We start from the raw sequence: 57,157 nt of genomic DNA, 5'->3' as shown, positions 1-57,157 counted from the left end.
AGCCTCAGCCCTTATACGCGCGCACGCGTGCGACCATCTGCTCGACATGGGCGATCGGCGTCTCGGGGAGGATGCCGTGGCCGAGATTGAAGATCATCCGCCCCCTGCCGAAGTTCTCCAGCACATCGTCCACCGCGCGGTCGAGCGCGGCGCCGCCGGCAATCAGGGCCAGCGGATCGAGATTGCCCTGCACCGCGACCCGGCTCTGCACGCGCTCGCGGATCAACGACGGCTCGGTGGCCCAATCGATCGAGACCGCATCGACGCCGGTTTGCTCGATATAGGCCGGCAGCATGCCTGCCGCGCCGCGCGGGAAGCCGATGATCCTGGCATCGGGGACCTGCTTGCGCACCCCGGCCACGATGCGCCGGGTCGGCTCGATCGCCCAGCGGGCGAACTCGCGCGGCGGCAGCACGCCGGCCCAGGTGTCGAAGATCTGCAGGCAGTCGGCGCCGGCCTTCAACTGGCCGACCAGATAGTGGATCGAGTTCTCGACCAGCACGTCGATGATCTTGGCGAACGCATCCGGATGGCGGTAGGCAAGCATCCGCGCGGGTGCCTGGTCCGGCGTGCCCTGTCCGGCCACCATATAGGTCGCAACCGTCCACGGTGCGCCGCAGAAGCCGATCAGTGCGATCTCGGGGGCGAGTTCGCGACGGACGCGGCGCAGTGCTTCAAAAACCGGCTCGAGCGTGTCGAAGTTGGCATCGGTTGCCAACGTCGCGATTTCGCCGGGCGTTGCCAGCGGATCGAGCCGCGGTCCTTCGCCGGCCTCGAAGCGCACCGAGCGGCCGAGCGCGTAGGGGATTACCAGGATGTCGGAGAAGATGATCGCGGCGTCGAAGTTGAACCGGCGGATCGGCTGCAGCGTGACCTCGGCGGCGAATTCGGGCGTGAAGCAGAGATCGAGGAAGCCGCCGGCCTTGGCGCGCAGCTCGCGATATTCCGGCAGATAGCGGCCGGCCTGCCGCATCATCCAGAGCGGCGGCACGGCCTGCCGGTGGCCCGACAGCACGTCGATGAGCGGCTTCTTGGTGGGATCCTGGGGCACGCGGATAGTTCCTGATTACGGTCAAATTTGCGCCCCTGATACACGCTGCAGCGCAATGGGCCAAGGCGGTTCTGGAACTCCCCTTTGCGCGGCCGCGTTGTCCCCCGAATGGAGGGACGACATGGCCGACAAATTCGATCCTGCCCCGCACGACAAGCATGCCGAGAAGCCGCACGAGGCGCAGGCTGCCGACCGCAAGGCCCGCACCCGGCTGAAGGAGGGGCTCGAGGATACCTTCCCGGCCTCCGATCCGGTCAGCGCCACGCAGCCCGCGCCGTCAAAGCACGACGGCAATCGGGACAATTAGCTGGTGTATGCCAGCGGCTGCTAACCACGATGCCAAGAGAGTTCCACATGCGGCGAACTATTCGCCGCGGAGCGATGGCCCGGAGCACCGGGCCCGTCCGCATACCGTGATCGCCGGGATAGTCTAGACGGGGCCGCTTGCGGGGCGCTGCATCCGGTCAGATTCGAAGGTCACGCCGAGCCGGCGCTCCAGGCGCCAGGCCACAATGCAGTGCCGCCGGATCGGTTCGCTCTCGATCTCGAGCTCGAACGCGAGCGGGATTGCGACGTCGCTTTCCACGGCGAGCCCCGCGCCGCCGGTCGAGAGGTTGAGCACAAGACATCCGACACTGCTGTTGCGGAAGAAGATCGTCCCGCGCTTCAGCAGGATCGTTCGTTGGCTGTCGGTCTTGTATCTTATCGTTGTGCTCACGGCAGTCTCCTACCCCGATGTGATGCCCGTCGCGATCGCTCCCCGCAAGCGCGATGGTCGCGCTTTCGCTTCTTGTTTGAGCATGATCTCCGCGCAAATGTTTTGCGTTTGTCGCGAGGGAAAACCGCTTCGCGCGTTTCCGGATCATGCTCTAGTTCACCAGCACGGCGCCGTCGCAGCGGATGCCCAGCACCCAAACGTCGACCTGGCCGAGCCCGATGCCGAGGGTCGCGAGCAGCGACGCCAGCACCTGATCGACTGAACTCGTCACGCCGTTCAGGATGCTCATGACGAGCGCCCCCAATCCGGGGATCGGCAGCCCGAGCGGGCCGAGATTGATGGTCAGCGAGAGGTCGCCGAGCAGACTTCCTGTCAGCGATGAAAGGAAGTTGGTCGTCGTCACCGTCTTCTTGGTGCCCGACTGGATGTCGCTGTAACTGAAATTGACATTGGTCGGCGTGGTGTTGCCCATGCCGGCATGGGCGAGGCCGGTGACGGTGGCGAGACCAAGGTTGACCAGTGTCGCCGGCGGCGGATTGGGCTTGGTCGTGAAGTTGGTCATGTCGGCGACCGTGACGTTGCCGATCCATGCATCCACGATCCCCGGCGTCACGCCGATCGTGACCTGCGAGGTGTTGATGTTGGGGTGGCCGCAGGACACCGCGTTGAGCGTCGCGGTGCCCGAGGCGACCTCGACATAGACCGGGAGATTGATCGCAGACACGGTGCCGGAGCCGAGCACATTGATCGTCGCCAGGATCCTGGTCTGCGCGGTGTGGACGCTCACCCCCTGGGTGCCGATCGCGATCCAGCTCGAGCCGACCGGGCGCTCGCCGATCGTTGCGATCACGGAGACGTTGGCGATGCCGGGCAGGCCGAGATTGATCGAGGTTGCGATCTGATGGTTGCCGTTGGCGATCTGCGCCACCGTGGAAATCAGGTCGAACACCGAAACGCTGGCGCCGACCTTGGGTTTCTGTCCCACCGTGAGATTGGCGAAGGGACCGAGGTCGACCAGCGTGCCGGGCGAAATCTTGGTGGTGGAGCCGGTGACGGCCTGGGAGATCGTCGACAGCGCGGTCGTCGCCGCGTTGGCGCCGTTGGTGATCTGCTGGGTGGTCAGCGCGGACGCGACGATGTCGCCGACCTTGATGTTGCTGCTCAGCAGGTCGCTATAGGTGACGCCGGTCAGGTTGACCCGGGTCGCCAGTGCCGACAGGAAGTCCAGTGCGTCGATCTTCGCGCTGATCAGCGCATTGTAGTCCATCACCGAGAGCGACAGCGTGGTGCCGAGCATCGAGCCGAGCAGCGCATTGAGCGCGCCGCCGTTGACCGAGAGCAGCCTCGACCCGATCGCGAACGAGGCCATTTCGGTCGATGTCGCGGTGGCGGTTGTCTTGATGGTGAAGCTGCTCGCGCCGGTGAGGTACCGCGCGAAGTAGAGCGGGGTCTGGGTGTTCAGCGTGACCCGCGCGGCGTTGGGAGTTCCGACCGCCGGGGTCACGAAACGGGCCTGCGGCGCGATGGCGCTGTTTGCGGTGTAGGTTCCTGTCTCGACCTTGACCAGCGCACTGGCCGGGTACTTGTTCTGCGTCACCGTCGCGGTGGCAGCGTTGACCGGATTGTTCAGGTTGGCGGCGGCGACGATCGCGGCGAGATCGGCGGTGCTCTGCGTCTTGCGCCGGTCGGCGAAGATCGTGCCGAGATCGATGGCGAGCCCGGCGCACCCGATCAGGAGCGTCATCAGGCCGGCGCTGATCATCGCGAAGTTTCCTCGTTCGTCGGCGCCAAAGCGCCGCATCAGCATGAGGACGCCTCTCATCCTAGAATCCCCCGTACTGAATCGCCGCGGAGCGGACGATGGTGCTCGCCGGGGCGGGGACGAAGGGCAGCTTGTAGATGAAGTTGCCGGCCGCGTTGTAGTTGACCGTCACGACGTAGACGTTGGCATTCGATGGAGACGGCGCGGCATTGACCGTGAGATTGCCGGGAACGAGCAATGGATAGGTCGACGCGTTGGCGGTGACGTAGCTCGTCGCGAGGCTGTTGCGTTCGGTGTCGGTCATTCCCGCGATGGATGACCGCGCCGCTTCGGCGGCGAGTTGCTGAACGCCATGCACCATGGCGAGATACGAGCCGAAGACGATGATGCCGAAAATGAAGGCAAGAAACAGCGGCAGCATCAGCGCGAATTCGACAGCGGACGCACCGTTTCGGCAGCGAAAAAACCTGGTCATTGCAACACACCTCGAAACGCCAACTACGACGTCACGTTGCGAGGCTTTGATTAAGGAAAACTATGAAAACGCTTCCGCGAATCAGCGGCCGCAATTCAGACTTATCGGGTCAGTGAAACGTTATGGGGCGATCAGAATATTTGATGCGATACCCGCAAAAACCCGGGGTGTGGTGCGGTTGAGGTGCTGCAGCGTGTGGAGATGTAGTTGTTGGATACCGTGATATGCGGAGCAATGCACGTAACAATACATATGGCCTGCAATATCAGTGCCTTGGCGGGTAATTGTGGCTAAACGAAAGTGCAACCAAATGTTAGTATAGCCTGATCACATACTGTGGAGATTGGAATTGCGTCCCGTGCTGAGACTGGAGGGCTCGCGATGCATAGACCGCGTCAGCATTTGAATATTCCTACTGAAATCGTTCGCACCGTCGTTGCGATCGCGGAGACAGGCAGCCTGTCGAAAGCCGGGGAGCGTCTCGGCCTCAGCCAGCCGGCGATCAGTTCGCAGGTCAAGCGCCTGCAAAGCCTGATTGGTGGCGCACTCTTCGTCAGAACCGCAAACGGCACCACGACCACCGAGCTCGGCAAGGTCGCCGTGCAGCAGGCGAGGCGCATCCTCGAAGCCAACGATCAACTGCTTCGGCTCGGCGGCAATCATGAAGGACCCCAGCCGTTGCGGCTGGGAATCAGCACGATGCTCGCGGAGGAATTCCTGAAGCTGCATCCCTCCGATGCACTCGCCGACGTTCTGCTGCACGCCGACATGTCACCGGCCGTCATCAGGGGGTTGATCGACGGCTACATCGACATCGCGTTCGTCTACAGCAACCCTTCGCAGGAGAACGAAGACGAGGTGACGATCGCCGCCGAAGCCGAGGAGCGGTCGGTGTGGGTGCGATCGCGCGATTTTGTGCTGCGGCCGGGCGCCCCGATCCCGATCCTGGCCTGGCCAGGTGACGACTGGATGATCCGGACGCTCACCAAGCACAACATCACGTACAAGATCGTGTTCAGGAGCCCGAACCACCAGCTGCGACTGGAAGCCGCCCGGGCCGGGTACGGCCTGACGGCGTGCCCCGAGCGGATGATCCCGTCCTCGCTGATCTCGGCGAAGGACTATTATCTTCCGGAGCTTCCGTTGCAGAAGCGCCTGCTGTGCGTTCGCCCTGGTCTCGAAGGCAGCCGCGCCACGGCGATGGTGCAGCGGTTGTCCAGCCTGTTCTTCAGCGGCGCGAAGCCGATGCGTCAGGTGAGCAACATGTAGCCGGTGCTGCCGCGGTCTGGCGGCACCGATCAATAGTGCGGTGGGCGCTCGTTGGCGGGGCCGGGCGCCTGGCGTTCGGCCTCCTGAAGCCGGTCGCGCAACTCGGCGATCTGGCGCGTCAGCGCGTCGATCTGCTTCCATTGTGCCGTGATGGTCTGGTTCAGCGTCTCGATGGCCTCGTCCTGATAGGTCAGGCGAACCTCCAGCGCATCGATCCGCTCGCTCAGCTTGGCCGTGTCATTCATGGACGGCAGCCTCGCAGGGGGCAGCCTCGCGCTCCGCGTCGCTCGAACGCGCACCCGCACGCTCGCGCAGGCCGTGGCCGAGCGCAACACGCTCGTCGAACACAAAACAGTCGCCGCGCCAGCGGCTGTCCTGCTGCGGGGTTTCCTCGAGATATTTCAGGATGCCGCCCTTGAGGTGATAGACCTCGGCAAAACCTTGCGCGAGCAGATAGGCGCTGGCCTTCTCGCAGCGGATGCCGCCGGTGCAGAACATCGCAATCCTGCGGTGCTTCGCCGGATCGAGGTTTCTCGCCGCAAATTCCTTGAATTGTCCAAAGCTCGCGATCCTGGGATCCACCGCGCCTTCGAACGTGCCCATCGCGACCTCGAACGCGTTGCGGGTATCGAGCACCACGATGTCAGGCGCGGCGATCAGCTCGTTCCAGTCGGCGGCATCGACATAGGTGCCGACCTGCTGCGTCGGATCGACCGTGGTGTCGCCGAGCGTGACGATCTCCTTCTTCAGCCGCACCTTGAGCCGCTGGAACGGCATTTGCGCGGCTTCGGAGAACTTCAGCTCGAGATTGTCGAGGCGGCCGCCGAACAGCGTTCCGTACCTGAGCTCCGCAACGAAGTCATTGATGCCTTGGTCGGTGCCGGCAATGGTGCCGTTGATGCCCTCATGGGCGAGCAGCACGCTGCCCTTGAGATCGAGCCCGGCGCAGAACGCGCGCAACGGCTCGCGCAGCGCACGGAAGTCCGGCAGCGCGGCGAACTGGTAGAAGGCGGCGACCTTGAAGGGCATCGCCGGGGTTTATCAGGCCGGCCAGGCCGGCGAAACCCGCAAAGCCATGCATTGTCGGGATAATTCCCCTGGCATGCCAGGCATTGCTCAGCCGGGGATGAGTGTGCCATGTACTTTGTACTCCCTTGGCATCATCCGCCGCAGCCGCATCAGACCATCACGATCAAGCGAGCACTCCGTTATGAGGAATTTCCATTTCGCCGGCCGTTCCACGGTCCACGCCCAGAACGCGATGGTGGCGACGTCGCATCCGGAAGCGGCGCTCGCGGCCATCGAGGTGATGCGCGAGGGCGGCACGGCCGCCGACGCGGCGGTTGCAGCCTGCGCGCTGCTCGGCGTCATCGAGCCGCAATCGACCGGCATCGGCGGCGATTGCTTCGCGCTGATCCAGCCGAGGGGGGAAGGCAAGATCACCGCCTATAACGGCAGCGGCCGGGCGCCGATGGCGGCGACCGCCGACTGGTATCTCGAGCGCAAGATCCATTCGGTGCCGCTGACCTCGGCACATGCGGTCAGCATTCCCGGCGCGGTCGATGCCTGGGACGTGATCCTGAAGGACCACGGCAAGTTCGGCTTCGACCGGCTGCTGCAGCCCGCGATCAAGGCCGCCGAAGAGGGCTACGTGGTCGCTCCGCGTATCGCCTTCGACTGGAAGAACGGCTTCGAGAAGCTGAAGAACGGCACCAACACCGAGCGCTATCTGTTGCCGCACGGCAAGCCCGCGGTTGCCGGCGACGTGATCCGCCAGCCCGAGCTCGGCAAGACGCTGCGCGCGATCGCGCAAAAGGGCCGCGACGCCTTCTATAGCGGCGAGATCGCCGCCGACATGGTCGACACGCTGCGCGGCATCGGCGGTCTGCACACGCTCGAGGACTTCGCCGCGCACTCGACCGAGGCGACCTCGCCGATCGGCACGATGTACAAGGGCTACGACGTCTGGCAGTGCCCGCCGAACGGCCCCGGCATCACCATGCTGGTCATGCTCAACATCCTGTCGCGCTTCGACCTGACCAAGTTCAAGCCGCTCAGCATCGAGCGCTTCCATCTCGAGGCCGAGGCGGCACGCATCGCCTACATGATGCGCGAGCAGCATATCGGCGATCCCCAGCACGTGCATGTCGACGTTGCCGGCATCCTCGCCAGGGAATTCGCCGAAGAGCACATCAAGAACATCCGGATGGACCGGCTGCTCGAACTGCCGAACGTCGCGCCGCCGATGAATCCGTCGACGGTCTACATCACGGTGGTCGACAAGGATCGCAACGTCTGCTCGTTCATCAATTCGATCGCGCATTCGTTCGGCTCGGCGATCGTCTCCAACAAGACCGGCGTCCTGCTGCAGAACCGCGCCGGCGGCTTCCGCATCCAGCCCGGACATCCGAATTGCATCGCACCGGGCAAGCGTCCGCTGCACACCATCATCCCGGCGCTGGTCACCAGGAACGGCCGTGCGCTGATGCCGTACGGCGTGATGGGCGGGCAGTACCAGCCGGTCGGCCAGACCCGTGTGCTGACCAACATGCTCGACTATGGCTGCGACATTCAGGAAGCCATCGATATGCCGCGCGGCCTGCACTACGAAGGCGTCTACCAGCTCGAGGACTCTGTGCCGGCGGAGATCGTCGAAGGCCTGAAGAAGATCGGTCACAAGACCACCAGCGTGGTCGCGCCGCTCGGCGGTGGGCAGGGCATCTGGATCGATTGGGACAAGGGGACGCTGACCGGCGGCTCCGATCCGCGCAAGGACGGCTGCGCGCTCGGCTACTGATTGTCGCGGCCGATCAGGGGCCGCCGGAAACAAGGTGTTGTCGCGGGGATGGTGCTAGTCCTGCCCCGCGGAAGCCCGTCACCGGCATCACCTACTCATATCTGGCGGCGCAACTGATCGGTGATCTCATCGCGGGCGCGTCGTCGCCATTGATCGGCGATTTTGCGCTGGACCGCGACGGCGGCATGGCCGGTCACTGAAAAATGGCTAGGGATTCGACCCGCACTGGGCTAGAGACGGCCGTCCTTCACGAGAGGTGCAAGATGCGATCTTCCCGACGCACGATCATCAAGACTGCATTTGCCGGCCTTGCGGCGGCAGTCTCCACGTCCGTTGTCAGCGGGACGGCAACGGCCCAAACTGCAGGAAAGCCCATGACCACAGCTTCAGGCCTCCAGATCATCGACAGCAAGGTCGGCACCGGCGCCTCGCCGAAGACCGGCCAGACCTGCGTCATGCACTATACCGGCTGGCTCTACGAGAACGGCCAGAAGGGCAAGAAATTCGACTCCTCCGTCGATCGCAACGAGCCGTTCGAATTTCCGATCGGCCAGGGCCACGTGATCAAGGGCTGGGACGAGGGCGTCGCCACCATGAAGGTCGGCGGCAAGCGCACCCTGATCATCCCGCCGAACCTCGGCTATGGCGCGCGCGGCGCCGGCGGCGTGATCCCGCCGAACGCCACGCTGATGTTCGACGTCGAACTGCTTGGCGTCAAATAAGCCGATGGGCGTCAAGTAACCGGCCCACAACAACAAGGGCGCAGCGATGAAGATTTCGATCCTCGACGATTATTTCGACACGCTGCGTACCCTCGATTGTTACCGCAAGCTCGACGGGCATGACGTCAAGATCTGGAACGATCATGTCCAGGACGTCGATGCACTCGCCGAACGGCTGCGCGATACCGACGCACTGGTCCTGATCCGCGAGCGAACCCAGATCCGCACGCCGCTGCTCGAACGTCTGCCGAAGCTGAAGCTGATCAGCCAGCGCAGCGTCTATCCGCATATCGACATCGACGCCTGCACGCGGCTCGGCATCATCGTGTCGTCGAGCCAGCATGCCGATACGCCGTCCTACGCCACTGCCGAGTTCACCTGGGGCATGATCCTCGCGGCGATGCGCGCGATCCCGCAACAGATGGCGGCGCTGAAGGCGGGCAAGTGGCAGATCGGCGTCGGTCATACGCTGCGCGGCAAGACGCTCGGCATCTATGGCTACGGCCGCATCGGCGCCGTGGTCGCGGGCTATGGCAAGGCGTTCGGCATGAACGTGCTGGTCTGGGCGCGCGAGCCGGCGATGGCGAAGGCGCGCGCTGATGGCTATGAGACATCAGCCAGCAAGGCGGATTTCTTTGCCCGCTGCGACGTGCTGTCGCTGCATATGCGCTTGGTCGACGCGACGCGCGGCATCGTCACGGCGGCAGATCTCGCGCAAATGAAACAGACCGCGCTGATCGTCAACACCAGCCGCGCGCCGCTGATCGAGCCCGGCGCGCTGGTCAATGCGTTGCGTGGCGGCCGGCCAGGCATGGCCGCGATCGACGTCTACGAGAAGGAGCCGCTGCGCGACACAGCGGACCCGCTGCTCAACATGGACAATGTGGTTTGCACGCCGCATCTCGGCTACGTCTCGCGCGACGAGTACGAAATCCAGTTCACCGACATCTTCGACCAGATATTGGCCTACGCGGCCGGCACGCCGACCAACGTCGTCAATCCGGATGTGCTGGCACATCCGGATGTGCTGGCGCATCCGCGCCCGCGCGGCTGAGCAGCGTCGTTCATGCTCGAATGGCCGGCTCGATGGGGCGGCCGTGCCATTTCTCGTTCAGCGAGGCCAGTGAGCCGCTGAGGTCACCCTGCCGACGATCCTCTTGATGCCGCCGAGTGCCTTCTGTCCCTTGCCCTTGGCTTCCAGGATCGCGCCTCTGCCCTGCATCGCCGGAGAGCCGGTGACCTTGCCAAGACGCCGCTTGAACCTGCCGATCGCCTCGTTGGCCGTGCCCTTGATCCTATCGGTCGTGCTACCCATGAAATTACTCCTTCGAATACGCTGAGATAACGCGCCGGAACATGGCGATGTTCCGATTTGGCGATGTTCCGATTTTCCGCTCGCCTGCGCGGCCGCTTTTCGCTAGCGTTCCACGCACGAAATCAGGCCAACGAAAGCAAGAACGATGAGCGGTTCCCGCGATCACACCCATTCCCACGACCATCACCATCACGACGACGAGCGCTGGAAGCACGACGGCGTCCGCGTGATTCCCGGCAACCAGCTCGATCCGAATGTGCCGTCGACCGCCGGCATGGACCGCAAGGCCGCGATCAATTTTGCCCGGGTCGGCGCGCAGAAATTGTGGGCGGGCACCGTCAGCATCAAGCCGGACGCCAAGACCGGCGCGCATCATCACGGCCATCTCGAAAGCATCATCTATGTCGTGAAGGGCAAGGCGCGGATGCGCTGGGGCGAGAAGCTGCAGTTCACCGCCGAGGCCGGCCCCGGCGATTTCATCTTCGTGCCGCCCTACGTGCCGCATCAGGAGATCAATGCCAGCCGCGACGAGGTGCTGGAATGCGTGCTGGTGCGCTCCGACGGCGAGGCGGTTGCGATCAACCTCGACATCGAGCCGATCGAGAAGCCGGAGACCGTGCTGTGGGTCGATCCGGTGCACCGCCATCCCGACGAGAAGAAATAGCCCCGACATTTGCGTCGAGATTCCGGGTTCACGCTTCGCGTGCCCCGGAATGACAGTCCAGGGGAGGAGGCCAGCATGACGCTCGTGCGTTACGAGAGCGCCGACCACGTCGCGACCATCACGATGGACCGCGTCTCCTCGCACAACGCGCTCAACAACGCGCTGTGCGACGAATTGCAGCAAGCCTGGCGGCGCTTTCGCGACAGCGATGACCGCGTCGCGGTGCTGGCCTCGGCCGAGGAGAAGTACTTCTGTGTCGGCGCCGACGTCCGGGATTTCCCCGCCAATATGTGGCAGGCGGTGCCCGGGCTTGGCGTCGAGCTCGACAAGCCGGTGATAGCGGCGACGTCGGGCTGGGTGGTGGGCGGCGGCTTCGTGCTGGTGCAGATGGCCGACATCTGCGTCGCCTCGGAAACGACGCGGTTCGTCTATCCGGAAGCCAAGATCGGCACCACCGGCGGCGGCGTCTCCTCGGTGCTGGCGCGCATGCCGCACAAGATCGCGATGGAGTTCCTGCTCGTCGGCGAGGAGCTATCGGCCGAGCGGGCCTACCAGATCGGCTTCGTCAACCGCATCACGCCGCCGGGCCAGCACCTTGCGGCGGCGCAGGAGCTGGCGGCCAAGATCGCGGGCAACGCGCCGCTGGTGGTGCAGGCGCTCAAGAAGCTCGCGCGTGACACGATGCCGAAGGGGCCGCTGGAGACGGTCGCGGAAGTGCGCCGGCAGCTCGACGCCATCAAGGACAGCGAGGACCTCAAGGAAGGCGCCAGGGCATTCAGCGAGAAGCGCAAGCCGAGGTTTACGGGGAGGTGACCTTTTCCGTCATTGCGAGGGGCTCGCGGCAAAATTGCAGGCAATCTTGCGCTGAAGCGACGAAGCAATCCATCCGTCCCCGAGCGGAGATATGGATTGCTTCGCTGCGCTCGCAATGACGGGGCCTAACCCCTACGCAAACACCCGGTGATCGATCACACCGTTCGGCACGACATAGCCGTAACGCGTATTCGACGGTTCGGGGCCGGCCTTCTCATACTGCGCCTTCATCATCGCAAATCGATCGCCCTTGAGGTCGAGCATCGCGCGCTTCGGCTGGATGTTGTAGAGCCGGGCGTTGTTGTCGCCGAAGATCGCCGTCTTCACCGGCCCGTCGGCGGGGCCGAGCGGTGCATAGCCGAACTTCTTCTGCATCATCTCGGGGATCTCCAGCCGCCGCAGGCCCTCGATCTGCCATTGCGGCGCGCCGGTCCACAGCGCATCGGTACCCCAGCAGATGTGGTCGACGCCGAGCCCCTTGATCAAGGTACCCATCAGCGCGGCGCAGACATTGGGCTCGGCGACCAGCGTGGTCGCGAACAATTGCCCGACGTCGCCATAGACATTGTTGACGCCATACTGCGCCGGGATGTCGGCGAGATCCGAGGTCCAGGCGATGCGGCCGGTGCGCTCGAATTCGGCGAGCGCGACCTTCGGATCGCCGCCGACATGGCGATAGGCCGAGTGGTAGATGATGAAGTTGAGCTGCGGCCAGTCCTTGGCGGCCTTTCCGACATCGGCAACGTCGGCGAAGCCGCGCAGATTCGGATACTGCTTCTCGATTCCTGGCGGGAACAGCCCCTTGTGGACGCAGACATTCTTGATGCCCGCCTTCACCATCTTCTCATAACCCTTATAGGCGACCTTCTCGTCGTCCAGCCGCCAGGGGTAGCGGCTGATCTCCTTGTGGGTGTTGTCGCCGATCGTGTAGCCCTTGCAGGATTCCGGCTTGAGCGCCAATGCGGCGTCGAGCTTGTCGAGCCAGCCGGGCTGCCCGGGCGTGAAGATGGCGTGGCAGAACACGCGCCGCGAGCCGGCCTCGTCGTTCATTTTCTTGCGCGCGTCGGCCATCTGCTCGTTGGTCAGGAACCAGTCCTGCTCGATATCCGACGGCGCCGAGGAGATCAGCGCGATCTTGGTGTCGGAATCGAGAAACATCTCCTTCTTGTAGTTGTCGAACTTGAGATCCTCGATGGTCTGCTCGTGATCGTTGAGCTCCTTGTTCCAGCCGGCCTTGCCGACCGCCTTGCGCATTTCCACAAAACCCATGATGCGGGTGTCGTCGCGAAGGAAATGCGTGTGCATGTCCATGATGAACTGGTCCTTCAGGGCGTTGGCGCGCTCCTGCGCCATCGCGGGTGTCGCGGCCTCCGCCGGCGTCACCGCGAACAGCTCCCCGTAGACCTGGTTCATCGCGACGAAGGAGGCGGCCATGCCGGCCGCGGTCTGGAAGAATCTGCGGCGATCGAGGCCCTGCTTGCCGCCGAGATCGTCGGCCATCGCGAGCAGCCGCGCCTCGACCTCGCGCTGACGTTCGTTCTGCGGGTCAGGATAGAATTCGTCGCTGGAGACGATCTGGGTCGGGATCGGCGTCTGGTGCTGGCACAGTTCGGAGGGCATCAAGGCGGCAAGTTCATCGTCGGTGAGATTGCTGCTCATTCTTCGCTCCCGCTTCTCGCCGGATTTTTCCGGTCGGATCGCCGCGGAGACTAGGACCAAGTCCGCCCGTCGTCCGCGCCGTTGGCCGGAAACCGCATTCACAAAATCGTGCATCGGATTGGCGGACGCGAGATGCGCCCGTCGCGCAACCGGACATGGGCGCTGCTATGCTCGATCGCACCGGATCGGACGAAGAAATCCGGAAGGGAGCGAACCTTGATGTCATCTGACCATTCGCGGCGCAGCATGATCAAAGGCATCGGCATTGCAACGGCAGCCGGCGTGCTCGGCGCAGCGTCGGCACAGGCCGCGACCGCGGTTCCTGCCGAAGGAGAAATATGGAGCAACGAATACTGGGCTAAGAAGGGCGACATCCCCTTGTGGATGTTCCGCAAGCGGATCGGTGCGCCGAAGCCGGGCGAGCCGGCGCGGCCCGTGGTGTTCTTCGTCCACGGCTCGTCGGTGACATCACGGGTGTTCGACCTCACGGTGCCGGGCAAGGGCGAGTATTCGCTGCTGAACACATTTGCCCGCTACGGCTTCGACTGCTGGACCATGGACCACGAGAACTACGGCAAGTCCGGCCGCACGTCGGGCAATGCGGACATCGCGAGCGGCGTCGAGGATCTGAAGGCCGCGGCCGAGGTGATCGCGCGCGAGACCGGGCAGGGCCGATATCACTTCGTCGGCGAATCCTCCGGCGCGCTGCGGGCCGGCGCATTCGCGATGGCCGCGCCCGAGCGCATCGACCGGCTGGTGTTCGCCGCCTTCACCTACAAGGGCGAGGGCTCGCCGACGCTGGCCAAGCGCGCCGAGCAGCTCGCTTATTATCGCAGCCACAACATGCGCAAGCGCGACCGCGACATGATCCGCTCGATCGCAACCCGCGACAGGCCCGGCACGTCGGACCCCACCGTGGTCGAGCTGCTGGCCGATGTCGAGATGCAGTTCGGCGACCAGATCCCGACCGGCACCTATCTCGACATGACCGCCAATTTGCCGGTCGTGCATCCGGAGAGGGTGCTGGCGCCGGTGCTGCTGGTCCGCGGCGAATATGACGGCATCGCCGCTGTTCCGGACCTCGAGGAGTTCTTCAACAAGCTGCCGAACGGCGACCGGCAGTTCATCATCCTGCCCGGCACCGCCCATTCGGTGGCGCTTGCCACCAATCGGGAGCTGTTCTGGCATGTGACGCGGGCATTCCTGACCATGCCGACACCGATTGCAACCTGACGTCGCCCTGCGGCAGGACGCCGCAAGAAAAATCGGCACGGTGATGTCGGGACGCGGGGAGGCGGTTCGTCCTCGGGGCACAACCCCGCGAAAAGGAGCGCCTTTCATGGCCAAGCCGACAATGATCTTCGTCAACCTGCCGGTCAGCAATCTCGCCCACGCGACCGCCTTCTACGAGGCGATCGGCGCGACCAAGAACGCGCAATTTTCCGACCACACCGCGTCCTGCATGGTGATCTCCGACACGATTCACGTCATGCTGCTCACGCACGACAAGTTCCGCGAGTTCACTCCGAAGAAAATTGCCGACACCAAAACCACAAGTGAAGTGCTGATCTGCCTGTCCGCCGACAGCCGCGACGCGGTCGACGGCTATGTCACCAAGGCGAAGGGCGCGGGCGGCAGCGCCGATCCGTCGCCGCAGCAGGATTACGGCTTCATGTACGGCCGCAGCTTCGAGGATCCCGATGGTCACATCTGGGAAGTGATGTGGATGGACGTCGAGGCGGCGATGAAGGCGCAGTCCGCCGCGGCGACCGCCTGATCGCATCCCGTCATCACGAGGAGCTCAAGCATGTCCAAGGTATCTCCCTGCCTGTGGTTCAACGGCGAGGCCGAGGAGGCCGCGAACTTCTACGTTTCGCTGCTGCCCGGTTCGCGGATCGAGACCGTCCAGAAGAATGTCATCGACAGCCCCGGCGGGAAGGCCGGCACGGTGCTGCTGGTCGAATTCACGCTCGCCGGTCAGCGCTTCATGGCGCTGAACGGCGGGATGAGAATGGAGCATTCCCACGCGGTCTCGTTCGCGATCGACTGCGTCGATCAGGCCGAGGTCGATCGCCTGTGGGACGCGTTGCTCGCGGCCGGCGGCACCGCTGAGCAGTGCGGCTGGCTGCGCGATCGCTACGGCGTCGCTTGGCAGATCGTGCCGGCGGCGGTCCGCCAATTTCTCGGCGGGTCCGACGCCGCCGGCGCCGCGCGCGTGATGCAGGCCGTGCTCGGGATGATCAAGCTCGATATCGAAGGTCTGCGCCGGGCCTTTGAGGGTGAGGCGGCGGCGTGAGTTAGGGCTTGGCTGGCATCGCCCGGCGCGCCGCCTTCGCTAAAGCTTCGGCGCGTCAGGGATTCGTGGCCTCGTCGAAGCCTTGGCGTAGACGGGACCGGGCGATCCAGCATTTCCAGAGACTTCGGTGCTCGGCCGACAGGCCGCGGCGTACTGGATGCCCAGCATGAAGCGGGGCATAACAGTATGGGCGCGATGGTTCCGTCACTTGACCGTGGCGACGGTCGCGGATGCAGCCGATATCGTATAATTGTCGCAAGCTGCGTTCCCCTCGCACCGTGCTTGCCCTTTGAACATCGTATCCAAATCTCCTTCTGTTCCGCGAAGTCCCGCCGCGCGCGCGGCGATCGTCGCGGCAATCGTCTTCGTCGTCGCCCATGTCGTGCTGCTGCTCGGGATCACCGCGCCGGACAAGCTCTATTTCGATGAGGTGCACTATGTGCCGGCGGCGCGGCAGATGCTGCTGCCGGTGCGCGAGGCCCCGATCCTCAACCCGATGCATCCGCCGCTCGCCAAGGAGATCATCGCCCTCTCGATCAAGGCATTCGGCGACGTGCCGCTGGGATGGCGCTATCCCGCGGCGCTGTTCGGTGCGCTGGCGCTGGTCGGTGTCTATCTCGGCGGGCTTGCGCTGTTCGCGTCGCAGCAACGCGCGATCGCGGCCGCGCTGCTCGCCTTCTTCAACCAGATGCTGTTCGTGCAGTCGCGGATCGCGATGCTGGATATTTTCGCGCTCGCCTTCGGCCTGTTCGCGATCGCGGCGTTCGTCCACGGCTTCAGGCAAAAGCAGCCGCAATCCGCCTTTGCGCTGGCGGGGCTCTTCGCAGGGCTTGCCAGTGCCTGCAAATGGAGCGGGTTGTTCGTGCTCGCGACCTGCATCGCGATCGTCGCTGCGATCCGCTTGATGCAGGGCTGGCGCACGCGCTTTGCCGACGCCAATGCGGAGGATTGGTACCGGCCGGAGCTGTGGCCGGATTTTCGTGTTCCGCACTTCATGGTCTGCTTCGTGCTGATCCCGGCGGCCGTCTATCTCGCGACCTTCGTGCCGCTCTACGGCCTCTCGTTCACGGATATCATGGAGGCGCAGCGTCGCATCTTTGCCGACAACACCACGGCCGCCATCGCGGGCCACACCTATATGAGCTCATGGCCGTCCTGGCCGTTCCTGGTGCGCCCTGTCTGGTACCTGTTCGAGAAGGTCGGCGATGACAGGTTCGCCGCGATCGTGCTCCTCGGCAACCCGTTGGTGCTGTGGCCGGCATTGATCGCGCTGATCATTGCGCTGCGCGACTGGATCGTCGGGCGCGGCCGTGATGCATTTCTCGTGCTGGCGTTCTACCTCGGCCCGTATCTCGCCTGGGCGCTGCTGCCGCGCACGCTCGGTTTCATCTATTACTATCTCCCCGCGGCGACCACCGCGAGTTTCGTGCTGGTCTACGCCTTGACGCGCAAGGGTGCGCCGCGCTGGCTGCTGTGGGCGTTCGTTGCGGTTGGATGCGCGGGGTTTGTTGCGATGCTGCCGGTCACGGCCGCTGTCATCGAGACGTCGATGGCGACGTTCAACCGGTTGATGCTGTTTCAGGGCTGGATATGACGGTCTTTGAAGTAGAGTGATCCGCCTGCCGGGCATGGCAGGCGGATCGAGGCTGCGGGAGATTACTGCGAGGCGGTCTTGGTATCCATGTTGACGACCTGCACGCGTCGATTGGTCGGGTCCATCGGCGCGCTCGGGTCCTTCGGCTGGGTCTTGCCGTAGCCGACCGTCACGAGATCCGAGCCGTTCAGGCCGTAATGCTCGACCAGAAATTTCTTGATGGTGTCGGCGCGGCGCTCCGACAGGTCCTGGTTATAGGCCTCGCCGCCGATCGCGTCGGTGTGGCCGGCGACGACGAAGGTCGAGCCCTTCATGCTGGCATCGGACAGTGCCTTGCCGAGCTCCTGCACCGCCTGGGTCGAGCCCTTGCTGATGTCGGCCGAGTTGTAGTCGAAGTGGATCTCCAGATCGATCTTCGGCTTGTTCGCCGCGATGTCGGCGATCTCCTGGCGTTCAACGCGCGACAACGAACGGGTCTGCCGGTTGCGGACGGTGTTGAGGAAGCTTGCCTCCTTGGCGGAAGCCGCGAGGTCGACCTGCGTGCCGGCGGAAAGGCCGCGGGTGGCCGACTTCGGCTTCAGCGCATTGAGAATCTGGGCGGCCGGAACGGCCTCGCTGCCGGCCAGTGCGACGCCCGCCGTCATCGACAGCGCGGCGCCGATTGTCAGAAAAGACAAGGAAAAAGAGCGGGTCATGGTTTTCGTCCTCAAATGTCGGGCTAGCCAATCCGGCTTGCTGTCGTTTTGATGCTGGAAGAATAGGACCGGTTCAAAGCCCGGAATGTGATCTGGGTCACGGTTGGGTGTGCCGCCCTGCCTTGCGCCAGGCAGGCAGACGGGAAGCGAGGACATCATGGCCAACATCAATCGCGTCCTCCGCTCGATCAATGACGAAGCTGCCTCGCGCTGCGTCGATATCTTCCTTCGCCCGGACGGCACCAACGGCTTCGAGGAATATCGGCGGGACGCCGAAGATGGCCGTGGCTGGTTTCCGGTCGGCGGTCATTCGTCCCGCATCTTCCATGGAGAAAGCGCCGCGCTCGCGGCGGCGATCGGGGACGTTCCGTGGTTGCGGCGGGTCGTCGGATCGACGTAGCCGCTCCGAATGATGCGGAGCTGATTTCCGCCGCGCGGCTCTCCACAGCTGCGCGAATCTCACTACATTGCTGGGGCAATGTCCCGCGCCGCCGAACCCCTTTCGTTGAACAATGCTGCCGCCCGCCACATCTGGCTGCGCGCGCAGCGGCTCGATACCCAGGTGCCGTTCGGCAAGGGGGCGTCAGCGGTGGCGGCCGCCGTCGATCATCTCGGCTATGTGCAGATCGACACCATCAACGTGATCGAGCGCTGCCATCACCACATCCTGTTCAGCCGCATTCCGGACTACCGCCGCGCCGACCTCAAGCAGGCGCAGAGCCGGGACAAGAGCGTGTTCGAGTACTGGACGCACGCGCTGTCCTACATTCCGTCCAAGGACATCGGCATCTTCCTGCCGGCGATGAAGGCACACAAGCGCGAGGGCCATAAATGGTTCTCGTCGGTGACCCCAGCGGACACGCGCAAGGTGCTGCGGCTGCTGCGGGCTGGTCCGCTGACCATCCGCGACATCGACGACGACGTGCTGACGGAGAAGGAGCATCTCTGGCAGAGCCGCAAGCCCTCCAAGCGCGCGCTGCAGCTCGCCTTCTACGGCGGCGTGGTCACGATCAGCGAGCGCGCCGGCATGCTGAAGACCTATGAGCTGATGACCCGGCACTTCGGCTGGGACAAGCCGCCGAAGCCGGCCCCGGCCTCGGCCCGCACCGCCTATCTGCTCGACCGCGCGCTGCGCTCGCAGGGCATCGTCAGCCTGGATTCGATCTGCCATCTCGATGCGCCGAGCAAGAAGGCGGTGCGCAGCCTGATCGAGGCGCGCGTGCGCCGCAAGGAACTGGTCCAGGTCGCGCTGGAAGGCGCCGGCAAGCAGGAGCATTGGGCGCGGCCCGAGGTGCTGGACGCGACCGGCGAGGGTGATCCCACCCTGGTTCACATCCTTTCGCCGTTCGATCCGCTGATCATCCAGCGCAAGCGCACCGAGCTGTTCTTCGGCTATGGCCACCGTTTCGAGGCCTATGTGCCGAAGGAGAAGCGCCTGTTCGGCTATTTCGCGCTGCCCGTGCTGGTCGGCGACGACATCGTCGCCGCCCTCGACCTCAAGACCGACCGGCAGAACAAGAAGCTCCTGATGCAGAAATGGAGCTGGGTCGGCAACGGCAAGAAGCAGGCGGCACGCAAGGAGCTGAAGCGGCGCATCGAGGAAGAGCTCGACCGCTTCGAGCGCTTCCAGCTCGCGGACTAGCTTCCATAGATGATCAGATTGCGTTGAGTAAGCATCAGCATCGCATCTGCGTTCCCTCTCCCGCTTGCGGGGGAAGGCTAGGGTGGGGGCTCTCTCCACGAGTCGTATCGCGGAGAGAGCCCCACCCGGTTCGCATCTGTCGATGGGAACCGACCTCCCCCGCAAGCGGGAGAGGTGCAGCGAGTTCGCCGCGGGACCCGATTCCACCTAACCGCATCGCGCTTCAGCACTGTCGCCGCTGGCCGTCCGTTTGTCGCTTAGGTTTCCCGTTTGCGCTGTGAGCTATGAGTTTTTGCCATTGCTCAAAGCGGAGCCAGCCAATAATCCTCACGGCAAGCAACACCCGGGGGGACGCTTATGAGCCAGACAGCAACCATCGCGCCGGATCGCGGCGCCCGCAGCGAGATCGAGACGTCGACGATCCGCGCGATCTCCTGGCGGCTGATCCCGTTCCTGATCCTGGCCTACTTCTTCTCCTATCTCGACCGCGTCAATCTCGGTTTCGCCGCGCTCACCATGAACAGCGAGCTGAAGTTCTCGCCGGTGGTGTTCTCGTTCGGCGCCGGCATCTTCTTCATCGGCTATTTCATTTTCGAGGTGCCGAGCAACCTGGCGCTGGAGCGGTTCGGCGCCAGCAAGTGGATCGCCCGCATCATGGTGAGCTGGGGCATCCTCTCGGCGTTGATGGCGGCGGTCTATGACGAGCACAGCTTCTACGCGCTGCGCTTCTTCCTCGGGGTGGCCGAGGCCGGCTTCTTCCCCGGCATCATCCTCTATCTGACCTACTGGTACCCGGCCGAGTATCGTGCGCGCTTCCTCGCCGCCTTCGCGCTCGCGGTCCCGATCTCGACCGTGATCGGCGCGCCGATCTCCGGCCTGTTGCTCGGCCTCGACGGCGTGATGGGCTTGAAGGGCTGGCAGTGGCTGTTCGTCATCGAGGGCATTCCCTCGGTGCTGCTCGGCATCGTCACCTGGTTCTATCTGACCGACCGGCCGGAGAAGGCCGAGTGGCTCTCGGCCGAGCAGAAGGCGTGGCTCAAGGCGAAGCTCGACGCCGAGGTCGCGGCCAAGCATGCGGCGAAGCATTTCACGCTGGGCGAGGCGCTGTCCTCGCCGAAGGTGCTGGCGCTGAGCGCGATCTATTTCGGTTTCGTCGCCTCGCTCTACGGCATGCAGTTCTGGCTGCCGCAGATCGTCAAGGCGTTCGGTCTCACCAACGCGCAGACCGGCTTCGTCACCGCGATCCCGTACGCATTCGGCACCGTCGCGATGATCCTGTGGGCGCGCCGTTCCGATGCCACCCGCGAGCGCGTGTTCCATGTCGGCGCGCCGCTGCTGCTGACCGCGCTGGCGCTCGCCGTCTCCAGCTACATCACCGATCCGGTCATGACGATGGTGGTGCTGACGGTCGCCGCGATCGGCGTGTTCTGCACCTTCGCGGTGTTCTGGACGTTGCCGACCGCCTGGCTCTCCGGCACCGCCGCCGCCGGCGCGATCGCGCTGATCAACTCGATCGGCAACCTCGCCGGTTTCGGCGGGCCCTATCTGATCGGCTGGGTCAAGGAAGCCACCGGCAGCACGTCGACCGGCCTGCTGGTGCTGTCGCTGCTGCCGCTCGCCGCGGGCCTGCTGGTTTTCCTCGGCAGCCATGAGACCAAGACCGAGTTCGCCGGCGCGAAGTAGCTCGCCCTCAAATCACGTGCTCCCGTAGCCCGGATGGAGCGTAGCGCAATCCGGGGACCCTCCCGCCACCGGTGAGGTCCCGGATTTCGCTCCGCTTCACCCGGGCTACGCATTTTCCGAACTCCGCACCCGCCAAATCCGATCCCGCTCACGAATTGGTTATCACTGACGAATATTGACATTTATCAGTGATAAATCGATACTCTTCATCAGTCGTCAGCCCGATGGAGATTTCAGATGTTCGTTCGTTCCGTTTTCTCGAGCTATTACAGGCTCTTAACCGGAGCGTCGCTGGCTTTCGCGGTGTTCGCGCTGACCGGCTGCAATGAAAAGGCGGCTGAAAACGCCGATCCGGGACGCCCGGTTCTGGTGGCGACCGTCCATTATGAAGCTGAAACCCCTGAGCGCAGCTTTGTCGGCACCATCAAGCCCCGTATCGAAGCCGATATGGGCTTTCGGGTCACCGGCAAGGTGGCCAAGCGGCTGGTCGAGGTCGGACAGACAGTCGACGTCGACCAGCCCTTGGCCACCCTCGACGAGGTCGACCTGAAGCTGCAGGCCGAGCAGGCCGAGGCGGAATTCCGCGCCGCCACCGGCGTGCTGGCGCAGGCGGCGGCCGCCGAACAGCGCGCCAAGGATCTGAAGGCCAAGGGCTGGACCACCGATGCGGCGCTCGATTCCGCCAAGGCCGCCGGCGACGAGGCCCGCGCGCGGCTGAACCGTGCCGAGCGCTCGGTCGAGCTGACCAAGAATTCCCTCTCTTATGCAACGCTGGTGGCCGACACCCGGGGTGTCGTCACAGCGACCATGATCGAGCCCGGCCAGGTGGTTGCCGCGGGCCAGGCTTCGATCCGTGTCGCCCGACTTGGCGAGAAGGAAGCTGTCGTCGCGATCCCAGAGACGCTTCTTGCTCGTGCTAGGTCGGGCGTAGCCACGGTGACGCTGTGGTCGGATGCCAAGAAGAGCTATGCCGCCAAGCTGCGCGAGGTCGCACCGCAGGCCGATCCCGCCACCCGCACCTATCTCGCAAAATTCTCGCTGCCGGACGCGGACGAGGCGGTTTCGCTCGGCATGACCGCGACGCTGACGCTCGCCGACAAGGCGAGCGAGCGCGTCGCCAAGTTGCCGCTGTCGGCGCTGTACAGCCAGGGCGGCGATCCCTCGCTCTACATCGTCGACGACAAGGGCGACATCGCGCTGAAGCCGGTCAAGGTGAAGGCCTATGAGAGCAACAACGTCGTCATCTCCGGCGGCGTCGACGATGGCGCCAAGGTGGTCGCCCTCGGTGTGCAGAAACTCGATCCGAGCCAGAAGGTGCGGGTCGTGTCGTCGCTGTCGTTCTAACCCTCGCATAGCAGCGGAAACGGTTCTGGGACTGGTCTAGAACTTGGAGAGTTCGATGAAGCGCTTCAACCTTTCGGCCTGGGCGGTCAGCCATCCGACGCTGGTCCTGTTCCTGATGATCATCCTCGCCGCCGCCGGCTTCTTTTCCTATGAGAAGCTCGGCCGCGCCGAGGATCCGTTCTTCACCGTCAAGGTGGTGAACGTCTCGGTGATGTGGCCGGGCGCGACCTCGCAGGAAATGCAGATGCAGGTCGCCGATCCGATCGAGAAGAAACTGCAGGAGCTGCCGTTCTTCGACAAGGTGCAGACCTATTCCAAGCCGGGCTTCACGGCGATGCAGGTCTCCTTCAAGGATTCGACCTCGCCGAAGGACGTGCCCTATCTCTTCTATCTCTTGCGCAAGAAGCTGGTCGATGTGCAGGGCGAGCTGCCCTCCGGCATCCTCGGTCCCGTCGTCAACGACGAATTCTCCGACGTCGATTCGATCCTCTATATGATGACCGGCGACGGCGCCAATTATGCGCAGCTCAAGAAGGTCGCGGAGGGTTTTCGTCAGCGCCTGCTGAAGGTGCCCGGCGTCACCAAGATCGATCTCTACGGCACCCAGGACGAGCGCATCTTCGTCGAGTTCTCGCATGCCAAGCTGGCGACGCTCGGCATTACGCCGCAGGCGCTGTTCGATTCGCTCGCCAAGCAGAATAACGTCACCCCGGCCGGTACCGTCGAGAGCTCATCGCAGCGCGTGCCGCTGCGCGTCACCGGCGCGCTTGACGGCGTCAAGGCGGTTGCCGAGACGCCGGTCGAGAGCAACGGCCGCGTGTTCCGGCTCGGTGATATCGCGACCGTAAGCCACGGCTATGTCGATCCGCCGAGCTTCAAGGTGCGTCAGGAAGGCAAGCCGGCGCTCGGCATCGGCGTCGTCACCGCCAAGGGCGCCAACATCCTCGAGCTCGGCAAGGAGGTCCAGAAGGCGACCGCCGAGTTCCTGAAGGCGGTGCCGCAGGGCGTCGATGTCCAGCAGATCGCCGACCAGCCCAAGGTGGTCGAGCACGCCGTCGGCGAGTTCGTGCACTCCTTCGTCGAGGCGCTCGCGATCGTGCTGTTCGTCTCCTTTGTCGCGCTCGGCTGGCGCACCGGCATCGTGGTCGCGCTGTCGGTGCCGCTGGTGCTCGGCATCGTCTTCATCGTGATGAACGCAATGTCGCTCGACCTGCACCGTATCACGCTCGGCGCGCTGATCATTGCGCTCGGCCTTTTGGTCGACGACGCCATTATCGCGGTCGAGATGATGGTGGTGAAGATGGAGCAGGGCTGGGACCGCATGAAGGCGGCGTCCTTTGCCTGGGAATCCACCGCGTTTCCGATGCTCACGGGAACGCTGGTCACGGCCGCTGGCTTCCTCCCCATCGGCTTTGCCAATTCGGCGGTCGGCGAATATGCCGGCGGCATCTTCTGGATCGTGGCGATCTCGCTGGTCGCCTCTTGGTTCGTCGCGGTGATCTTCACGCCCTATATCGGCGTCAAGCTGTTGCCCAACATCAAGGTGCACCAGAACCACGATCCGCACGCGATCTACGAGACGCGGATGTATCGCGGCCTGCGCAGCGTCGTGCAGTGGTGCGTCGATCACCGCATCAAGGTGGTGGCGGCGACCGTCGGCGTCTTCGTTGCGTCCATCGTTGCGTTCGGCCACGTCCAGCAGCAGTTCTTCCCGCTGTCGGAGCGGCCCGAGCTGTTCCTGCAGCTGCGTCTGCCCGAGGGCACCGCCTTCAACGTCACCGAGAAGGCGGTGAAGCAGGCCGAAGGGCTGCTGAAGGGCGATGACGACATCCAGACCTACACCGCCTATGTCGGCCAGGGATCGCCGCGCTTCTGGCTCGGCCTCAACCCGCAGCTGCCGAACGAGGCGTTTGCCGAGATCGTGATCCTCGCCAAGAACGTCGAGGCGCGAGAGCGCGTCAAGGCCAAGATCGAGCAGGCCGCCGCCGACGGCGCCTTGAACGAGGCGCGGGTCCGGGTCGACCGCTTCAATTTCGGTCCGCCGGTCGGCTTCCCGGTCCAGTTCCGCGTGATCGGCCCCGATGCCAACAAGGTGCGCGACATCGCCTACCAGGTGCGCGACGTCATGCGTCAGAACAAGAACGTCAAGGACGTCCAGCTCGACTGGAACGAGCAGTCGCCCTACCTGAAGCTCGCCGTCGACCAGGATCGGGCGCGCGCGCTCGGCCTGACCCCGCAGGACGTCTCGCAGGCGCTGGCGATGCTGATCTCGGGCGCGCCGGTCACCACGATCCGCGACGGCATCGAGAAGGTCGGCGTGGTCGCCCGCGCGGTGCCGTCCGAGCGGCTCGATCTCGGCCGCGTCGGCGATCTCACCATCACCACGCGCAACGGCGTCGCCGTCCCGCTGCAGCAGATTGCCAAGATCGAATATGCGCATGAGGAACCGATCCTGTGGCGGCGCAACCGCGACATGGCGATCACCGTGCGCTCCGACGTCGTCGACGGCGTGCAGGCGCCCGACGTCACCAACCAGATCTCGCCGAAGCTGAAGGACATCCAGGCCCATCTCGAGCCGGCCTACCGGATCGAGCCGGGCGGGGCGTTCGAGGAATCCGCCAAGGGCAATGCGTCGATCTTCATCCTCTTCCCCGTGATGGTGATGGTGATGCTGACGCTGCTGATGATCCAGCTGCAGAGCTTCTCGCGCCTGTTCCTGGTGTTCCTGACCGCGCCGCTCGGCATCGTCGGCGCCTCGCTGGGGCTCAACGTCGCCAACCAGCCGTTCGGCTTCGTGGCGCTGCTCGGCCTGATCGCGCTCGCCGGCATGATCATGCGCAACGCCGTGATCCTGGTCGACCAGATCGAGAGCGACGTGGCGTCCGGCCTGACCCGGCGCGAGGCGATCGTCGAAGCCACCGTCCGGCGCGCCCGGCCGGTGGTGCTGACGGCCCTGGCCGCCATCCTCGCCATGATCCCGCTGTCGCGCTCGGCGTTCTGGGGCCCGATGGCGATCACCATCATGGGCGGTTTGTTTGTTGCGACTTTCCTGACCTTGCTGTATCTGCCGGGCCTTTACGCCCTCTGGTTCCGCAAGACCCTCGAGGAAAGCGGCTCCGAGCAAACCGATACTGCGCCGCAGCATGCCGGCGATGCGCAACGCGCATTTCCGCTTGCTGAAGCGGCCGAATAATTGAAGATTGAGCAGGCCAACATGACACTGATCTCGGAACATAGCGAAACCGACACCCGCGAGCGGATTCTCGTGGTGGCGGAGCGCTTGTTCCGGCAGATCGGCTATCAGAAGACGACGGTCGCCGACATCGCCAAAGAGCTGCGGATGAGCCCCGCCAACGTGTACCGCTTCTTCGATTCGAAGAAGTCGATCCACGAGGGCGTGGCCCGCGGCCTGATGGGCGAGGTCGAGATCGAGGCCCGGCGCATCGCGCGCTCGGAAGGGCCGGCGGCGCCACGCTTGCGCCAGATGATGACGACCATCAATCGCATGAACACCGAGCGCTATGTCGGCGATTCCAAGATGCATGAGATGGTCGAGATCGCGATGCAGGAGGACTGGGACGTCTGCGTCGCGCATATGGAGTGTATCGCCTCCATTATCGGCGAGGTGATCGCGCAAGGAGCGGCGTCGGGGGAGTTCGAGATCAAGGACCTGCAGCTCGCCTCGCTGTGCGCCTGCACCGCGATGATGCGGTTCTTCCACCCGCAGATGATCGCCCAATGTGCCACCAAGCCGGGCCCGACCATCGACCAGATGATCGATTTCGTGATCGCCGGCCTGTCGCCGCGCGGCCGCGCCAATTGAGCGCCAGGGCTGACATTTTCGTCAGTTGACTCCTTTGTCATTCCGGGGCGATGCGTAAGCATCGAACCCGGAATCTCGAGATTCCGGGTCTGGTCCTTACGGACCATCCCGGAATGACGAGGACGCAATCGTGACCGCCAAAGACCTGCATTTCTACGAGCCGAAGAACGGCCACGGCCTGAAGCACGATCCGTTCAACGCCATCGTGGCGCCGCGGCCGATCGGCTGGATCTCCTCGCGCGACAAGGGCGGCAACGTCAACCTCGCGCCCTACAGCTTCTTCAACGCGTTCTGCTACGTGCCGCCGATCATCGGCTTCTCCTCCACCAACTGGAAGGATAGCGTCGCCAACATCCAGGACACCGGCGAGTTCGTCTGGAATCTGGCGACGATGGATCTCGCCAGACACATGAACGCGACGGCGGCGCATGTCGCGCGCGATGTCGACGAGTTCAGGCTCGCGGGCCTCACGCAGGTCGCCGGCAAGCTCGTCAACGTGCCGCGGGTCGCCGAAAGCCCGGTGTCGTTCGAATGCAAGGTCAGCCAGATCGTCCAGCTCCAGGGCGCCGACGGCAAGAAGGCCGAGGCCTGGCTGACGCTCGGCGAGGTGGTCGCCGTCCACATCGACAAGGCCTTCATCAAGGACGGCGTCTACCAGACCGGCCTCGCGCACCCGATCGTCCGCGCCGGCCGCCGCGGCGACTACTTCGAGATCAAGCCGGAAAACATGTTCGAGATGATCCGGCCGGATTGAGTGCTGCTCTATCCTCCCTCTCCCCGTTCTTCACGGGGTCGAGACGAGCGAAGCTCGCTCTTAGAGGGTAGGTGAGGGGCTGCTTCCACCAGTTGTGATGGTCGTGAGACCTGTACCCCCTCACCCGAAGTTCAAGCTGCGCTTGAATTTCGACCTCTCCCCGCAAGCGGGGCGAGGTAAGGGACGTCGCTCCGCAACGACGGCCCGCACCACAACAATGTGAAATTTCCGCGCGCGGGGATGAAAAACCGTCACTCGCAACCTCTCCGAGAGCAGTCTAACCTCCACTCGCCAGGCCGGATCAACGGCTGGCCAACAGAGTGGGAGGATGCGATGACACGCCACGAGCGGAGCGATCCGAACGAAGAACAACGCGATCCGAATGTTTCACGGCGCACTTTGGTTCAGGGACTGGCGGTTTCCGCCGCCGCCGTCGCGGGCATCGGCAGCGCGCTGGCCCAGAACGCGCCCGCGCCGGTCGGGCCGCCGACGACGATCACCAGCCCGCCGCGCGACTTCAGTCCGCGCGGTGCGCCGACCACCTATTTCTGGGACCCTGACATCATCGCGGTCGATCCGTCCTTCAACGACCTTGCCCAGCCCAACACCTCGATCAAGCGCCTCTATACCGGCCTGTTGTGGGCGGAAGGCCCGGCCTGGAGCTCGCAGGGCCGCTACCTCCTATGGAGCGACATCCCTAACAACCGGCAGATGCGCTGGTCGGAAGATGACGGCCATGTCAGCGTCTTCCGTATGCCGTCGAACTACTCGAACGGCAATTCGTTCGACTTCCAGGGCCGCCAGCTGTCCTGCGAACATCTCACCCGCCGCGTGACGCGCTACGAGAATGACGGCACCGCGACCGTGCGCGCGGATTCCTATCAAGGCAAGCGGCTGAACTCGCCGAACGACGTCGTCGCGCATCCCGACGGCAGCTACTGGTTCACCGATCCGCCCTATGGCGGCCAGCTCTATGAAGGCGAGCCTGATGCCGCGGGCGGCCCGGGCAATCCGGCCGGCAAGCTCAATCCCCGGATCGGCCAGCCGGCGGGCTTCGTGCCGGCCAAGCGCGAACTGCCGACCAATTGCTATCGCATCGACCCGTCCGGCCGCGTCGATCTCGTGGTCAGCGAGGACCAGGTGCCGGATCCGAACGGCCTCTGCTTCTCGCCCGACTACAAGAAGCTCTACGTGGTCTCGACCGGCAAGGGACCGGGCGATAGCGGCCCCGGCGGCAAGGGCGACGTTTTCGTGTTCGATGTCGGCGCCGACAACAAGCTTTCCAACGGCAAGCGGTTCAGCGATTTCACGATCGACGGCGTGAAGTGCGGACCGGACGGCATCCGCTGCGACGTCAACGGCAATGTCTGGTGCTCGAGCAATGCCGGTCGCGCGGTCGGTTACAGCGGCGTGACGGTCTGGTCGCCGGAAGGCAAGCTGCTCGGCCGCATCCGGCTGCCCGAGGTCTGCGGCAACATCACCTTCGGCGGTCCCAAGCGCAACCGCCTGTTCATGGCCGCAAGCCAGTCGCTCTACGCGGTCTATACCGCAACCCAGGGAGCGGGGCCCGCCTAGCTCGTCCTGCACGGGGATGGCGTCTGCGCCATCCCCGGCTACCTGATTGTCGCAGCTCAGCTTTCGGAACTGAACGCGTGGCGTGCCGTTAACAAAATGGCGCCTGGGCCGCGTCAATTTCGCTTTATCTGCGAAGCGAAGTGTTCACAGGTGAACGGCACTTTCCGATAAGATCACCCATCCGCGCCGCCGTTTCATGAGGGATCCGCCATGAGCTTCCGCCGCGACTATATGACAAAACCGATCTTTTCCTGGGCGCGCGGCGTGCTGCCGACGATGTCGGACACCGAGCGCGAGGCGCTGGAAGCCGGCGACGTCTGGTGGGACGCCGATCTCTTCACCGGCAATCCCGACTGGTCGAAATTGCTGGCGTTCGCGCCGGCCAGATTGACCGAGGAAGAGCAAGCCTTCCTGCACGGTCCGGTCGACGAGCTCTGCAGGATGCTCGACGAGTGGAAGATCAACTGGGAATGGCGCGACCTACCGCCCGAGGTCTGGGCCTTCATCAAGGCCAAGAAATTCTTCGGCATGATCATCCCCAAGGAATACGGCGGCCTCGGCTTCTCGCCCTACGCGCATTCCGAAGTGGTGCGCAAGATCTCGTCGCGCTCGCTGACCGCGGCCGTCACCGTGATGGTGCCGAACTCGCTCGGGCCGGGCGAACTCTTGATGCGCTTCGGCACCAGGGAGCAGCAGGACAAATGGCTGCCGCGCCTCGCCTCCGGACAGGACATTCCATGTTTCGGCCTGACCAGCCCGGAGGCCGGCTCCGACGCCGCCTCGATGATCGACACCGGCATCATCTGCAAGGGCAATTTCGAAGGCCGTGAGGTGCTCGGCTTGAGGCTCAACTGGCACAAGCGCTACATCACGCTCGGCCCGGTCGCGACGCTGCTCGGCCTTGCCTTCAAGGCCTATGATCCCGATCACCTCGTCGGCAGCGAGGAAGAGCTCGGCATCACCGTCGCCCTGATCCCGACCCATCTGCCGGGCGTCTCGATCGGCCACCGCCATCTGCCGGCGATGCAGGTGTTTCAGAACGGCCCGAACTGGGGCAAGGACGTCTTCATCCCGCTCGACTACATCATCGGCGGCGAGGCACGGCTCGGTCAGGGCTGGAAGATGCTGATGACGGCGCTCGCCGCCGGCCGCGGCATCTCGCTGCCGTCGCTGTCGGCCGCCGGCGCTGCCTATGCCGCGCGTACCACCGGCGCCTATGCCCGCATCCGCGAGCAGTTCGGCATCTCGATCTCGAAATTCGAAGGCATCGAGGAGCCGCTCGCGCGTATCGCCGGCACGGCCTATCTGCTCGACGCCGCGCGGCGGCTGACCTGCGCCGCACTGAACGAGGGGCATCATCCCGCCGTCATTTCCGGGATCATGAAGCTGCACGCCACCGAGCGGATGCGGATCGCGATCGACGACGCCATGGACATCCATGGCGGCAAGGCGGTGATCGACGGGCCGCAGAATTATCTCGGCGGACTCTACCGCTCGGTGCCGGTCGGCATCACGGTCGAGGGCGCCAACATCCTGACCCGCAATCTGATCGTGTTCGGGCAGGGCGCGATCCGCGCGCATCCCTATCTGTTGCTGGAGATGAACGCGCTCGGCGAGACCGACCGCGACAAGGGCCTGACCGCGTTCGACACCGCGTTCTGGAAACATATCGGCCACAGCTTCGCGACCATGTTCCGCGCCTGGGGCCGCAGCTGGAGTTTTGGGATGTTCGCACCGGCGCCGGATGCCGGCGATGCGACCGAGTTCTATCGCCAGCTGTCGCGTTACTCGTCGGCGTTCGCGCTGTGCGCCGACATGGCGCTGCTCACCCTCGGCGGCGCGCTGAAGCGCAAGGAGATGCTCTCGGCGCGCTTCGGCGACATCCTGTCCGAGCTGTATTTGCTCTCCGCTGCTTTGAAACGCTGGCAGGACGAGGGCCGACAGAAGGAGGATCTTCCGGCGCTCGAATGGTGCATGGCGTCCGGCTTCAAGACCATCGAGAACCGCTTTGCGGAAATCTTCGCCAATCTGCCGAACCGCCCGGTGGCTTGGCTGCTGAAATTCCTGGTCCAGCCGTTCGGCGCGCGCGTCACCGGCCCGACGGACCGCGTCGTGCAGCAATGCGCGCAGCTCGTGCTGTCGCCGTCAGCGGCGCGCGACCGGCTGACGCCGGACCTCGCCTTTGTCGAGGACGACGGCGGCATCGCAAGGCTGGAGAAGGCCTTCCGCCTCGTCACCGAGGCCGAGGATGCCGCCAAGCAGCTGCGCGCGGCGCGCCTGCATGACTGGAAGGAGGCGGTCAAGAAGGGCGTCATCTCCGAGGCCGACGGCGAGAAGCTCGCGGCCGCTCATGAGGCCGTCGTCAAAGTCATCGAGGTCGATGATTTTGCGCCGGAGGCGCTGTCCCCGATTTACAAGAAATCCGCCGACGTGCATCAGTTCTTCCAGGAGCTTGGTGAGCAGAGGGCGGCGAGCTGATGGCGCGACCAGTCTTTATCGTCGACGGCAGCCGGACGCCGTTCCTGAAGGCGCGCTCCGGTCCCGGCCCGTTCACCCCGGTCGATCTTGCCGTACAATGCGGCCGGCCGCTGCTGGCACGGCAGCCTTTCGCGCCCACCGCCTTCGACCAGGTCATCCTCGGCTGCGTCAACGTGATCGCCGACGAGATGAACCCGGCACGGGTTGCGGCGCTCAGGCTCGGTATGGGCGAACAGATGGTCGCCTTCACGGTGCAGATCAATTGCGGCTCCGGCATGCAGTCTATCGACACCGGCTATCGCTACATCCGCGAGGGCATCTCCGACCTGATCCTCGCCGGCGGTGCCGAAGCCTTGAGCCACGCGCCGCTGGTCTGGCCCAATTCCGGCGTGCGCTGGTTTGCCGGCTTCGCCGGCGCCAAGGGGCTAGGTGCCAAGGTCGCCGCGGCGCTGAAGGTGAAGCCGAGCTACTTCAAGCCGATCATCGGCCTCGAGCGCGGGCTGACCGACCCGATCACCGAGCTCAACATGGGGCAGACCGCCGAGAAGGTCGGCCATCTCTTCGGCATCACCCGCGCCCAGTCCGATGCATATGCTGCCGAGAGCCATCAGCGGCTGGCCAACGCGCAGAAGCAGGGCTTTCTCAAGGGCGAGGTCGAGACCGCGTTCTCCCGCGACGGCAAGTTTTACGACCACGACGACGGCGTCCGCCCGGACTCGACCGCCGAGACCCTGGCGAAGCTGAAGCCGGTGTTCGAGCGTCCGTGGGGCCAGGTCACCGCCGGCAATTCCTCGCAGATCACCGACGGCGCCTCCTGGGTGATCCTGGCGTCCGAGAAGGCGGTGGCCAAGCACGGGCTGACGCCGAAGGCCGTCATCCTCGACAGCCAATGGTCGGCGCTCGATCCCTCGATCATGGGCCTCGGTCCGGTGCTGTCGGCGAGCGCGCTGCTCAAGCGCAACGACCTCACCTTGCAGGATGTCGAGACCTGGGAGCTCAACGAGGCCTTCGCCACCCAGGTGCTCGGCTGCCTCGCGGCGTGGAACGACGAGACATTCTGCCGCGAGATTCTCGGGCTCGATGGCGCGGCCGGCGAGATCGACCGCGCGAAGTTGAACGTCGACGGTGGCGCGATCAGCCTTGGCCATCCCGTCGGCACCAGCGGCAACCGCATCGTGCTACATCTGGTCAATGCGATGAAGCGGCTCGGCACCAGGCGCGGCGTCGCTACCGAATGCATCGGTGGCGGGCAGGGCGGCGCGATGTTGATAGAGACGGTGTGATCATGGATTCACGGATCATGGACCTTCTCGCCGATCGCGTGCTCGAACTCGGGCCGAAGCCTGCCGCCGACAGCCCCTACAAGAATTTCAAGCTGACGCGCGATGACGACGGTATCGCCTGGCTGCTGTTCGACCGCGCCGGCGCCAGCGCCAACACGCTGTCCGCCGATCTACTCGAGGAGCTCGATGCCATCGTCGCGGCGCTGGAGAACCAGCGGCCGACGGGTCTCGTGGTGCGCTCGGCCAAGCCAAGCGGCTTCATCGCCGGCGCTGACGTCAATGAGTTTCGCGGCGCCAGCGATTCCAGCGCGGTCGAGACCGCGATCGGTCGCGCCCATGCGGTGATCGACCGGCTCGAGGCGCTGCGCGCGCCCTCGGTCGCCGTCATCCACGGCTTCTGCCTCGGCGGCGGCCTCGAGGTCGCGCTGGCCTGCCAGATGCGGATCGCGATCGACGATGCCAGGTTCGGTTTCCCAGAGGTGATGCTCGGCCTGCATCCAGGTCTTGGCGGCACCGTGCGCTTCACCGAGCTGGTCAACCCGATGCAGGCGATGACCTTGATGCTGACCGGCAAGACCATCGACGCGCGCCGCGCCAAGGCGCTCGGCCTGGTCGACGCCGTCACCCAGGAGCGCCATGTCCGCAACGCGGTGAAGGACGCGGTGTTCGGCCGGCTGAAGCGCGCAAGGCCGGGCGTGCTCAACTCGATCCTCAATCTCGGCGTGGCGCGCGGTTTCCTCGCCTCGCGGATGCGCAGCGAGGCCGAGAAGGCGGCACCACGCAAGCATTACCCGGCGCCCTATGCGCTGATCGATCTGTGGGAGAAGCACGCCGGCAACCGCTCGGCGATGCTGAATGCGGAGAAGGCCTCGTTCGCCAATCTGATGGTGACGCCGACCGCGCAGAACCTGATCCGTGTATTCTTCCTGCGAGAGCAGATGAAGAAGCTCGCCGGCAGCGGCAACAAGGTTGCGCACATCCATGTCATCGGCGCCGGCGCGATGGGCGGCGATATCGCGGCCTGGTGCGCCAACCAGGACATGCGGGTGACGCTCGCCGACATGAAGGCCGAGCCGATCGCGGGCGCGATGAAGCGCGCCGCGGAGCTGTTCGGCAAGATCATGCGCAAGCGGATCGACCAGCGCGACGCGCTCGACCGGCTGATCCCCGACATGGACGGCGAGGGCGTCCGCAATGCCGATCTGATCATCGAGGCGGTGCCAGAAAAGCTCGAGCTGAAGCAGAAGGTCTATGCCTCCCTCGAGCCGAAGATGAAGCCGGGTGCGATCCTCGCCACCAACACCTCGAGCATCCCGCTGCAGGATCTGCGCACCACGCTGGCACGGCCGGAGCGGCTGCTCGGCCTGCACTTCTTCAATCCGGTGTCGCGGCTGCAACTCGTCGAGGTCGTCAGCCATGACGGCACCGATGCGGCGATGCTCAAGGAGGCGCTCGCGTTCGCCGGCGCCATCGACCGCCTGCCGCTGCCGGTGAAGAGCTCTCCGGGCTTCCTCGTCAACCGCGCGCTGACGCCCTACATGCTGGAAGCGATGATGATGCTGGACGAGAAGACCGACCAGCGCCTGATCGACGCGGCCGCCGTCGAGTTCGGCATGCCGATGGGACCGATCGAACTCGCCGACCAGGTCGGCCTCGATATCTGCCTCGATGTCGGCGACATGCTGCGCTCGAAGTTCGGCGACACGCTGCCGCCGACGCCTGCATGGTTGCGCGAAAAAGTCGCCAAAGGCGAACTCGGCCGCAAGACCGGCAAGGGCTTCTACACCTGGAAGGACGGCAAGGCGGAAAAGGCGCCGCTGCCGGAGACCGGTCCCCGGGTCACCGATGAGATGATCGACCGCTTGGTGCTGCCGATCTCGAATGTCTGCGTCGCCGCCTTGCGCGAAGGCATCGTCGACAATCCCGATATGGTCGACGGCGCGATGATCTTCGGCACCGGCTATGCCCCGTTCCGCGGCGGCCCGCTCAACTATGCGCGCAGCCGCGGCGTCGACGATGTGGTGTCGGCCATGCAGGCCTTGATGCGCAAGTTCGGCGGACGATTTGCGCCGGATCCCGGCTGGGAGGCATTCAAGTGAGCGCTTCGCAAGTGACCGGCTCGCAAGTGACCGACGCCCATGCTCACGCGCCGCTGAGCGCTGACGCCGAGCCGAAAGGCGATCTCTGCATCCGCACGCTGGCCATGCCGGCCGACACCAATGCCAATGGCGACATCTTCGGCGGCTGGCTGCTCAGCCAGATGGATCTCGGCGGCGGCGTGTTCGCCTCCAAGGTGGCGAAGTCGCGCACCGTGACGGTCGCGATCGACGCGATGAACTTCCGCAAGGCGGTCAATGTCGGCGATCTCGTCTCCGTCCACGCCAATCTGGTGCGCATCGGCCGCACCTCGATCACGGTGCATCTCGAGGCCTGGGTGCTGCGCCGCCGCGAGCAGCAGTCGATCCTCGTGACCGACGGCAATTTCACCTATGTCTCGATCGACGAGCAGGGCCATCCGCAACCGATTCAGCGCGACGGCGCGGCGATCGAAACCTGACATCCTCTGCGCGCCAGTGCCGCTGATTCGGTGGGAAAGGAAACGCGTCGAAACTGAGTCCGGAGCGTGGTTTGATTGCAAAAACCCGGAGTTTTTGACGCTTCGCCGCGCAAAATAATCGAGGAACAAACAGCCAGCGACTCCGTTGTCGGGCCGAAGTCAAACCGAGGCTGACAATGTCCGACAGTTACGTGATCGAAGTGAGTTCGCAGACGGCGGGTATCGTGGTGCGCGATACGCGTGGATATCAGTTCTTTGCTGCATCGCACCTTTTCGACCGCCTTGAAGGCCAGATCTTCCGCAATGCGCGCGAGGCCGAGCGCGCGGCGCGCCGGCTGCTCACCGGTCAATCAATGCAGATGGCGTCGTAGAACGCCTTCGCGTCGTTGCGCGTGGCCGGGCGAAGCGTCCACCTTCGCCCAGGCCTTCCCTGACCCGGCACTGCACGTTGACCTCCGTGCCGAACGGTCGCACCATGGGCGACTCGCCGTTTCAAGGGGGCCGCCGTGGCCGGACTCTCCCATCGCCAGACTGAAATCCTCAACATCGCGCGCGCGTTCGGCCGGGTCATGGTCGAAGACCTTGCCAAGCGATTCGAGGTGTCGGCGCAGACCATCCGCAAGGACCTCAACGATCTCTGCGACCAGCGCTCGCTGACCCGCATCCATGGCGGTGCGATCATCGCCTCGGGCGTCGAGAACCTCGCTTACGAGGCGCGCCGCTTCGTCGCCGCCGAGGAAAAGAAGGCGATCGGCGCTGCCGCGGCGGCACGGATTCCGAACGGCTGCTCGCTGTTCATCAATATCGGCACCACCACGGAAGAGGTCGCGAGCGCCCTGACCTCGCATGAGGATCTGCTCGTCATCACCAACAACCTCAACGTCGCGATGCTGCTGTACCGCCATCCGCGCATCGAGGTGGTGGTGGCCGGCGGCACGGTGCGCCGCGCCGACGGCGCCGTGGTCGGCTCCACCGCGACCCAGCTGATCGGCCAGTTCAAGGTCGACTACGCCATCATCGGTGCATCCGCCATCGACGAGGAGGGCGCGCTGCTCGACTTCGACTATCGCGAGGTGCAGGTCGCGCAGGCGATCATCGCCAATGCGCGCAACGTGATGCTGGTCTCGGACTCGACCAAGCTCCGCCGCAGCGCGCCGGTGCGGATCGCCCATATGAGCCAGATCCAGACCTTCGTGACCGATTCACCGCTTCCTGCGGGCCTCGCCAATATCTGCCATAGCCGCGGTATCGAGGTGGTCGTCGCGATGGACAAGCCGCAAGTCGATCTCGACGACAACGCCGCCGACGCGGCACCCGCGGCGCTGCGCAGCGCGCAGGGCGCTTGATCGCTCAAGTTTTAGCGAACCTGTTTCGGATGCCTTTCGGCCGCTGCTGTAGCCTGCCTGAGGTGGAGCGGTTCGTTGGTCAGTACGCAATTCAAGGTCGTCACGGCATTTGGCATGGCGGCGATGTTCGGCATCGTCTCGTTTGTCCTTGGCTTTAGCGTCGCATCCGCGTGCGCGACGGCGCTGGCCGGCGGTATTTCTGCGCTTGTGGTCATGCGCGCGTTCGATGGTGAGACCCAGCCGCCATCGAAGAGCGTCCGTGCCGACATCGTTCGCTTCGGCAGCGGGAGCCGCCCGGCCTGGCTGTCGGAACTGGAACAGCTGAACGGCCGTGGCAGGAAACTGCTTTACGGACTGTCGCGGATCTTCTTTTCGGGATCGCTGTGTCAGCGCATCGCGAGCGGAGCCTTCCTCGCGCAGTCGGTAATCGGCCTGGTGGCGATCGTCCTGTTCTGGCTTGGCCAGGCGATGGGCTTTGACATGCGGCTGTTCGCAATCCCGTCGCTCGGCAGCTTGTTTGCGGATGGCATCCCGATGTCGGCTGAAGCAATCGCGGGGGTGAGGTTCGAGCACCTCTTCTTGCCGCTCGTCTCGCTCTACGCCGTCACGTTTTCCCTGTTCCTGATCGCATTGCTTGCCGATCTCGCGACCATCCTGCGCGACTGGCGAGAGCAGTGGAAGTATCTCACGATGCCGCTGTTCTGCTTTGCATTCTGGGCGCTCCTGGCGCACCGAAAATCATCGGGATATAGCGCCCTGCAAGTCGCGCTCGGCGGCGGGCACCTCTGGGCCTATGTCGCGGTCTTCGTGTTCTTTCCGCTTTTCTTTCTCGTGCTGTCGGCGTCGCTGCCAGGCAATCGGGCGATCCGGTGAACAGGGATCGCTCCGTCGGGCGAATCTATCTCCGCTTCGCGCTCAAATGGTATGCGATCCTTTTCGTCGCATCGTTGGTCGTCTACGTCCTGTTCGCCAGCGGTCGTACATTCGTCGCGTCGACCGGTGTGCTTTTGCTCGCCGTCTACTTTGTGCGCGACAGCCGAGCTTGCGCCAAGCGGGTAGGCGGTGAAGTTCACCGTACCTACGATCCCGAAAAGGCTCTGCCGGAATTGCGCGTCGGACGATCGCCACAGCGTCCCTGACCGTCCGCCACCGCCTTGCCTGGCGTTGCCTCAAGCGTCGCTGTCCCGTCTCCCCAAAAGCTCTGACCGTGAGCACGCCGCCCAAAGAATCCCCAGCCCGAGTTCCCCATTTTCACTTTGCTTTCGTTTTTGGTTGTGATTTACTCCAATACGAAAGTAAAACCGTCAAAGCGAAGGCGGTTGCCGGGGGAAGCGTTCTTTGGATCAGATTTACGACCTCGCCATCATTGGAGGCGGCGTTAATGGCTGCGGCATCGCGCGCGACGCGGCGGGCCGGGGTAACTCTGTTTTCCTCTGTGAAATGAATGACTTGGCCAGCGGGACGTCGTCCTGGTCGACCAAGCTCGTGCATGGCGGTCTGCGCTATCTCGAATATTACGAGTTTCGCCTGGTGCGCGAGGCGCTGATCGAGCGCGAAATCCTCTGGCAGATCGCACCCCACATCATTCGGCCGCTGCGTTTCGTTTTGCCGCACCACGCCGGCCTGCGCCCGGCCTGGCTGCTGCGGCTCGGCCTCTTCCTCTACGACCATATCGGCGGTCGGCATTTGCTGCCGGCGACGCGCTCGGTCGATCTGACGCGCGACGCGGTCGGCAAGCCGCTGATCCCGGGCCGCTACACCAAGGGCTTTGAATATTCCGACTGCTTCGTCGACGACGCCCGGCTGGTTGCGCTGACCGCGCGCGATGCCGCCGATCGCGGCGCCGAGATCCGCACCCGCACCCGCGCGGTCGAGATCAGGCAAGTCGACGGCGTCTGGCACGTCACGGTCGAGGACAGCGTCACGGGTGCCCGCGACACGATCCAGGCACGCGTGCTGGTCAATGCCGGCGGTCCCTGGGTCGAACAGGTCCTGGCCTCGGGCGCCGGCGTCAACGCGCGCGCCAAGGTGCGGCTCGTGCAGGGCTCGCACATCGTGGTGCCGAAGCTCTACGACCACGACCGTGCCTACATCTTCCAGAATGCCGACGGCCGCATCATCTTCGTCATTCCCTATCAGGGCGACTTCTCGCTGATCGGTACCACCGATCGCGACTATGACGGCGATCCGGCCAAGGTGAAGGCGACGCACGAGGAGATCGAATATCTCTGTGCGTCCGCCAGCGCCTATCTCGCCAAGCCGGTGAAGCCCGAGGACGTGGTCTGGAATTACTCCGGCGTGCGTCCGCTCTATGACGACGGCGCGAGCGAAGCCAAGGCCGCGACCCGCGACTACGTGTTCGAGCTCGATACGCCCGGCGGTGCGCCGCTACTGTCGATCTATGGCGGCAAGATCACGACCTATCGCCGGCTCTCCGAAGAGGCGCTGGAGCGGCTGTCGCCTTATCTCCGCGGCACAAAGGCGCAGGAGGGCTGGACCGGCAAGGCGCCGCTGCCCGGCGGCGACATGGATGTATCCGCGGTCGCGGCGCTGAGCGCCGAATTGATCCGCACCTATCCGTTTCTCGCGCAATCGCACGCCAATCGTCTCGCGCATGCCTATGGCACGCGCGCCAGCAAAGTCTTGGGCAATGCAACATCGACGGCCGATCTCGGCCGCTCCTTCGGCGCCACCTTGACGGAAAGCGAAGTCAGGTACCTGATGGCGAACGAATGGGCTCGGACTGCGGACGATGTCGTCTGGCGACGATCCAAGCTGGGCTTGCGGATGACGGCGGGTGAAATCGCCGCGCTCGACGAGTGGATGCTCGCCAACCGCGTGTCCGGTGAACGTCCCCTCCGCGAAGCGGGAGGACGGGCATGAGCGTCACACTGCAGAATGTCACGCGAACCGTGGATGGCATTCCGACCATCTGCGACGTGTCGCTGACGCTGGAGCGTGGCACGCTCAGCGTGCTGCTCGGGCCGACGCTGTCGGGCAAGACCTCGATCATGCGGCTGCTCGCCGGCCTCGACAAGCCGACCACCGGCCGCGTGCTGGTCGACGGCAAGGACGTCACCGGCGCCGACGTGCGGCAGCGTTCGGTCGCGATGGTCTATCAGCAGTTCATCAACTATCCCTCGCTGACGGTCTACGAGAACATCGCCTCGCCGCTGCGCGTGCAGGGCAAGCCGCGCGCCGAGATCGAGCGGCGGGTGGCGGAAGCGGCCAGCCTGTTGCGGCTCGAGCCGTTCCTGAAGCGCACGCCGCTGCGACTCTCCGGCGGCCAGCAGCAGCGCACCGCGATCGCGCGGGCGCTGGTCAAGGGCGCCGACCTCGTGCTGCTCGACGAGCCGCTCGCCAATCTCGACTACAAGCTGCGCGAGGAGCTGCGCGCCGAGCTGCCGCGCATCTTCGAGGCCTCCGGCGCGATCTTCGTCTATGCCACCACCGAACCGTCGGAAGCGCTGCTGCTCGGCGGCAACACGGTGTGCATGTGGCAAGGCCAGGCGCTGCAAACCGGCGCGACGCCGAAGGTCTACCGCCATCCCGACACGCTGCGCGTTGCCCAGGTGTTTTCCGATCCGCCGCTCAACATCATCGGCATCGAGAAGAAGGGCGCGCAAGTGATCTATGCCGGCGGCGAGCAGGCGCCCGCGGCCGGCCTCTATGCCAATCTGCCCGACGGCCGCTACCGGACCGGCTTCCGCGCGCACCAGCTCGAGGTCGGGAATGTCGCGGCCGGCCGCCACAAATTTTCCGCCGCGGTGACCGTGACCGAGATCACCGGGTCGGAGAGCTTTGTGCACGTCCATGTCCACGGCTCGAACTGGGTCGCGGTGCTGCACGGCGTGCACGAATATGAACCCGGGCAGGTGCTCGACGCCGCGCTCGATCCCGACAACATCTTCGTGTTCGACGCGGCCGATCGTCTCGTCGCGTCGCCCGCGACCGCGTTTTCGGGCGAAGTGCATCGCGCGTCGCGCGAAGCAAACGCGTCAAGCGGCAATAGAAAGTGAGGGAGATGCTTCATGGCCCGCATTGACCTCGTCGATCTCGCGCACTCCTACGGCGGCAACGACGCGCCGCAGGAATCCTTTGCGCTGAAGCCGGTCACCATGACCTGGCGGCAGGGCGGCGCCTATGCGCTGCTCGGGCCGTCCGGCTGCGGCAAAACCACGCTGCTCAATCTGATTTCCGGCATCGTGACGCCGTCGCGCGGACAGATCCTGTTCGACGGAAAGGACATCACGCCGCTGTCGACGCAGAAGCGCAACATCGCGCAGGTGTTCCAGTTCCCCGTGATCTACGACACCATGACGGTCGGCCAGAACCTGGCCTTCCCGCTGAAGAATCGCGGCGTCGCGAAGGCCGAGGTCGACGCGCGCGTCAGGCAGATCGCCGATCTGCTCGACCTCACGCCCTATCTCAAACGCAAGGCGACGCGGCTGACCGCCGACGCCAAGCAGAAGATCTCGCTCGGCCGCGGTCTCGTGCGCTCCGACGTCGCGGCCGTCCTGTTCGACGAACCGCTGACGGTGATCGATCCCGAGCTGAAGTGGCAGCTTCGCTCCAAGCTGAAGGCGCTGCATCGCGAGCTCGACCTCACGATGATCTACGTCACCCACGACCAGACAGAGGCGCTGACCTTTGCCGACACCGTCGTCGTGATGCATGATGGCCGCGTGGTGCAGAGCGGCACGCCGGCCGAACTGTTCGACAAGCCGGCGCATACTTTCGTCGGCTACTTCATCGGCTCGCCCGGTATGAACATCGTGCCCGCCGAGGTCAATGGTCACGAGGCGCGGATCGACGGCCATGTCATCGGCCTGCATCGAAACTATGGTGTGCTGCCTGCGGGCAAGAAGATCGAGATCGGCGTGCGGCCGGAATTCGTCGATGTCGCGGCGCCGGCGTCAGGGCTGCTATCGGCAACCATCGAGCGGATCGACGATCTCGGCCGCATCCAGTTCGCCCGCGTGCGGGTCGGCGATACCAAATTCGCCGCGCGCGTGCCGCCGGGCTTCTCGGTCTCCGGCGGCACCGCCGGGCTGATCTTCAATCCCGCGCATGTCCACGTCTATGCCGACAGCCATTTGGTGGAGGGGGTCGCCTGATGGACAAGACGATCAACCAAAAAGCCTGGTTCCTGGTGCTGCCGGTGTTCCTGGTGGTGGCGTTCTCGGCGGTGCTGCCGCTGATGACCGTCGTGAACTATTCGATGCAGGACACCTTCGGCAACAACCAGTTCTTCTGGAACGGCGTCGGCTGGTTCAAGGAGTTGCTCGATCCATCGACCGATCTCGGCGGCCGCTTCCTGGCCTCGCTCGGCCGCAACCTGTTCTTCTCTGCCGTGATTCTCGCGATCGAGGTGCCGCTCGGCATCATCGTCGCGCTGTCGATGCCGCGTGAGGGCTGGAGCGTCGCCGCCTGCCTCGTCATCCTCGCCTTGCCGCTGCTGATTCCGTGGAACGTGGTCGGCACCATCTGGCAGATCTTCGGCCGGCCCGATATCGGCCTGCTCGGCTATGTCCTGAACCATCTCGGTCTCAACTACAATTACGTGTCCAATGAGGTCGATGCCTGGGTCACGGTCATCGTGATGGACGTCTGGCACTGGACCAGCCTCGTCGCGCTGCTCTGCTACGCCGGGCTGAAGTCGATCCCCGACGCCTATTACCAGGCGGCGCAGATCGACGGCGCCTCGCGCTGGGCGGTGTTCAAGGCGATCCAGTTGCCGAAGATGAATCGCGTGCTTCTGATCGCGGTGCTGCTGCGCTTCATGGACAGTTTCATGATCTACACCGAGCCGTTCGTGGTCACCGGCGGTGGTCCCGGCAATTCGACGACCTTCGTCTCGATCGAGCTCGTCAAGATCGCGCTCGGCCAGTTCGACCTCGGCAAGGCCGCGGCGCTGTCGCTGGTCTACAATCTGATCATCCTGATCGTGTGCTGGGTATTCTACACCGTGATGGTCAATGCCGGCTCCGAGCGTCCGGCCAAGGAAGGAGCGGCGTGATGCATTCGATCCCCGGCCGCCGCCTGATCATGGCGCTGTTCCTGATCTTCCTGCTGTTGCCGATCTACTGGCTCGTCAACATGAGCTTCAAGACCAACGCCGAGATCGTCTCGACGATGACGCTGTGGCCGCACACGCCGACGCTGCAGCACTACAAGCGCATCTTCACCGACGAGAGCTGGTATTCGGGCTACATCAATTCGCTCGAATACGTCGTGCTCAACACCATCATCTCGATCGCGGTGGCGTTGCCGGCGGCCTATGCGTTCTCGCGCTACCGCTTCCTCGGCGACAAGCATCTGTTCTTCTGGTTGTTGTCGAACCGCATGGCGCCGGCGGCGGTCTACGCGCTGCCGTTCTTCAACCTCTATTCTGCGATCGGCCTGTTCGATACGCCGTGGGCGGTCGCGCTCGCGCACTGCATCTTCAATGTGCCGCTGGCGGTGTGGATCCTCGAAGGCTTCGTCTCCGGCGTGCCGCGCGAGATCGACGAGACCGCGTTCCTCGATGGCTATTCGTTCCCGCGCTTCTTCATCAAGATCCTGGTGCCGCTCATCGCAAGCGGCATCGGCGTCGCCGCCTTCTTCTGCTTCATGTTCTCCTGGGTCGAGCTGCTGCTGGCGCGCACGCTGACCTCGGTGCAGGCCAAGCCGATCGCGGCGATCATGACGCGCACGGTCTCGGCGGCCGGCATGGACTGGGGCTTGCTCGCCGCCGCCGGCGTGCTCACCATCATTCCGGGCGCGCTGGTGATCTGGTTCGTCCGCAACTACATCGCGCGCGGCTTCGCGCTCGGCCGGGTCTAGGAGGCGATCATGGAATCCATCGCATGGATGGCCTGGACGCTGCCGACCGCGATCTTCTTCGTGCTGCTGGCCTCGACGCTCGGCGTGATGACCTGGCTCGCGGCTGTTTATCCCGAGGCCGAGCGGGTCGGCGTGCTGCGCATCCCGACCACGCGCGGCGATCGTTTGTTCATTTCGCTGGTACTGGCGGCGGTGATCCACCTGGTGTGGATCGGCCTCGTCGGCACCGATCCGATCCTCACCCTGCCGATCGGCGAGGGCGTGGAAATTTCGAGCCTGTGGCTCGCAACGCTGATTTCGCTTCTTTCAGCCGTGGCGATCTTTCGCACCGTCTGACGAAAGCGAAGAAGAGCAGATCCGGGGTCTACCCGGGCCTGGGGTTTTGTTTGTCGCTGCAACCGGAGGAATCATAATGCGACATTTGAGAACGACAAAGGATAGTCTTTTGACTATGACCAGCGCCGCCGCGCTGATCGCGGCTTCGCTCGCGGTCGCCACGCCGGCCCGCGCCGCCGACGATGCCGTGATCCAGAAGTGGATCGCGGAATTCCAGCCCTCGACGCTGTCGAAGGAAGACCAGAAGAAGGAGCTCGAGTGGTTCGCCAAGGCCGCCGAACCCTTCAAGGGCATGGAGATCAACGTCGTCTCGGAAACGATCACGACGCACGAATATGAATCGCAGACGCTGGCCAAGGCGTTCTCCGAACTAACCGGCATCAAGCTCAAGCACGACATCATCCAGGAAGGTGACGTCGTCGAGAAGCTGCAGACCCAGATGCAGTCGGGCAAGAACGTTTATGACGGCTGGATCAACGACTCCGACCTGATCGGCACCCACTTCCGCTACGGCCAGACCATCATCCTGTCGGACTACATGAAGGGTGAGGGCAAGGAGGTCACCGACCCGATGCTCGACGTCGACGACTTCATCGGCAAGTCGTTCACCACGGCGCCGGACGGCAAGCTCTACCAGTTGCCCGACCAGCAGTTCGCGAACCTCTACTGGTTCCGCTACGACTGGTTCACCAACCCCGAGTACAAGGCCAAGTTCAAGGCCAAGTATGGCTACGAGCTCGGCGTGCCTGTGAACTGGTCGGCCTATGAAGACATCGCCGAGTTCTTCACCAACGACATCAAGGAGATCAACGGCGTCAAGGTCTACGGCCATATGGACTATGGCAAGAAGGATCCCTCGCTCGGCTGGCGGTTCACCGACGCGTGGCTGTCGATGGCCGGCAACGGCGACAAGGGTATCCCGAACGGCCTGCCGGTCGACGAGTGGGGTATCCGCATGGAAGGCTGCCGTCCGGTCGGCTCGTCGGTCGAGCGTGGTGGCGACACCAACGGCCCGGCCGCGGTCTACTCGATCACCAAATATCTCGACTGGCTGAAGAAGTATGCCCCGCCGCAGGCCCAGGGCATGACCTTCTCGGAAGCAGGGCCGGTGCCGGCGCAGGGCAACATCGCCCAGCAGATGTTCTGGTACACCGCCTTCACCGCCGACATGGTGAAGCCGGGCATCGCCGTGATGAACGCGGACGGTACGCCGAAGTGGCGTATGGCTCCGTCGCCGCACGGCGCTTACTGGAAGGAAGGCATGAAGCTCGGCTATCAGGACGCCGGCTCCGTGACGCTTCTGAAGTCGACCCCGCCGGATCGCCGCAAGGCAGCCTGGCTCTATCTGCAGTTCATCATCTCCAAGTCGGTGTCGCTGAAGAAGAGCCATGTCGGTCTCACCTTCATCCGTGAGTCCGATATCTGGGACAAGTCGTTCACCGAGCGTGCGCCGAAGCTCGGCGGCCTGATCGAGTTCTACCGCTCGCCCGCGCGCGTGCAGTGGACCCCGACCGGCAACAACGTGCCCGACTATCCGAAGCTCGCGCAACTGTGGTGGCAGAACATCGGCGATGCGTCGTCCGGTACCAAGACGCCGCAGCAGGCGATGGACGCGCTGGCCGCGGCCCAGGATTCGGTGATGGAGCGTCTTGAGAAGTCCGGTGTGCAGGGCGCCTGCGGACCGAAGCTGAACAAGAAGGAATCCGCCGAGTTCTGGTACAAGAAGGCCGAGAAGGACGGCACCATCGCTCCGCAGCGCAAGCTCGCGAACGAGAAGCCGAAGGGCGAGACGATCGACTACGACACGCTGATCAAGTCGTGGCCGGCCAACCCGCCGAAGCGCGCCGAAGCGAAGTAAGGCAGCAAGCAAAGGCGTACCAGCCCACGCCATCCGAAGACGACGAAAGGCCGGGAGCGATCCCGGCCTTTTTGCTGATTGCCAGGTCATTCCGGGATGGTGCGCAAGCACCAGACCCGGAATCTCGAGATTCCGGGTTCGATGCTTCGCATCGCCCCGGAATGACGATGTGGAGAGAGGAGCGCTCCCTACTCCGCCGCCTCGGTCGCCCTCAGCGTCGGATAATCCGTGTAGCCCTTGGCGCCGCCGCCGTAGAAGGTCGCCTTGTCCCACTCGTTGAGCGGCGCGCCGGTCTTGAGCCGCTCGACCAGGTCGGGGTTGGAGATGAACGGCTTGCCGAACGCGATCAGATCAGCCGCGCCGGCTTCCAGCACCTTCTCCGCCAGCGCGAAGTCGTAACCGTTGTTGGCGACATAGGCCTGCTTGAAGCGCTTGCGCAGCGAGGCGTAGTCGAACGGCGCGATATCGCGCGGGCCGCCGGTTGCGCCCTCGACCACGTGGAGATAGGTCAGCTTCAGCGCACTGAGCTGGTCGACGATGTAGTCGAACAGCGCTTGCGGATTCGAGTCGGTGATGTCGTTGGCCGGCGTCACCGGCGAGATCCGGATGCCGGTGCGATCGGCGCCGGCCTCGATGGCGACCGCCTTGGACACGTCCAGCATCAGCTTGGCGCGGTTCTCGATTCCGCCGCCATAAGCGTCGGTGCGCTTGTTGGTGCCGTCGCGGGCGAACTGGTCGAGCAGATAGCCGTTGGCGCCGTGGATCTCGACGCCGTCGAAGCCGGCGGCCAGCGCATTCGCCGTGCCGCGCTTGAAGTCCTCGATGATCCCGGGAATTTCCGACAGCTCGAGCGCGCGCGGCTCGGAGACATCGGCAAACGTGCCGTTCACGAAGGTCTTGGTCTTGGCCTTGATGGCGCTCGGCGCCACCGGTGCGCCGCCGTTCGGCTGCAGTGCGACATGCGAGATGCGGCCGACATGCCAGAGCTGGATGAAGATGCGGCCGCCGCGCTCATGCACCCGATCGGTGACCTTGCGCCAGCCCTCGACCTGTTCCTTCGAATAGATGCCGGGCGTGTCCTGATAGCCCTGGCCCTGCTGCGAGACCTGGCTCGCCTCGGTGATCAGAAGGCCGGCGGAGGCGCGCTGGCCGTAATAGTCCACCGCGAGCGGGCTCGGCACCATGCCGGGCGGCACCGCGCGGTTGCGCGTCAGTGGCGCCATCACCAGGCGGTTCGGCAGCGTCAGCGCGCCGAGCTTGTAGGGCTCGAGAAGTTTGGTCGATTGGCTCATGTGAAATGTTCCAGAGAATGACTGATGAAGGAGAATTGTGCATTGCCGCGACGAGCGCAATGGGCCGAGGCATTCGCGCTCCGCAGGCTAGCTGCGCACAATTCCGCCCATGTGGCCGGCATCGAGGAACAGGGTGTGCGCGTTCACGTAGGAGGATTCATTCGAAATCAGGAACAGCGCAGTATAGGCGACCTCCCAGCCGGTGCCCTGGCGGCCGAAAGGCACTGTCACGGCGCGGTCCGATCGCCTGCGGCTGGCGTCGCGCCCCATCGGCGTGTCCATGAAGCCGGGCGCGATCACATTGCAGCGAATGCCCTTGTCCTCGCCGGCCCGCGCGATCGCCCGGCCCAGCGCGATCTGCGCCGCCTTGGAGGATTCATAGGCCGGGTTGCGGCCGCCGGCGCGCTGGCTCGCCATCGAGGAGATCAGGATGATCGCGCCGCCCGGCGCCATCACCTCCAGCGCCTTCTGCGCGAACAGCATGTGGCTGCGCACATTGACGGCATAGTCGCGGTCCCAGGCTTCGGCCGTCATCTTGGGCAGCGACAGGCCGGAGGAGATGCCGACATTGAGCGCCAGCCCGTCGAGCCCGCCGAGCCTTTGCGCGCAGCGTTCGACCGCGGGCGCGATCGCCGCGACGTCGGAGACATCGACCACATCGGTGAAGGCCTTGCCGCCTTCGCCTGTGATCTGCGCGACGGTATCGTCGGCGGCGTCCTTGTTGACGTCGAGGCAGGCGACCGACGCGCCCTCGCGCGCGAACAGCACGCTCATGGCGCGGCCGTTGCCGATCGGCGGCGCTTCATCCACAGTGGTGCGCTGTCCCGCGCCGACCACGATGACGCGCCGCCCGGCGAGGCGGCCGTGGTTCTTCGCCAGTCCGAGCGCTTCGGCATGCAGCGAAGCGGACGGATCGATGGCTTTCGGTGCGTGGGTTGTGGTCGACATGGCGTGCTCCCTGACGTCTTGTTGTTGTCAGGGAGCAGTAGCACGGGCGAGGGCGTGAAGCGAAAATCCCGTCGCGGGGAATATGGATCGCCGAAGCGCGTCAGCTGACGCCGAGGAAATCGCGCTTGCCGATCTCGACGCCGTTGTGGCGCAGGATGTCGTGCGCGGTCACGGCGTGGAAATAGAAGTTCGGGAACGAGAACGCGCTGAGGAATTGCTGGCCCTTCAAGGTCATCGTGCGATCGGGGCCGATCGGGAAGGTGACGTCCCTGGCGTCGGCGCCGTTGAACTGCTCCGGCTTGAACGACTTCACATAGTCGATCGTCTTGGCGAGCCGCTGCTTCAGCTCACCGATGCTCTTCTCGGTGTCGGGCGTCGACGGCACCTCGCTATGGGTCAGCCGCGCGCAGCCCCGTGCGGCGTGATCGCAGACCAGCTGCACCTGCTTGGTCAGCGGCAGCATATCGGGATAGAGCCGCGATCCCAGCAGCACCTCGGGCGCGATCTTCTTGGCCTCGCAATGCGCCTCGGCCTTGGTCAGCTCGCCGGTGAGGCTGTTGAGGATCTGCAGGTAGGCGGGGACGACGGCGTCATGAAAGGACATGTGATGCTCCCTGTTCTGATGAAATCCGGATGTTACCGAACGGCGATGCTGCAAGTGGGGCGGCAAGGGGAAGAATACAACTGCGGGCGGCTGTAACAGTTGGTCAAATATTTCCCGCGGGCGGCATTCTTGATCCCGTCATCCTGAGAAGCGCGAAGCGCGTCTCGAAGGATGCACGGCCCCAGTGTGGCCGATTCATCCTTCGAGGCTCGCTCCGCTCGCACCTCAGGATGACGGATCGCCAGAGTCTGCGTAGCCCGGATGGAGCGCAGCGCAATCCGGGGAGGCGCATCGGGGCTTGTCCCGGATTTCGCTGCGCTGCATCCGGGCTACGGAAAATGGGCGTTTGCCCTACCGCGTCCCCGGTGCCGCGGCATCGGCGGCCGGCTGGGTGCGGGGCCCGCCGCGCATCCGCGCCAGGAGCTCCGCGGTCGGCCAGGAATCTGCCGGCAGGCCGTATTTCATCTGCATCGCCTTCACCGCGCTGCGGCTTGCCTGGCCGAGCACGCCGTCGATCTTGCCGACGTCGTAGCCGGCGCGCGCGAGCAGTCCCTGCAGCTCCTTGATCTCATTGAACGGCAGTTGCGCGACCGGACCGTGCGGCCGCTGCATCGGCGGTGCGCCCGCGATGCGGCCGGCGAGATAGCCGGCGGTGGTCGAATAGATCAGCGAGTTGTTCCACTCGGTGTAGGCGACGAAATTCGCATAGGCGAGGAACGCCGGACCCATCCGGCCCATCGGCAGCAGCAGTGAGGCCGGCATCTCGTCATTCGGCAATGGCTTGGCGTCGGTCGAGGTGACGCCGAGCGATAGCCATTTCGAGCGCGGCAGCTTGATGGTGAGGTCGGCCTGGTCCCACGGGAAATTCGCCGCTTGCGGCACGCGCACCTCCTGCAGCCACGGCTCGCCGCGCCGCCACTTCAACCCGGTGGCGATGTAGTTCGCGGTCGAGCCGATCACGTCGGGGCCGCTTTGCAGGAGATTGCGGTGGCCGTCGCCGTCATAGTCGACCGCGTAGTTGAAATAATGCGTCGGCAAGAATTGCGTCTGGCCGAGCTCGCCGGCCCATGAGCCGATCATCTCGTCGGGCGTCAGGTCGCCGCGCTCGATGATCTTCAGTGCGGCGATGGTCTCGCCCTGGAACATCTCGGAGCGGCGGCAATCATAGGCCAGCGACACCAGCGATTTCAGCGTCGGCAAATTGCCCATCTGGACGCCGAAATCGCTCTCCAGTCCCCAGAACGCGGCGATCACCGCCGGCGGCACGCCATACTCCTTCTCGGCGCGCGCGAATGCGGCGGCATAGGTCCGGATGTATTGCTGGCCCTGCTGCATGCGATAGTTCGCGGCCATGCGGCCGGCGAACTGGGTGAAGATCTGCCCGAACACGCGCTGGCCGCGGTCGCGGTTGACGATGCCCTGGTCGTAGATCAGGTAGGGCGCGGCCTCCGCGATCGTGCGCTGCGAGACGCCGGCGGCGACCGCCTTCTGCTTCAGCTCGGCGAGGAAGCGATCGAAGTTCTGCCCGTTGTGGCAGGACGCAGCCCGCGGCGAGGCGACGGCGGCCGGGCGCGGCCTGACCGGCGTGGGATTCAAGGGGCTGGGCAACGGCTGCTGCGCCGAGGCGAGGGTGGAGAGCGCCAGCGCCCCCGCGATCGCTGCGATCATGATCGGGGCGCGGAGGGGAGAGGCTGGCATCGATGTCACCGGCTGGAAAAAGGGGAATTGAAGCCCAATCTGCATACACCAGGGCGACACCGGGCAACAACGGGGGTAGCGCCGTTAGACCAATTGGGCTGAGGTAGGTTGAGCCGCGGCCGCTATGATCGGCCGGTGATTCGCGCGCAGGGGTGTCGGCGGATCGATCACGCCCGGAGGGACCCATGTGGAGTTTTCTCGAGCGTCTTTTGGATTCGTCGACGTTTTCGCCGCACGGCATCTGCCTGCTGTGGGAGCCGGAGCTGATCTGGCTCCACGTGATTTCAGACGCGATCATTGCCGCTTCGTATTTCTCGATCCCGTTCGCGCTGGCGATCCTCGTCTCCAAGCGGCGCGATTTCCAGTTCGGCTGGATGGCCTGGCCGTTCGCCACGTTCATCCTCGCCTGCGGCCTGACCCATGTGTTCTCGATCTACACGCTGTGGGTGCCGATCTACGGTCTCGAGGGCCTGCTCAAGGCGCTGACCGCGGTCGCCTCGATCTTCACCGCGGTGCTGCTGTGGCCGCTGATCCCGCGGATCCTCGCGATCCCGACCGAAGAGCAGTTGCGCGAGGCCCATGTCGCGCTCGCCGAGGAGGGACGGCAGCGCCAGCGCTCGGAATTCCTGCTCGAGCGTTTCCGCGAGGCCGAGGCCAATGAGAGCAAGATCCGTCAGGCGCAGAAGATGGAAGCGGTCGGCCAGCTCACCGGCGGCATTGCGCACGACTTCAACAACATCCTCACCGTCATCACCGGCACGATCGACATCCTGGCCGAGGCGGTCACCCACAACCGCCAGCTCACCGAGATCACCGCGCTGATCCGCGACGCCGCCGAGCGCGGCGCATCGCTGACGCGGCATCTGCTCGCCTTCGCGCGCAAGCAGCCGCTGCAGCCGAGCGACGTCGACGTCAACGCGTTGATGGTCGATACCATCGAGCTGCTGCGGCCGACCATCGGCGACCATGTCGACATCGATTTTCGCTCCGCACCCGATCTGCCGCGCGCACTGGTCGATGGCAACCAGCTCGTCACCGCGATCATCAACCTTGCGCTCAACGCGCGCGACGCGATGCCGAAGGGCGGCCGGCTGACGATCGAGACCCGCACCGCCGAGCTCAAGCCATCGGACGTGAACGGCCATGACGGGCTTGCCGCCGGCGACTATGTCGCGATCGCGCTGACCGACAACGGCCGCGGCATTGCGGAAGCCGATCTGGCCAAGGTGTTCGAGCCGTTCTTCACCACCAAGGACGTCGGCAAGGGCACCGGGCTCGGCCTCAGCATGGTCTACGGCTTCGTCAAGCAATCCAACGGCCACGTCGTGCTCGACAGTGAGATCGGTCGCGGCACCAGGGTGATGCTCTATCTGCCGCGCGCGGCAGTGGTCTCAGCGGCAGCAGTGCCCGAACAGCGGCAGCCGGACGCGCGCGGCGCGCGGGAAATCGTGCTCGTCGTCGAGGACGACAGACTGGTGCGCTCCTATGTGCTGACCCAGATCGAGAGCCTCGGCTACACCACGCTGTCGGCCAATAATGGCCGCGAAGCCCTTGCCGTGCTCGACAGCGGCGCGCCGATCGATCTGTTGTTCACCGACGTCATCATGCCGGGCGCGATGAACGGGCGCGACCTCGCCACCGAGGCGCGGAAGCGCCGCCCGGGCCTCCGCGTCCTCTTCACGTCGGGCTATACCGATGACGCCATCGACCAGGACGGCAAGCTCGAGCAGGGCATCCTGTTCCTGGCAAAACCCTACAGCCGCGGCGAGCTCGCCCGCATGTTGCGCGTCGCATTGCGCGAGGAGGGGGCGGTGATCGCAGAGGAGCCGGCAGCGTAGCGTGCTTCCGAACCGGCGGCGTAGGCACGATCTCGTAGCCCGGATGAGCGAAGCGATATCCGGGGCGGTGCCCCCGCATGTCGCTTCGCTCATGCGGGCTACGGACGGCGCCGCACATGACCAATCATTAACCCGCGCCGCGTCGCTGCGACGCACTGGTTCCTCTTGCGGCTTCAGCGGCAAAATCCCTACCTCAGCGGCGTCAGTTGTGGCAGCATTCCGCTTGCCGTGAGGGAACAACGATGAACTATTTCCGCACCGCGCTCCTGCTTGCCGGCCTCACCGCACTGTTCATGGGGGTCGGCTATCTGATCGGCGGCGGCACCGGCGCCGTGATCGCGCTGATGGTCGCGGCTGCGACAAATCTGTTCACCTACTGGAATTCCGATCGCATGGTGCTGTCGATGTACGGCGCCCATCAGGTCGATGCGGGCTCGGCGCCCGAACTCTACAATCTCGTCGCCGAGCTGGCACAGCGCGCCGCTCTCCCGATGCCGCGCGTGTTCCTGATGGACGAAGCGCAGCCCAATGCGTTCGCGACCGGCCGCAATCCGGAGAATGCGGCGGTCGCCGTCACCACGGGCCTGATGCAGCAGCTCAGCCGCGAGGAGCTTGCCGGCGTGATCGCGCATGAGCTTGCGCATATCAAGCATCACGACACGCTGACCATGACGATCACGGCGACGATCGCCGGCGCGATCTCGATGCTGGCGCAGTTCGGCATGTTCTTCGGCGGCAACCGCAACAACAACGGCCCCGGCATCGTCGGATCGATCGCGATGATGATCCTGGCGCCGCTCGGCGCCATGCTGGTGCAGATGGCGATCAGCCGCACCCGCGAATACGCCGCCGACAATTATGGCGCGCGCATCGTCGGCCAGCCGATGTGGCTTGCCTCGGCGCTCGCGAAGATCGAGAACGCCGCGCACCAGGTGCCGAACATGGAGGCCGAGCGCAATCCGGCCACCGCGCACATGTTCATCATCAACCCGCTGTCGGGCCACGGCGTCGACAACCTGTTCGCGACCCACCCCTCGACCGCGAACCGCATCGCCGCGCTGCAGCAGCTCGCCGCCGAGCTCGGCACCCAGACCGCGCCGCGCCCGGTCGGTGGAAGCTATCCGCCGCGCAGCCCGTGGGGCGGATCCGGCCAGCGCGGCCCGTGGGGGTAGGGTGAGACCCAAGCCGTAGCCGCGAAGGCGGTGTGCTCCCTCGCCCCGTTCTTACGGGGAGAGGGTTGGGGTGAGGGGCTGTCTCCGCAAATACGGCGATAGCTGCATTCGCGGAAGCTCCCCCTCACCCGGAACGCATCTAGCGATGCGTTCCGACCTCTCCCCGCACGCGGGGCGAGGTGAAGTGAAGGCGGCTGCTACGCGCTCGCGGCGTCCAGCCGTTCGACCTGATCCTTGCTGAGCTCAAGTTCGGCCGCCGCGACCAGCGTTGCGACCTGCTCGGGCCTGGTGGCGCTGGCAATCGGCGCGGTGACGGAGGGTTTTGCCATCAGCCAGGCGAGCGCGACCGCGGCCGGCTCGGCGCGGGTTTCCGCGGCGACCTCGTCGAGACCGGCCAGGATGCGCATGCCGCGCGGGTTCATGTATTTTGGAATGCTGCGTGCCCCGCGGGGGCTCTTGGCGAAGTCGCTCTCCGAGCGATATTTGCCGGTCAAAAATCCTGCGGCGAGCGAGAAGAACGTGATCACGCCGACGTCGTTCGCCTCGCAGACGCGTTGCAGCGCGCCTTCGTAGCTCGAGCGCTCGGCGAGGCTGTATTCGGGCTGCATGCTCTCGTAGCGCGGCAACCCGTTCGCCTTGGCAATGTCGAGCGCACTCTGGAGCCGCTCCGCCGAGAAGTTCGAGGCGCCGATGGCCCTGACCTTGCCGGCCTTGATCAGCTTGTCGTAGGCCGCGAGCGTCTCTTCCTGCGGTGTCGTCTCATCGTCCTTGTGGGACTGGTAGAGGTCGATGAAATCGGTCTGCAGCCGGCGCAGCGAGTCCTCGACGGCGCGCGCGATGTAGTCCGGCTTCAGCCCGACATTGCCGCCGCCCATGTCCATGCCGACCTTGGTGGCGAGGATGACGCGGTTGCGGTTGCCGCGCGCCTTCATCCATTTGCCGATGATCGTCTCGGATTCGCCGCCGCTGTGGCCCGGCACCCAGCGCGAATAGACATCCGCCGTATCCAGGAATGTCAGCCCCTGATCGAGCACGGTGTCGAGTAGTCGAAACGACGACGTCTCGTCCACGGTCCAGCCGAATACATTGCAGCCGAAGCACAGGGGAGGGACAGTGAGGCCGGAGCGGCCGAGCGCGCGATGCTTCATGAGTTTTCTTTCGCTTGTTCTTGATAGCGGGCGCCGGACACTGAGGCAGATCGCCCTTGTTTGCAAGGCGTTGTGCCGCAACCGCCTGGCAGGCGCTTGGCGGACGCGGATGGATCGGGACCGCTCGTCGGTCAGGTCAGGCACGCTGCCCCTCGACGCTGCATCGACTAAGGAAGAGATTCTGTCGCAGAGCAGAAACGCGATTTTATTTGCCGCGGGTCTGATGTAGATTGCGCGGCGAGCTGCCACCGGTTGCGCCGAAATCCGGAGAATGAGCGGCAGCGCGACTGGCCATCGGCAGGCCATTTCTTCTCATTTTTCAGTACGAAATGCTCTGCCCGGGCCGCGCGCCTGGGTGAATGTTTTTTTCATTCCAACCAAACGGAGCGATTGCCATGCATTTCTGCTTCTCTGGTGAATACACCCCGCGTTCCCTGAACAACATCATGGAAAACCCGACGACCAATCGATACGAGGCCGCGAAGAAGTTGATTGAGGCCGCCGGCGGGAAACTGATTTCGATGTACAGCACGGCGACCGATGGCCCCGGCGTGATGGTGATCTTCGACGTGCCGGATCCGAGCTTCGCGCCTGCGGTCAGCGGCGTGGTCGTGGCGGCCGGCGCCATGCAGAATGTGCGGCTGATCCGGCTCTTTACCCAGGACGAGATCAAGGTGGTGCGTCAGCACGCGACCAAGCTCAAGGCCGCCTACACGCCGCCCGGCGGTTAGCAGGCCGAGCGATCCAAAACGGCGCAGGTTGATCTGATGGCCGGTGTCACTCTCGCGCGGCGGCGCTTGCTGGCGTCCCGCGCGGAGGCGAGGGCCGTTGCGCGCCGCTGATCCGGGGCGTCAACGGATGGGCACTAGCTCAGGCGGATGTTCTGGCTACGTGCATGCCGGCCACAGCCCCGGCCGGTTGTGCCGTCGCATGACGTCCGCCGCCTCGCTCGGCCTCCGCTTCAGCAAGACGAGCGCAGTACGCGCTAAGGCGCGATGGGATCAGGGCGTGTACTCATGAATTCTTCGCGTCCGCTTTGATCTCGGAAGCTGACGTTGAGGCCGACATCGCCGTATGTCGGCCTTGGGCCAATAAGCAACATCCAAAGAAGTTCAGTTGACTACGTGCGCGCCTCAAAGTTCATGTTGAACGGCGTCTCGGTCGCGCGACCGAACTATTTAGAGCCCGCCCCTATAACGCATGCTCGCATGTCCAGCCCTTCTTAGCGGACGACTAGCAAATGCGACAGGGGATGCGAAGTATCGCCTTGGCCGACCAGCGCCGCTTGGGGATGGAAAAATCACACCCCCCGCTTCTTCAGACCGAGCCCCTCGAACTGCGTCTTCTGCTCGTCACTCAGGTTCCAACGGAAATCGTCGACCGCGTCGTTCACGCTGATGATCGCCTCTCTCATCGCTTCCAACCGCGCCTTTGCGGCCTTAAGGCGGGCCGGCGGGGTGAGCGCGTCCTTTGGCGGGCATGGGTTTAAGGCTTCCATGGTGCCCATCGTGGTATCCTGCACCACTTCGAGCGCGGCGCGTTGCGTATCGTTCAGTTTCAGGCTGGCGACGATGTCGTCGAGGGGCCATTGCTGGGCGACGAGCTGGCGGTATTGCTTTTCGGCCTGTTGCTCGTCTTGCGGTTCACGGCTCGCCTGGCAGGCGGCGTCCTGCATCTCCTTCAGCTTCGCGGCCGCAGCGTTAGCGCGGCGGTCGCGTTCGGGCGTGTTGAGCTGGGCCTTCTGTTCATCGCTTAGGAGATCGTAGAATTTTTGAAATGGCCGCATAACGGTCGCAACTGCGCTCAGCATCGCGTTGACGCGGCTCTGCATGGCCGCGAATCGCTCCAGCGCGGTGGTTGCGGTCTGTGCTGGACAGGAAGCGCGGATGGTGTTGCCGGCGGAAATCCAGGCGCTCGCGAGCTCGTCGAAGGCTGCGCGCTGCGCCTCGTTCGCCGCGACCGCCAGGCCGATCCGCTCGAGGGGAAGGCCGGTCGTCTCGGCGGTGTCGCCGCTACAGAATTCCTGCACCGAGGGCGCTTTGCGATGCCGCCTCCCGGCGGGGCGCTCGGCCGCAAACGCTGAGAGATCGCTCGCAGCGTAAGGCGAGAAGATCGCGGCGTAGAGATCGCCGTAGCCATAGGCCCAGAAGCCGCTGCCATCATTGAGAAGCGCGTAGTCATAGAGATCGCTATAGGCAAACGGCCAGAAGAGCGGACCGACCCAGCCGTATGAACCGTCGGAGTGCTGCCACCAGCCTTGCGCAGCTCGGCCGCCCTGCCAGCCGGCCAGCGCGGCGACGGCAGTGAGCTGCGCGCGCTCACTCGGGCCGATCGACTCGGCGGCGGGGCGAAGATCTTGCGGTCTTAGAGCAGCCATGCGGACGCGGCTGTGGCGCGCCGCCATGCGTGCGTGGCGGAGACCTGCGACCGACAGCACGCCGGCCATCGCGAAGCGCGCGACACTCACGGGGCCGCCAACGCGCAGGCGGAAACCCGCCTCGGCCGCGCTCGGCAGCGCTCCCAGAACGCCAATTGCAACGCCGGCCGCAGCCATTCCAAGGCGGGACTTTGACATGATCTCTCCCTCGGTCTCTCCCTTGGCGGTCCAGGCCACATCGCGTCACAAATATGACTCGCAGCGGAACCGAAAGTTCCTCCCGCCGTTTTCATTGGGTGAACCTGCGGTCAGGTCACGACGTCAACGGATTAGTCGCGTCGAGTACACGCGCTGGGTCGAATCGTCATCGCGCTTTAGTTTGGTGTGTGATTCGCGCAAACGCGTTGTCGCGAGGGAAAGCCGCTTCGCACTTTTCCGGATCATGCTTTAGGTGGTGTGGACATTAGCGCATCCATAGAACAATGGCAGCGAGAGTGACGACGGCGCGATAGTTCCGTGCCGTCTTTTCGAAGCGGGTTGCGACGCGTCGGAACTGCTTGAGCTTTGAGAAGCAGCATTCGACGAGATGACGCTGGGCATAGAGATGCTTATCGAGAGGGTATTTGAGCGCGCGCGACGGATTGTTGGGAATGACGGCGAGCGCGCCTTTGGCGGCGATGGCTTGGCGCAAGTGATCGGCGTCATAGGCGGCGTCGGCCATGACGACTTCGGCGGATAAGCCTTCG

The 57,157-nt window shown here is 64.7% G+C and carries 53 protein-coding genes; 37 read left to right on the top strand and 16 right to left on the bottom strand.

Going from position 1 to position 57,157, the window contains the following annotated elements; genetic code table 11:
- Positions 1-4: 4 nt before the first annotated feature.
- Complete coding sequence (gene hemE / locus J6525_RS31905; protein ID WP_225647714.1) at positions 5-1,051, bottom strand: uroporphyrinogen decarboxylase; 1,047 nt, start codon at positions 1,049-1,051, stop codon at positions 5-7.
- A 121-nt stretch (positions 1,052-1,172) separates the two neighbouring features.
- Between hemE and J6525_RS31900 the strand changes: the two genes are divergently transcribed.
- Positions 1,173-1,358, top strand: coding sequence for a hypothetical protein (locus tag J6525_RS31900; protein WP_028333252.1), 186 nt, complete (start codon positions 1,173-1,175; stop codon positions 1,356-1,358).
- Between the two features lie 123 nt (positions 1,359-1,481).
- On the opposite strand, the gene J6525_RS31895 is transcribed toward J6525_RS31900, so the two are convergent.
- From J6525_RS31895 to J6525_RS31885, 3 genes are all read right to left on the bottom strand, one after another.
- Positions 1,482-1,769, bottom strand: coding sequence for a PilZ domain-containing protein (locus J6525_RS31895; RefSeq protein WP_225647713.1), 288 nt, complete (start codon positions 1,767-1,769; stop codon positions 1,482-1,484).
- A 151-nt stretch (positions 1,770-1,920) separates the two neighbouring features.
- The gene (locus J6525_RS31890; RefSeq protein ID WP_225647712.1) at positions 1,921-3,591 is read right to left on the bottom strand and encodes a pilus assembly protein TadG-related protein; all 1,671 of its coding nucleotides are present in this window, start codon (positions 3,589-3,591) and stop codon (positions 1,921-1,923) included.
- A gap of 1 nt (position 3,592) precedes the next feature.
- The gene (locus J6525_RS31885; protein WP_092085917.1) at positions 3,593-4,006 is read right to left on the bottom strand and encodes a TadE/TadG family type IV pilus assembly protein; all 414 of its coding nucleotides are present in this window, start codon (positions 4,004-4,006) and stop codon (positions 3,593-3,595) included.
- Positions 4,007-4,387: 381 nt separating this feature from the next.
- Between J6525_RS31885 and J6525_RS31880 the strand changes: the two genes are divergently transcribed.
- The gene (locus J6525_RS31880; protein ID WP_225647711.1) at positions 4,388-5,275 is read left to right on the top strand and encodes a LysR family transcriptional regulator; all 888 of its coding nucleotides are present in this window, start codon (positions 4,388-4,390) and stop codon (positions 5,273-5,275) included.
- Positions 5,276-5,304: 29 nt separating this feature from the next.
- Here J6525_RS31880 and J6525_RS31875 read toward each other — a convergent pair whose 3' ends face one another.
- Positions 5,305-5,520 carry a SlyX family protein gene (locus tag J6525_RS31875; RefSeq protein WP_028333247.1) on the bottom strand — a complete coding sequence of 72 codons (216 nt, stop codon included), beginning with the start codon at positions 5,518-5,520 and terminating at the stop codon, positions 5,305-5,307.
- Complete coding sequence (gene trhO, locus J6525_RS31870; RefSeq protein ID WP_225647710.1) at positions 5,513-6,304, bottom strand: oxygen-dependent tRNA uridine(34) hydroxylase TrhO; 792 nt, start codon at positions 6,302-6,304, stop codon at positions 5,513-5,515. The genes J6525_RS31875 and trhO overlap by 8 nt, the downstream gene beginning before the upstream one ends.
- Before the next feature lie 181 nt (positions 6,305-6,485).
- Here trhO and ggt point away from each other — a divergent pair, with 181 nt between their 5' ends.
- The 3 genes from ggt (at position 6,486) to J6525_RS31855 (ending at position 9,848) form a co-directional block, all read left to right on the top strand.
- On the top strand, positions 6,486-8,072 hold the full coding sequence (gene ggt / locus J6525_RS31865) for a gamma-glutamyltransferase (protein WP_225158612.1): 1,587 nt from the start codon (positions 6,486-6,488) through the stop codon (positions 8,070-8,072).
- A 263-nt stretch (positions 8,073-8,335) separates the two neighbouring features.
- Positions 8,336-8,794 (top strand): FKBP-type peptidyl-prolyl cis-trans isomerase, encoded by a 459-nt coding sequence (locus J6525_RS31860; protein ID WP_028333243.1) that lies wholly within the window; start codon positions 8,336-8,338, stop codon positions 8,792-8,794.
- Between the two features lie 46 nt (positions 8,795-8,840).
- Positions 8,841-9,848 (top strand): D-2-hydroxyacid dehydrogenase family protein, encoded by a 1,008-nt coding sequence (locus J6525_RS31855; protein WP_225647709.1) that lies wholly within the window; start codon positions 8,841-8,843, stop codon positions 9,846-9,848.
- Between the two features lie 57 nt (positions 9,849-9,905).
- Here J6525_RS31855 and J6525_RS31850 read toward each other — a convergent pair whose 3' ends face one another.
- A complete protein-coding gene (locus J6525_RS31850) occupies positions 9,906-10,109 on the bottom strand; it encodes a CsbD family protein (protein ID WP_225158610.1) in 204 nt (67 codons plus the stop codon).
- A 145-nt stretch (positions 10,110-10,254) separates the two neighbouring features.
- Here J6525_RS31850 and J6525_RS31845 point away from each other — a divergent pair, with 145 nt between their 5' ends.
- Positions 10,255-10,773: a cupin domain-containing protein gene (locus J6525_RS31845; protein WP_225647708.1), complete on the top strand. Its 519-nt coding sequence runs from the start codon at positions 10,255-10,257 to the stop codon at positions 10,771-10,773.
- A 75-nt stretch (positions 10,774-10,848) separates the two neighbouring features.
- The gene (locus J6525_RS31840) at positions 10,849-11,586 is read left to right on the top strand and encodes an enoyl-CoA hydratase/isomerase family protein (protein WP_225647707.1); all 738 of its coding nucleotides are present in this window, start codon (positions 10,849-10,851) and stop codon (positions 11,584-11,586) included.
- A gap of 132 nt (positions 11,587-11,718) precedes the next feature.
- Here J6525_RS31840 and J6525_RS31835 read toward each other — a convergent pair whose 3' ends face one another.
- Positions 11,719-13,245 (bottom strand): amidohydrolase family protein, encoded by a 1,527-nt coding sequence (locus J6525_RS31835; protein ID WP_225647706.1) that lies wholly within the window; start codon positions 13,243-13,245, stop codon positions 11,719-11,721.
- Positions 13,246-13,464: 219 nt separating this feature from the next.
- Between J6525_RS31835 and J6525_RS31830 the strand changes: the two genes are divergently transcribed.
- The 4 genes from J6525_RS31830 to J6525_RS31815 all read left to right on the top strand — a co-directional run bounded on the left by J6525_RS31830 (position 13,465) and on the right by J6525_RS31815 (position 17,135).
- Complete coding sequence (locus tag J6525_RS31830; protein ID WP_225647705.1) at positions 13,465-14,478, top strand: alpha/beta hydrolase; 1,014 nt, start codon at positions 13,465-13,467, stop codon at positions 14,476-14,478.
- 106 nt (positions 14,479-14,584) lie between these two features.
- Positions 14,585-15,022 carry a VOC family protein gene (locus J6525_RS31825; protein WP_225647704.1) on the top strand — a complete coding sequence of 146 codons (438 nt, stop codon included), beginning with the start codon at positions 14,585-14,587 and terminating at the stop codon, positions 15,020-15,022.
- A gap of 30 nt (positions 15,023-15,052) precedes the next feature.
- Positions 15,053-15,541 (top strand): VOC family protein, encoded by a 489-nt coding sequence (locus tag J6525_RS31820; RefSeq protein WP_225647703.1) that lies wholly within the window; start codon positions 15,053-15,055, stop codon positions 15,539-15,541.
- A 289-nt stretch (positions 15,542-15,830) separates the two neighbouring features.
- Positions 15,831-17,135: a phospholipid carrier-dependent glycosyltransferase gene (locus J6525_RS31815; protein ID WP_225647702.1), complete on the top strand. Its 1,305-nt coding sequence runs from the start codon at positions 15,831-15,833 to the stop codon at positions 17,133-17,135.
- Positions 17,136-17,197: 62 nt separating this feature from the next.
- On the opposite strand, the gene J6525_RS31810 is transcribed toward J6525_RS31815, so the two are convergent.
- The gene (locus tag J6525_RS31810) at positions 17,198-17,830 is read right to left on the bottom strand and encodes an OmpA family protein (protein ID WP_225647701.1); all 633 of its coding nucleotides are present in this window, start codon (positions 17,828-17,830) and stop codon (positions 17,198-17,200) included.
- 157 nt (positions 17,831-17,987) lie between these two features.
- Between J6525_RS31810 and J6525_RS31805 the strand changes: the two genes are divergently transcribed.
- The 23 genes from J6525_RS31805 to J6525_RS31695 all read left to right on the top strand — a co-directional run bounded on the left by J6525_RS31805 (position 17,988) and on the right by J6525_RS31695 (position 45,334).
- Positions 17,988-18,230 carry a hypothetical protein gene (locus J6525_RS31805; RefSeq protein WP_225647700.1) on the top strand — a complete coding sequence of 81 codons (243 nt, stop codon included), beginning with the start codon at positions 17,988-17,990 and terminating at the stop codon, positions 18,228-18,230.
- 78 nt (positions 18,231-18,308) lie between these two features.
- Positions 18,309-19,472, top strand: coding sequence for a winged helix-turn-helix domain-containing protein (locus tag J6525_RS31800; RefSeq protein ID WP_225647699.1), 1,164 nt, complete (start codon positions 18,309-18,311; stop codon positions 19,470-19,472).
- Between the two features lie 357 nt (positions 19,473-19,829).
- Positions 19,830-21,155: an MFS transporter gene (locus J6525_RS31795; protein ID WP_225647698.1), complete on the top strand. Its 1,326-nt coding sequence runs from the start codon at positions 19,830-19,832 to the stop codon at positions 21,153-21,155.
- 237 nt (positions 21,156-21,392) lie between these two features.
- On the top strand, positions 21,393-22,499 hold the full coding sequence (locus tag J6525_RS31790; RefSeq protein WP_225647697.1) for an efflux RND transporter periplasmic adaptor subunit: 1,107 nt from the start codon (positions 21,393-21,395) through the stop codon (positions 22,497-22,499).
- Positions 22,500-22,554: 55 nt separating this feature from the next.
- The gene (locus J6525_RS31785) at positions 22,555-25,692 is read left to right on the top strand and encodes an efflux RND transporter permease subunit (RefSeq protein ID WP_225647696.1); all 3,138 of its coding nucleotides are present in this window, start codon (positions 22,555-22,557) and stop codon (positions 25,690-25,692) included.
- A 21-nt stretch (positions 25,693-25,713) separates the two neighbouring features.
- On the top strand, positions 25,714-26,322 hold the full coding sequence (locus J6525_RS31780) for a TetR/AcrR family transcriptional regulator (RefSeq protein WP_141340507.1): 609 nt from the start codon (positions 25,714-25,716) through the stop codon (positions 26,320-26,322).
- A 130-nt stretch (positions 26,323-26,452) separates the two neighbouring features.
- Positions 26,453-27,076, top strand: coding sequence for a flavin reductase family protein (locus J6525_RS31775; protein ID WP_057016949.1), 624 nt, complete (start codon positions 26,453-26,455; stop codon positions 27,074-27,076).
- 333 nt (positions 27,077-27,409) lie between these two features.
- Positions 27,410-28,651, top strand: a complete 1,242-nt coding sequence (locus J6525_RS31770) for an SMP-30/gluconolactonase/LRE family protein (protein WP_225647695.1) — start codon at positions 27,410-27,412, stop codon at positions 28,649-28,651.
- A 210-nt stretch (positions 28,652-28,861) separates the two neighbouring features.
- Positions 28,862-31,129: an acyl-CoA dehydrogenase gene (locus J6525_RS31765; RefSeq protein WP_225647693.1), complete on the top strand. Its 2,268-nt coding sequence runs from the start codon at positions 28,862-28,864 to the stop codon at positions 31,127-31,129.
- Positions 31,129-32,412, top strand: coding sequence for an acetyl-CoA C-acetyltransferase (locus J6525_RS31760; protein WP_225647691.1), 1,284 nt, complete (start codon positions 31,129-31,131; stop codon positions 32,410-32,412). The genes J6525_RS31765 and J6525_RS31760 overlap by 1 nt, the downstream gene beginning before the upstream one ends.
- A 2-nt stretch (positions 32,413-32,414) precedes the next feature.
- Positions 32,415-34,511, top strand: coding sequence for a 3-hydroxyacyl-CoA dehydrogenase NAD-binding domain-containing protein (locus J6525_RS31755; protein ID WP_225647690.1), 2,097 nt, complete (start codon positions 32,415-32,417; stop codon positions 34,509-34,511).
- A gap of 26 nt (positions 34,512-34,537) precedes the next feature.
- Complete coding sequence (locus J6525_RS31750) at positions 34,538-34,969, top strand: acyl-CoA thioesterase (RefSeq protein ID WP_225647726.1); 432 nt, start codon at positions 34,538-34,540, stop codon at positions 34,967-34,969.
- 176 nt (positions 34,970-35,145) lie between these two features.
- A complete protein-coding gene (locus J6525_RS31745; protein ID WP_092085874.1) occupies positions 35,146-35,340 on the top strand; it encodes a hypothetical protein in 195 nt (64 codons plus the stop codon).
- Between the two features lie 135 nt (positions 35,341-35,475).
- Positions 35,476-36,315 (top strand): DeoR/GlpR family DNA-binding transcription regulator, encoded by an 840-nt coding sequence (locus tag J6525_RS31740; protein WP_057016956.1) that lies wholly within the window; start codon positions 35,476-35,478, stop codon positions 36,313-36,315.
- 75 nt (positions 36,316-36,390) lie between these two features.
- Complete coding sequence (locus J6525_RS31735; protein ID WP_225647689.1) at positions 36,391-37,188, top strand: hypothetical protein; 798 nt, start codon at positions 36,391-36,393, stop codon at positions 37,186-37,188.
- A complete protein-coding gene (locus J6525_RS31730) occupies positions 37,185-37,454 on the top strand; it encodes a hypothetical protein (RefSeq protein WP_225647688.1) in 270 nt (89 codons plus the stop codon). The genes J6525_RS31735 and J6525_RS31730 overlap by 4 nt, the downstream gene beginning before the upstream one ends.
- A gap of 199 nt (positions 37,455-37,653) precedes the next feature.
- Positions 37,654-39,198 carry a glycerol-3-phosphate dehydrogenase gene (gene glpD / locus J6525_RS31725; protein ID WP_225647687.1) on the top strand — a complete coding sequence of 515 codons (1,545 nt, stop codon included), beginning with the start codon at positions 37,654-37,656 and terminating at the stop codon, positions 39,196-39,198.
- Positions 39,195-40,334, top strand: a complete 1,140-nt coding sequence (locus J6525_RS31720) for an ABC transporter ATP-binding protein (RefSeq protein ID WP_225647686.1) — start codon at positions 39,195-39,197, stop codon at positions 40,332-40,334. Before glpD ends, J6525_RS31720 begins: the two co-directional genes overlap by 4 nt.
- A 12-nt stretch (positions 40,335-40,346) precedes the next feature.
- The gene (locus tag J6525_RS31715) at positions 40,347-41,432 is read left to right on the top strand and encodes an ABC transporter ATP-binding protein (protein WP_225647685.1); all 1,086 of its coding nucleotides are present in this window, start codon (positions 40,347-40,349) and stop codon (positions 41,430-41,432) included.
- Positions 41,432-42,334, top strand: a complete 903-nt coding sequence (locus J6525_RS31710; protein WP_028338609.1) for a carbohydrate ABC transporter permease — start codon at positions 41,432-41,434, stop codon at positions 42,332-42,334. Before J6525_RS31715 ends, J6525_RS31710 begins: the two co-directional genes overlap by 1 nt.
- On the top strand, positions 42,334-43,140 hold the full coding sequence (locus J6525_RS31705; protein WP_028333212.1) for a carbohydrate ABC transporter permease: 807 nt from the start codon (positions 42,334-42,336) through the stop codon (positions 43,138-43,140). The genes J6525_RS31710 and J6525_RS31705 overlap by 1 nt, the downstream gene beginning before the upstream one ends.
- 9 nt (positions 43,141-43,149) lie before the next feature.
- A complete protein-coding gene (locus J6525_RS31700) occupies positions 43,150-43,476 on the top strand; it encodes a DUF2160 domain-containing protein (RefSeq protein ID WP_016846242.1) in 327 nt (108 codons plus the stop codon).
- A gap of 115 nt (positions 43,477-43,591) precedes the next feature.
- Positions 43,592-45,334, top strand: coding sequence for an ABC transporter substrate-binding protein (locus J6525_RS31695; protein ID WP_038382516.1), 1,743 nt, complete (start codon positions 43,592-43,594; stop codon positions 45,332-45,334).
- 188 nt (positions 45,335-45,522) lie between these two features.
- Here the strand turns inward: J6525_RS31695 and J6525_RS31690 are convergent, their stop codons facing one another.
- The 4 genes from J6525_RS31690 to J6525_RS31675 all read right to left on the bottom strand — a co-directional run bounded on the left by J6525_RS31690 (position 45,523) and on the right by J6525_RS31675 (position 49,876).
- Entirely contained in the window at positions 45,523-46,626 is a 1,104-nt protein-coding gene (locus tag J6525_RS31690) for an alkene reductase (RefSeq protein WP_225647684.1), read from the bottom strand.
- Between the two features lie 87 nt (positions 46,627-46,713).
- Positions 46,714-47,574 carry an SDR family NAD(P)-dependent oxidoreductase gene (locus J6525_RS31685; protein WP_225647683.1) on the bottom strand — a complete coding sequence of 287 codons (861 nt, stop codon included), beginning with the start codon at positions 47,572-47,574 and terminating at the stop codon, positions 46,714-46,716.
- Positions 47,575-47,674: 100 nt separating this feature from the next.
- Positions 47,675-48,178, bottom strand: a complete 504-nt coding sequence (locus J6525_RS31680) for a DUF1993 domain-containing protein (protein WP_092085859.1) — start codon at positions 48,176-48,178, stop codon at positions 47,675-47,677.
- A gap of 351 nt (positions 48,179-48,529) precedes the next feature.
- Entirely contained in the window at positions 48,530-49,876 is a 1,347-nt protein-coding gene (locus tag J6525_RS31675; protein ID WP_225647681.1) for a lytic murein transglycosylase, read from the bottom strand.
- A 185-nt stretch (positions 49,877-50,061) separates the two neighbouring features.
- Here J6525_RS31675 and J6525_RS31670 point away from each other — a divergent pair, with 185 nt between their 5' ends.
- A complete protein-coding gene (locus J6525_RS31670; protein WP_225647679.1) occupies positions 50,062-51,714 on the top strand; it encodes an ATP-binding protein in 1,653 nt (550 codons plus the stop codon).
- Positions 51,715-51,956: 242 nt separating this feature from the next.
- Positions 51,957-52,886, top strand: coding sequence for a zinc metalloprotease HtpX (gene htpX, locus J6525_RS31665; RefSeq protein WP_225647677.1), 930 nt, complete (start codon positions 51,957-51,959; stop codon positions 52,884-52,886).
- 197 nt (positions 52,887-53,083) lie between these two features.
- On the opposite strand, the gene J6525_RS31660 is transcribed toward htpX, so the two are convergent.
- Positions 53,084-54,034, bottom strand: a complete 951-nt coding sequence (locus tag J6525_RS31660; RefSeq protein WP_225647675.1) for an aldo/keto reductase — start codon at positions 54,032-54,034, stop codon at positions 53,084-53,086.
- 395 nt (positions 54,035-54,429) lie between these two features.
- Between J6525_RS31660 and J6525_RS31655 the strand changes: the two genes are divergently transcribed.
- A complete protein-coding gene (locus J6525_RS31655) occupies positions 54,430-54,765 on the top strand; it encodes a GYD domain-containing protein (RefSeq protein ID WP_028338617.1) in 336 nt (111 codons plus the stop codon).
- A 569-nt stretch (positions 54,766-55,334) separates the two neighbouring features.
- Here J6525_RS31655 and J6525_RS31650 read toward each other — a convergent pair.
- Both J6525_RS31650 and J6525_RS31645 read right to left on the bottom strand, forming a co-directional pair.
- On the bottom strand, positions 55,335-56,588 hold the full coding sequence (locus tag J6525_RS31650) for a Spy/CpxP family protein refolding chaperone (protein ID WP_225647725.1): 1,254 nt from the start codon (positions 56,586-56,588) through the stop codon (positions 55,335-55,337).
- 286 nt (positions 56,589-56,874) lie between these two features.
- On the bottom strand, positions 56,875-57,157 hold a 283-nt coding region (locus tag J6525_RS31645; protein ID WP_225647674.1), incomplete at its 5' end, for a transposase.

The organism is Bradyrhizobium australafricanum (assembly GCF_020329495.1).
Classification (GTDB): Bacteria; Pseudomonadota; Alphaproteobacteria; order Rhizobiales; family Xanthobacteraceae; genus Bradyrhizobium; species Bradyrhizobium australafricanum.
This window is presented reverse-complemented; position numbering and strand designations above follow the sequence as displayed.

Coding starts and splice junctions, on each gene's coding strand:
- J6525_RS31820 (WP_225647703.1), top strand. CDS start 15,053: ATGTCCAAGGTATCTCCCTGCCTGTGGTTCAACGGCGAGGCCGAGGAG.
- J6525_RS31890 (WP_225647712.1), bottom strand. CDS start 3,591: ATGAGAGGCGTCCTCATGCTGATGCGGCGCTTTGGCGCCGACGAACGA.
- J6525_RS31670 (WP_225647679.1), top strand. CDS start 50,062: ATGTGGAGTTTTCTCGAGCGTCTTTTGGATTCGTCGACGTTTTCGCCG.
- J6525_RS31780 (WP_141340507.1), top strand. CDS start 25,714: ATGACACTGATCTCGGAACATAGCGAAACCGACACCCGCGAGCGGATT.
- ggt (WP_225158612.1), top strand. CDS start 6,486: ATGAGGAATTTCCATTTCGCCGGCCGTTCCACGGTCCACGCCCAGAAC.
- J6525_RS31685 (WP_225647683.1), bottom strand. CDS start 47,574: ATGTCGACCACAACCCACGCACCGAAAGCCATCGATCCGTCCGCTTCG.
- J6525_RS31790 (WP_225647697.1), top strand. CDS start 21,393: ATGTTCGTTCGTTCCGTTTTCTCGAGCTATTACAGGCTCTTAACCGGA.
- J6525_RS31880 (WP_225647711.1), top strand. CDS start 4,388: ATGCATAGACCGCGTCAGCATTTGAATATTCCTACTGAAATCGTTCGC.
- J6525_RS31800 (WP_225647699.1), top strand. CDS start 18,309: ATGTCCCGCGCCGCCGAACCCCTTTCGTTGAACAATGCTGCCGCCCGC.
- J6525_RS31825 (WP_225647704.1), top strand. CDS start 14,585: ATGGCCAAGCCGACAATGATCTTCGTCAACCTGCCGGTCAGCAATCTC.
- J6525_RS31900 (WP_028333252.1), top strand. CDS start 1,173: ATGGCCGACAAATTCGATCCTGCCCCGCACGACAAGCATGCCGAGAAG.
- J6525_RS31785 (WP_225647696.1), top strand. CDS start 22,555: ATGAAGCGCTTCAACCTTTCGGCCTGGGCGGTCAGCCATCCGACGCTG.
- J6525_RS31760 (WP_225647691.1), top strand. CDS start 31,129: ATGGCGCGACCAGTCTTTATCGTCGACGGCAGCCGGACGCCGTTCCTG.
- J6525_RS31720 (WP_225647686.1), top strand. CDS start 39,195: ATGAGCGTCACACTGCAGAATGTCACGCGAACCGTGGATGGCATTCCG.
- J6525_RS31855 (WP_225647709.1), top strand. CDS start 8,841: ATGAAGATTTCGATCCTCGACGATTATTTCGACACGCTGCGTACCCTC.
- J6525_RS31745 (WP_092085874.1), top strand. CDS start 35,146: ATGTCCGACAGTTACGTGATCGAAGTGAGTTCGCAGACGGCGGGTATC.
- J6525_RS31795 (WP_225647698.1), top strand. CDS start 19,830: ATGAGCCAGACAGCAACCATCGCGCCGGATCGCGGCGCCCGCAGCGAG.
- J6525_RS31770 (WP_225647695.1), top strand. CDS start 27,410: ATGACACGCCACGAGCGGAGCGATCCGAACGAAGAACAACGCGATCCG.
- J6525_RS31830 (WP_225647705.1), top strand. CDS start 13,465: ATGTCATCTGACCATTCGCGGCGCAGCATGATCAAAGGCATCGGCATT.
- trhO (WP_225647710.1), bottom strand. CDS start 6,304: ATGCCCTTCAAGGTCGCCGCCTTCTACCAGTTCGCCGCGCTGCCGGAC.
- J6525_RS31850 (WP_225158610.1), bottom strand. CDS start 10,109: ATGGGTAGCACGACCGATAGGATCAAGGGCACGGCCAACGAGGCGATC.
- J6525_RS31835 (WP_225647706.1), bottom strand. CDS start 13,245: ATGAGCAGCAATCTCACCGACGATGAACTTGCCGCCTTGATGCCCTCC.
- J6525_RS31810 (WP_225647701.1), bottom strand. CDS start 17,830: ATGACCCGCTCTTTTTCCTTGTCTTTTCTGACAATCGGCGCCGCGCTG.
- J6525_RS31675 (WP_225647681.1), bottom strand. CDS start 49,876: ATGCCAGCCTCTCCCCTCCGCGCCCCGATCATGATCGCAGCGATCGCG.
- J6525_RS31765 (WP_225647693.1), top strand. CDS start 28,862: ATGAGCTTCCGCCGCGACTATATGACAAAACCGATCTTTTCCTGGGCG.
- J6525_RS31690 (WP_225647684.1), bottom strand. CDS start 46,626: ATGAGCCAATCGACCAAACTTCTCGAGCCCTACAAGCTCGGCGCGCTG.
- J6525_RS31655 (WP_028338617.1), top strand. CDS start 54,430: ATGCATTTCTGCTTCTCTGGTGAATACACCCCGCGTTCCCTGAACAAC.
- J6525_RS31705 (WP_028333212.1), top strand. CDS start 42,334: ATGCATTCGATCCCCGGCCGCCGCCTGATCATGGCGCTGTTCCTGATC.
- J6525_RS31755 (WP_225647690.1), top strand. CDS start 32,415: ATGGATTCACGGATCATGGACCTTCTCGCCGATCGCGTGCTCGAACTC.
- J6525_RS31695 (WP_038382516.1), top strand. CDS start 43,592: ATGACCAGCGCCGCCGCGCTGATCGCGGCTTCGCTCGCGGTCGCCACG.
- J6525_RS31845 (WP_225647708.1), top strand. CDS start 10,255: ATGAGCGGTTCCCGCGATCACACCCATTCCCACGACCATCACCATCAC.
- htpX (WP_225647677.1), top strand. CDS start 51,957: ATGAACTATTTCCGCACCGCGCTCCTGCTTGCCGGCCTCACCGCACTG.
- J6525_RS31840 (WP_225647707.1), top strand. CDS start 10,849: ATGACGCTCGTGCGTTACGAGAGCGCCGACCACGTCGCGACCATCACG.
- J6525_RS31885 (WP_092085917.1), bottom strand. CDS start 4,006: ATGACCAGGTTTTTTCGCTGCCGAAACGGTGCGTCCGCTGTCGAATTC.
- J6525_RS31875 (WP_028333247.1), bottom strand. CDS start 5,520: ATGAATGACACGGCCAAGCTGAGCGAGCGGATCGATGCGCTGGAGGTT.
- J6525_RS31715 (WP_225647685.1), top strand. CDS start 40,347: ATGGCCCGCATTGACCTCGTCGATCTCGCGCACTCCTACGGCGGCAAC.
- J6525_RS31650 (WP_225647725.1), bottom strand. CDS start 56,588: ATGGCTGCGGCCGGCGTTGCAATTGGCGTTCTGGGAGCGCTGCCGAGC.
- J6525_RS31680 (WP_092085859.1), bottom strand. CDS start 48,178: ATGTCCTTTCATGACGCCGTCGTCCCCGCCTACCTGCAGATCCTCAAC.
- J6525_RS31860 (WP_028333243.1), top strand. CDS start 8,336: ATGCGATCTTCCCGACGCACGATCATCAAGACTGCATTTGCCGGCCTT.
- J6525_RS31700 (WP_016846242.1), top strand. CDS start 43,150: ATGGAATCCATCGCATGGATGGCCTGGACGCTGCCGACCGCGATCTTC.
- J6525_RS31710 (WP_028338609.1), top strand. CDS start 41,432: ATGGACAAGACGATCAACCAAAAAGCCTGGTTCCTGGTGCTGCCGGTG.
- J6525_RS31805 (WP_225647700.1), top strand. CDS start 17,988: ATGGCCAACATCAATCGCGTCCTCCGCTCGATCAATGACGAAGCTGCC.
- J6525_RS31660 (WP_225647675.1), bottom strand. CDS start 54,034: ATGAAGCATCGCGCGCTCGGCCGCTCCGGCCTCACTGTCCCTCCCCTG.